45 protein-coding genes (2 of these 45 running past the window's edge) are annotated in these 57,671 nt (G+C 72.6%); 19 read left to right on the top strand and 26 right to left on the bottom strand.

Annotation, left to right across the window (positions count from 1 at the left end; all coding sequences use genetic code 11):
* Nucleotides 1–721 carry the 3' portion of a GNAT family N-acetyltransferase gene (locus DMB38_RS24190; RefSeq protein ID WP_125936926.1) on the top strand. 293 nt of this gene lie to the left of the window's left edge, so the window shows 721 of its 1,014 coding nt (coding positions 294–1,014); the start codon falls outside the window, past its left edge; it ends in the stop codon at nucleotides 719–721.
* A gap of 136 nt (nucleotides 722–857) precedes the next feature.
* The gene (locus tag DMB38_RS24185; RefSeq protein ID WP_125936925.1) at nucleotides 858–1,727 is read left to right on the top strand and encodes a transglutaminase-like domain-containing protein; all 870 of its coding nucleotides are present in this window, start codon (nucleotides 858–860) and stop codon (nucleotides 1,725–1,727) included.
* 75 nt (nucleotides 1,728–1,802) lie between these two features.
* Here DMB38_RS24185 and DMB38_RS24180 read toward each other — a convergent pair whose 3' ends face one another.
* From DMB38_RS24180 to DMB38_RS24160, 5 genes are all read right to left on the bottom strand, one after another.
* The gene (locus tag DMB38_RS24180) at nucleotides 1,803–2,939 is read right to left on the bottom strand and encodes a dipeptide ABC transporter ATP-binding protein (protein WP_125936924.1); all 1,137 of its coding nucleotides are present in this window, start codon (nucleotides 2,937–2,939) and stop codon (nucleotides 1,803–1,805) included.
* Between the two features lie 14 nt (nucleotides 2,940–2,953).
* Nucleotides 2,954–4,015, bottom strand: coding sequence for an ABC transporter ATP-binding protein (locus DMB38_RS24175; protein WP_125936923.1), 1,062 nt, complete (start codon nucleotides 4,013–4,015; stop codon nucleotides 2,954–2,956).
* Nucleotides 4,016–4,025: 10 nt separating this feature from the next.
* Nucleotides 4,026–5,003 carry an ABC transporter permease gene (locus DMB38_RS24170; RefSeq protein ID WP_101421755.1) on the bottom strand — a complete coding sequence of 326 codons (978 nt, stop codon included), beginning with the start codon at nucleotides 5,001–5,003 and terminating at the stop codon, nucleotides 4,026–4,028.
* A gap of 101 nt (nucleotides 5,004–5,104) precedes the next feature.
* Nucleotides 5,105–6,868: an ABC transporter substrate-binding protein gene (locus DMB38_RS24165; RefSeq protein WP_125939236.1), complete on the bottom strand. Its 1,764-nt coding sequence runs from the start codon at nucleotides 6,866–6,868 to the stop codon at nucleotides 5,105–5,107.
* A 123-nt stretch (nucleotides 6,869–6,991) separates the two neighbouring features.
* A complete protein-coding gene (locus DMB38_RS24160) occupies nucleotides 6,992–8,044 on the bottom strand; it encodes an ABC transporter permease (protein WP_240662441.1) in 1,053 nt (350 codons plus the stop codon).
* Nucleotides 8,045–8,531: 487 nt separating this feature from the next.
* Here DMB38_RS24160 and DMB38_RS24155 point away from each other — a divergent pair, with 487 nt between their 5' ends.
* The 5 genes from DMB38_RS24155 to DMB38_RS24135 all read left to right on the top strand — a co-directional run bounded on the left by DMB38_RS24155 (nucleotide 8,532) and on the right by DMB38_RS24135 (nucleotide 13,783).
* Nucleotides 8,532–9,500: a hypothetical protein gene (locus DMB38_RS24155; protein WP_125936921.1), complete on the top strand. Its 969-nt coding sequence runs from the start codon at nucleotides 8,532–8,534 to the stop codon at nucleotides 9,498–9,500.
* 197 nt (nucleotides 9,501–9,697) lie between these two features.
* Nucleotides 9,698–9,892 (top strand): hypothetical protein, encoded by a 195-nt coding sequence (locus DMB38_RS24150; RefSeq protein ID WP_101421759.1) that lies wholly within the window; start codon nucleotides 9,698–9,700, stop codon nucleotides 9,890–9,892.
* A 38-nt stretch (nucleotides 9,893–9,930) separates the two neighbouring features.
* Nucleotides 9,931–10,827 (top strand): N-acetyl-1-D-myo-inositol-2-amino-2-deoxy-alpha-D-glucopyranoside deacetylase, encoded by an 897-nt coding sequence (mshB, locus tag DMB38_RS24145; protein ID WP_164716092.1) that lies wholly within the window; start codon nucleotides 9,931–9,933, stop codon nucleotides 10,825–10,827.
* The gene (locus tag DMB38_RS24140; protein ID WP_125936920.1) at nucleotides 10,824–11,447 is read left to right on the top strand and encodes a DUF6113 family protein; all 624 of its coding nucleotides are present in this window, start codon (nucleotides 10,824–10,826) and stop codon (nucleotides 11,445–11,447) included. The genes mshB and DMB38_RS24140 overlap by 4 nt, the downstream gene beginning before the upstream one ends.
* Nucleotides 11,448–11,608: 161 nt before the next feature.
* A complete protein-coding gene (locus DMB38_RS24135; protein ID WP_240662440.1) occupies nucleotides 11,609–13,783 on the top strand; it encodes a hypothetical protein in 2,175 nt (724 codons plus the stop codon).
* A 76-nt stretch (nucleotides 13,784–13,859) separates the two neighbouring features.
* On the opposite strand, the gene DMB38_RS37540 is transcribed toward DMB38_RS24135, so the two are convergent.
* The 10 genes from DMB38_RS37540 to DMB38_RS24085 all read right to left on the bottom strand — a co-directional run bounded on the left by DMB38_RS37540 (nucleotide 13,860) and on the right by DMB38_RS24085 (nucleotide 30,121).
* On the bottom strand, nucleotides 13,860–14,747 hold the full coding sequence (locus DMB38_RS37540) for an LPXTG cell wall anchor domain-containing protein (protein ID WP_125936919.1): 888 nt from the start codon (nucleotides 14,745–14,747) through the stop codon (nucleotides 13,860–13,862).
* A 117-nt stretch (nucleotides 14,748–14,864) separates the two neighbouring features.
* On the bottom strand, nucleotides 14,865–15,962 hold the full coding sequence (locus DMB38_RS24125; protein WP_125936918.1) for a dipeptide ABC transporter ATP-binding protein: 1,098 nt from the start codon (nucleotides 15,960–15,962) through the stop codon (nucleotides 14,865–14,867).
* A 21-nt stretch (nucleotides 15,963–15,983) separates the two neighbouring features.
* Complete coding sequence (locus DMB38_RS24120) at nucleotides 15,984–16,991, bottom strand: ABC transporter ATP-binding protein (protein WP_125936917.1); 1,008 nt, start codon at nucleotides 16,989–16,991, stop codon at nucleotides 15,984–15,986.
* A gap of 7 nt (nucleotides 16,992–16,998) precedes the next feature.
* On the bottom strand, nucleotides 16,999–17,961 hold the full coding sequence (locus tag DMB38_RS24115; protein WP_125936916.1) for an ABC transporter permease: 963 nt from the start codon (nucleotides 17,959–17,961) through the stop codon (nucleotides 16,999–17,001).
* Entirely contained in the window at nucleotides 17,954–18,877 is a 924-nt protein-coding gene (locus DMB38_RS24110; protein ID WP_125936915.1) for an ABC transporter permease, read from the bottom strand. Before DMB38_RS24110 ends, DMB38_RS24115 begins: the two co-directional genes overlap by 8 nt.
* Before the next feature lie 67 nt (nucleotides 18,878–18,944).
* Nucleotides 18,945–20,582 carry an ABC transporter substrate-binding protein gene (locus DMB38_RS24105; protein ID WP_125936914.1) on the bottom strand — a complete coding sequence of 546 codons (1,638 nt, stop codon included), beginning with the start codon at nucleotides 20,580–20,582 and terminating at the stop codon, nucleotides 18,945–18,947.
* A 302-nt stretch (nucleotides 20,583–20,884) separates the two neighbouring features.
* On the bottom strand, nucleotides 20,885–22,771 hold the full coding sequence (gene typA, locus DMB38_RS24100) for a translational GTPase TypA (protein ID WP_047017873.1): 1,887 nt from the start codon (nucleotides 22,769–22,771) through the stop codon (nucleotides 20,885–20,887).
* A gap of 162 nt (nucleotides 22,772–22,933) precedes the next feature.
* Nucleotides 22,934–23,203, bottom strand: coding sequence for a DUF3349 domain-containing protein (locus DMB38_RS24095; protein ID WP_125936913.1), 270 nt, complete (start codon nucleotides 23,201–23,203; stop codon nucleotides 22,934–22,936).
* A gap of 5 nt (nucleotides 23,204–23,208) precedes the next feature.
* A complete protein-coding gene (locus DMB38_RS24090) occupies nucleotides 23,209–27,798 on the bottom strand; it encodes a DUF6531 domain-containing protein (RefSeq protein ID WP_125936912.1) in 4,590 nt (1,529 codons plus the stop codon).
* A gap of 103 nt (nucleotides 27,799–27,901) precedes the next feature.
* Entirely contained in the window at nucleotides 27,902–30,121 is a 2,220-nt protein-coding gene (locus DMB38_RS24085; RefSeq protein ID WP_125936911.1) for an ABC transporter family substrate-binding protein, read from the bottom strand.
* A 355-nt stretch (nucleotides 30,122–30,476) separates the two neighbouring features.
* Here DMB38_RS24085 and DMB38_RS24080 point away from each other — a divergent pair, with 355 nt between their 5' ends.
* The 7 genes from DMB38_RS24080 (at nucleotide 30,477) to DMB38_RS24050 (ending at nucleotide 39,533) form a co-directional block, all read left to right on the top strand.
* A complete protein-coding gene (locus tag DMB38_RS24080; RefSeq protein WP_125936910.1) occupies nucleotides 30,477–30,767 on the top strand; it encodes a hypothetical protein in 291 nt (96 codons plus the stop codon).
* Nucleotides 30,768–30,885: 118 nt separating this feature from the next.
* Nucleotides 30,886–31,719, top strand: a complete 834-nt coding sequence (locus DMB38_RS24075) for a hypothetical protein (RefSeq protein WP_101421769.1) — start codon at nucleotides 30,886–30,888, stop codon at nucleotides 31,717–31,719.
* Nucleotides 31,720–31,760: 41 nt separating this feature from the next.
* Nucleotides 31,761–33,743, top strand: a complete 1,983-nt coding sequence (locus tag DMB38_RS24070) for a fumarate reductase/succinate dehydrogenase flavoprotein subunit (protein ID WP_125936909.1) — start codon at nucleotides 31,761–31,763, stop codon at nucleotides 33,741–33,743.
* On the top strand, nucleotides 33,740–34,525 hold the full coding sequence (locus DMB38_RS24065; protein WP_047017868.1) for a succinate dehydrogenase/fumarate reductase iron-sulfur subunit: 786 nt from the start codon (nucleotides 33,740–33,742) through the stop codon (nucleotides 34,523–34,525). The genes DMB38_RS24070 and DMB38_RS24065 overlap by 4 nt, the downstream gene beginning before the upstream one ends.
* Before the next feature lie 167 nt (nucleotides 34,526–34,692).
* Entirely contained in the window at nucleotides 34,693–36,198 is a 1,506-nt protein-coding gene (gene dacB / locus DMB38_RS24060; protein ID WP_125939233.1) for a D-alanyl-D-alanine carboxypeptidase/D-alanyl-D-alanine-endopeptidase, read from the top strand.
* Between the two features lie 360 nt (nucleotides 36,199–36,558).
* Nucleotides 36,559–38,658 (top strand): TPM domain-containing protein, encoded by a 2,100-nt coding sequence (locus tag DMB38_RS24055; RefSeq protein ID WP_125936908.1) that lies wholly within the window; start codon nucleotides 36,559–36,561, stop codon nucleotides 38,656–38,658.
* Nucleotides 38,659–38,783: 125 nt separating this feature from the next.
* On the top strand, nucleotides 38,784–39,533 hold the full coding sequence (locus tag DMB38_RS24050; protein ID WP_125936907.1) for a PspA/IM30 family protein: 750 nt from the start codon (nucleotides 38,784–38,786) through the stop codon (nucleotides 39,531–39,533).
* A 59-nt stretch (nucleotides 39,534–39,592) separates the two neighbouring features.
* Here DMB38_RS24050 and DMB38_RS24045 read toward each other — a convergent pair whose 3' ends face one another.
* The 5 genes from DMB38_RS24045 to mgtE form a co-directional block, all read right to left on the bottom strand.
* The gene (locus DMB38_RS24045; protein ID WP_125936906.1) at nucleotides 39,593–42,103 is read right to left on the bottom strand and encodes a SpoIIE family protein phosphatase; all 2,511 of its coding nucleotides are present in this window, start codon (nucleotides 42,101–42,103) and stop codon (nucleotides 39,593–39,595) included.
* Between the two features lie 217 nt (nucleotides 42,104–42,320).
* Complete coding sequence (locus DMB38_RS24040) at nucleotides 42,321–42,908, bottom strand: ATP-binding protein (protein WP_164716091.1); 588 nt, start codon at nucleotides 42,906–42,908, stop codon at nucleotides 42,321–42,323.
* A gap of 105 nt (nucleotides 42,909–43,013) precedes the next feature.
* Nucleotides 43,014–43,208, bottom strand: coding sequence for a hypothetical protein (locus DMB38_RS24035; protein ID WP_125936905.1), 195 nt, complete (start codon nucleotides 43,206–43,208; stop codon nucleotides 43,014–43,016).
* A 195-nt stretch (nucleotides 43,209–43,403) separates the two neighbouring features.
* Nucleotides 43,404–44,156: a GntR family transcriptional regulator gene (locus DMB38_RS24030; RefSeq protein ID WP_125936904.1), complete on the bottom strand. Its 753-nt coding sequence runs from the start codon at nucleotides 44,154–44,156 to the stop codon at nucleotides 43,404–43,406.
* A gap of 256 nt (nucleotides 44,157–44,412) precedes the next feature.
* Nucleotides 44,413–45,747 (bottom strand): magnesium transporter, encoded by a 1,335-nt coding sequence (mgtE, locus tag DMB38_RS24025; protein WP_125936903.1) that lies wholly within the window; start codon nucleotides 45,745–45,747, stop codon nucleotides 44,413–44,415.
* 181 nt (nucleotides 45,748–45,928) lie between these two features.
* Between mgtE and DMB38_RS24020 the strand changes: the two genes are divergently transcribed.
* The 3 genes from DMB38_RS24020 (at nucleotide 45,929) to DMB38_RS24010 (ending at nucleotide 49,047) form a co-directional block, all read left to right on the top strand.
* Entirely contained in the window at nucleotides 45,929–47,311 is a 1,383-nt protein-coding gene (locus DMB38_RS24020) for a glycoside hydrolase family 18 protein (protein ID WP_206337734.1), read from the top strand.
* A 126-nt stretch (nucleotides 47,312–47,437) separates the two neighbouring features.
* The gene (locus tag DMB38_RS24015) at nucleotides 47,438–48,205 is read left to right on the top strand and encodes a PIG-L deacetylase family protein (protein ID WP_125936902.1); all 768 of its coding nucleotides are present in this window, start codon (nucleotides 47,438–47,440) and stop codon (nucleotides 48,203–48,205) included.
* An 80-nt stretch (nucleotides 48,206–48,285) separates the two neighbouring features.
* Nucleotides 48,286–49,047, top strand: a complete 762-nt coding sequence (locus tag DMB38_RS24010; RefSeq protein ID WP_125936901.1) for a MerR family transcriptional regulator — start codon at nucleotides 48,286–48,288, stop codon at nucleotides 49,045–49,047.
* A 157-nt stretch (nucleotides 49,048–49,204) separates the two neighbouring features.
* On the opposite strand, the gene DMB38_RS24005 is transcribed toward DMB38_RS24010, so the two are convergent.
* Both DMB38_RS24005 and DMB38_RS24000 read right to left on the bottom strand, forming a co-directional pair.
* Nucleotides 49,205–50,539 carry an ABC transporter permease gene (locus DMB38_RS24005; protein WP_125936900.1) on the bottom strand — a complete coding sequence of 445 codons (1,335 nt, stop codon included), beginning with the start codon at nucleotides 50,537–50,539 and terminating at the stop codon, nucleotides 49,205–49,207.
* Nucleotides 50,540–50,542: 3 nt separating this feature from the next.
* Nucleotides 50,543–51,400, bottom strand: coding sequence for an ABC transporter ATP-binding protein (locus tag DMB38_RS24000; RefSeq protein ID WP_240662439.1), 858 nt, complete (start codon nucleotides 51,398–51,400; stop codon nucleotides 50,543–50,545).
* Between the two features lie 178 nt (nucleotides 51,401–51,578).
* On the opposite strand from DMB38_RS24000, the gene DMB38_RS23995 reads away from it, so the two are divergent.
* Nucleotides 51,579–52,430 carry an NAD(P)H-binding protein gene (locus DMB38_RS23995; protein ID WP_125936899.1) on the top strand — a complete coding sequence of 284 codons (852 nt, stop codon included), beginning with the start codon at nucleotides 51,579–51,581 and terminating at the stop codon, nucleotides 52,428–52,430.
* Nucleotides 52,431–52,434: 4 nt separating this feature from the next.
* On the opposite strand, the gene DMB38_RS23990 is transcribed toward DMB38_RS23995, so the two are convergent.
* The 4 genes from DMB38_RS23990 to DMB38_RS23975 form a co-directional block, all read right to left on the bottom strand.
* Entirely contained in the window at nucleotides 52,435–52,968 is a 534-nt protein-coding gene (locus DMB38_RS23990; protein ID WP_164716087.1) for an SET domain-containing protein-lysine N-methyltransferase, read from the bottom strand.
* A 73-nt stretch (nucleotides 52,969–53,041) separates the two neighbouring features.
* Nucleotides 53,042–54,268: a hypothetical protein gene (locus DMB38_RS23985; RefSeq protein ID WP_125936897.1), complete on the bottom strand. Its 1,227-nt coding sequence runs from the start codon at nucleotides 54,266–54,268 to the stop codon at nucleotides 53,042–53,044.
* An 80-nt stretch (nucleotides 54,269–54,348) separates the two neighbouring features.
* Complete coding sequence (locus tag DMB38_RS23980) at nucleotides 54,349–54,807, bottom strand: Rrf2 family transcriptional regulator (RefSeq protein WP_125936896.1); 459 nt, start codon at nucleotides 54,805–54,807, stop codon at nucleotides 54,349–54,351.
* Nucleotides 54,808–54,815: 8 nt separating this feature from the next.
* A complete protein-coding gene (locus tag DMB38_RS23975) occupies nucleotides 54,816–56,513 on the bottom strand; it encodes a histidine kinase (protein WP_125936895.1) in 1,698 nt (565 codons plus the stop codon).
* Between the two features lie 429 nt (nucleotides 56,514–56,942).
* Here DMB38_RS23975 and DMB38_RS23970 point away from each other — a divergent pair, with 429 nt between their 5' ends.
* A protein-coding gene (locus tag DMB38_RS23970) for an ABC transporter ATP-binding protein (protein WP_206337733.1) crosses the window boundary here: on the top strand, nucleotides 56,943–57,671 show its 5' portion. It continues 81 nt past the right edge of the window; 729 of the gene's 810 nt are visible here — the first part of the coding sequence; the start codon lies at nucleotides 56,943–56,945; the stop codon falls past the right edge of the window.

The raw sequence follows: 57,671 nt of genomic DNA, 5'->3' as shown, positions 1-57,671 counted from the left end.
GGGCTGGCCGCCGGTGGAGAGCGAACGGCTGGGCGACTGGACGCTGCGGGCCTCCGCCGGCTTCACGAGCCGGGCCAACTCGGTGCTGCCGCTGGGCGGCCCCGGGCTGCCGCTGGACGCGGCGCTGGCGCGGGTGACGCGGTGGTACGGGGAGCGGGGGCTGCCGGCGCTGGTGCAGGTCGCGACGGGCGCGGCGGGCACGGCGGAGCCGCTGGCGGCGGAGCTGGACGCGCGCGGCTGGACGGTGCGGCGGTCGGCGCTGATGCAGGTCGGCGAGCTGGCGCCGGTGGCGGACCGGGGGGAGGCGGGGCGGGTGGAGCTGTCCCGTACGACGTCGGCCGCATGGTTCTCGCTGTACAACCGGGCGGCGGAGCTGACGCCTGCCGCCCGTACGGTGCTGGAGGGCGGCCCGTCGGTGTGGTTCGCGACGGTCCGGGACCCCTCCGGCGCCGATTCGTCCGGTACCCCGGCGGCGATCGGCCGCTGCGTGGTCGACGGCCGCTGGGCGGGCTTCGCGGCGGTCGAGGTCGCCCCGGCCCACCGCCGCCGCGGCCTGGCCACGGCGGTGATGGCGGCCCTCGCCACCCGCGCCCTGGAGGAGGGCGCCTCGGCGGCGTACCTCCAGGTGGAGCCGGAGAACACCGCGGCCCTGGCCCTCTACGACGCCCTGGGCTTCACCACCCACCACAGCTACCACTACCGCCGCCACCCCACGCCGTAGCGGACAGCGGGCGGGCCGCCGCGGGCCGGCCGCGGCGGCCTCCGCGGCCGGCGGGCGGCGCATCACCGCCTCCTCCCTTCACACCTGTCGCACGTTTGCGCGGGACGTCCTCCCTGTTGCGTCGCACAATGGGGGCATGAGTACGTCCGGAGTGGATCACCGGGCCCGGTTCGCGGAGGAGGCGCGTGTGCCGCGGCCCGATCTCGCGCTGCTCTGTCTGCTCGTCGGGGCCGAGACCGATCCCGGGCTCGACGAGCGCGGCATCGACGCCGTGCAGATCGAGCTGGACGAGCTGGCCGGGCAGTTGCCCTACGCGCCCGGCGGGCCCCGCGCGTGGGCGCGGGCCGCCGCGGACCTGCTCGGGGAGCGGTACGGGTTCCACGGGACGCCCGGCGACTACCGGCGCCTGGAGTCGTCCCAGCTCCACGAGGTCCTGCGCCGCCGCCGCGGGCTGCCGATCATGCTCTCCGTGATCTGGATGGAGGTCGCCCGCCGCGCCGGCGCCCCGGTGTACGGCGTGGCCCTCCCCGGGCACTTCGTCGTCGGCTTCGGCCCCTCCCCCGCCGGACAGCCCCTCGCCGACCACCCCGCCGGGGGCGGCCCCGTCCTCGCCGATCCCTTCGACGGCGGCCGGCTCCTCTCCACCGCCGACGCCGAGCTGCTCGTCGCCGAGGCCACCGGCGGCGAGCCGCTGTCGCCCGCGATGCTCGTACCCGCAGATCCGCTCGCGATCGTGCTGCGCGTCCTCAACAACATCCGCGCCTGGGCCGCCCGCCGCCCCGAGCAGTCCGACGTGCAGCTCGCCGCCGTCGAGCTGGCCCTGCTGCTGCCCAGCCACCCCGCCCGGCTGCGCCACGAGCGCGCCCAGCTCCTCATCGCCCGCGGCGACTTCGTCACCGGGGCGGCGGAGTTGGAGGAGTACGCCTCGGTGATCGCGGCGATGGAGCCGCAGGCCGCCGACAACCTGCGCCGCCAGGCCCGCGCCGCCCGCGCCCGTCTCAACTGACCCGCGGCACCACGCCCGTACGCGCACGGAGGCCGGTGCCCAGGGCACCGGCCTCCGTGACGGACGACGTACGGGCTACTCCTTCACCGGAGCCGCGCTCGAACCTTCCTCCAGCGCGGCCAGCGCCTTGTCCAGGATGACCTCTTCATCCCGCTCCACCGTGGGCTCCTCGGGGAAGTGGCACGCGGTCAGGTGCCCCGCGTTGTTGCCGCCGATCTGCACCAGCGGCGGCTCCTTCTCCCCGCACACGTCCTGCGCCTTCCAGCACCGGGTACGGAACCGGCACCCCGACGGCGGGTTGATCGGCGACGGCACGTCGCCCGCCAGCCGGATGCGCTCCCGCGGCTTCTCGTCCTCGTCCTCCGAGAGGGTCGCCTCCGGCACGGCCGAGAGCAGGGCGTGGGTGTACGGGTGCCGCGGCCGGGTGTAGATGTCGTCCCGGGGGCCGATCTCGACGATCTTCCCCAGGTACATGACCGCGACGCGCTGCGAGAAGTGCCGCACGACCGCCAGGTCGTGCGCGATGAAGAGGAACGCGATGCCCATCTCCCGCTGCAGCTCCTGCAGCAGGTTGACGACCTGCGCCTGGATCGACACGTCCAGCGCCGAGACCGGCTCGTCCGCCACGATCAGCTTCGGCTTCAGCGCCAGCGCCCGCGCCACCCCGATGCGCTGCCGCTGACCGCCCGAGAACTCGTGCGGGAAGCGGTTGTAGTGCTCGGGGTTGAGGCCGACGGTCTCCAGCAGCTCGCGGACCCGCTTCTCCCGCCCGCCGGGCGGGGTGATCCCGTTGACCTCCATCGGGCTGCTGATGATGGTGCCGACGGTCTGCCGCGGGTTCAGCGACGAGTACGGGTCCTGGAAGATCATCTGGATCTCGGACCTGATCGGCGCGAGTTGCTTGCGCTTGGCGTACGTGATGTCCTGGCCGCGATACGTGATCTTGCCGCCGGTCGGCTCCAGCAGCCGCGTGAGCAGCCGCCCGGTCGTCGACTTGCCGCAGCCGGACTCGCCGACCAGGCCGAGGCTTTCGGCCGCGCGTACCTCCAGGTCGATGCCGTCGACCGCCTGCACCGCGCCGACCCGCCGCTTGATCGGGAAGCCGCCCATGATCGGGAAGTGCTTCGTGAGCCCCTCCGCGGTGAGCAGTTCCTCGCCGGCCGTGGTGGGGGTGTCGTCCCGGGGGCCGGGGAGGGTGAGTTCTTCGCTCATGGTGGTCAGTCTCCCTAGCCCAGCCGGGGCTTGATCTGCTCGATGAAGATGTCCTGCTTCTGCCCGGCGCTCAGGTGGCAGGCGGCCCCGCGTCCTTCGGGCAGCACCGGCCGGTCCGTACGGCAGGCCGTGCCGCCCACCTCGCCGGTGAAGCCGCACCGCGTGTGGAACGGGCAGCCCGGCGGCGGGCTCAGCAGGCTGGGCGGCGAGCCCTTGATCGGCGTGAGCGGGGTGTTCACGTCCGAGGAGAGCCGCGGCATGCTGCTCAGCAGGCCCCAGGTGTACGGGTGCTGCGGCTTGCGCAGCACCTCGCGGGTGGTGCCCCGCTCCACGGCGCGCCCCGCGTACATCACCAGGATGTCGTCCGCGACGTTCGCGATGACGCCGAGGTCGTGGGTGATGAAGACGATCGCGGAGCCGAACTCGTCCTGGAGGTCCCTGATCAGGTCGAGGATCTGCGCCTGCACGGTCACGTCGAGCGCGGTGGTCGGCTCGTCGGCGATGAGCAGGTCGGGGTTGCAGACGAGCGCCATCGCGATCATGGCGCGCTGCCGCATGCCGCCGGAGAACTGGTGCGGATAGTCGTCCGCGCGCAGCTTGGCGTTGGGGATGCCGACCTTGTCCAGCATCTCCACGGCCCGCGCGTGCGCCTCGCGCTTGGAGACGCCCATGTGCTTGCGGTACGGCTCGGCGATCTGCCGGCCGACCGTGTAGAAGGGCGAGAGCGCGGTGAGCGGATCCTGGAAGATCATCGCCATCTTGTTGCCGCGCAGCTTCTCCAGTTTGCGCTCGGGCGCGCCGATCAGCTCCTCGCCGTCGAGGCTGATGGAGCCCTCGATGTTGGTGAACATCTGGTTGTGCAGGCCCAGCACGGTCAGGTTGGTGACCGACTTGCCGGAGCCGGACTCGCCTACGATGCCCAGGGTCTTGCCGCGCTCGACGTCGAAGGAGAGACCGTCGACGGCCTTGACGACGCCGTCCTCGGTGGTGAACTGCACGCGCAGGTCCTGCACCGAGAGGAAGGCACCGCCCGCGGACGGCGCGGAGCCTTCCGATTCCTTGGTCAGGGTGGTCACTGCTCTTCTCCTAGGACAGACGGATGCGCGGGTCGATGAAGGCGTACGCCGCATCGACGATGACGTTCATGAGGATGATCATGGTGGACGAGAACAGCAGGATGCCCATGAGCACCGGCAGGTCCGCCTTGAACACGGAATCGATGGAGAGCTGGCCCAGGCCCGGCAGCGAGAAGGTGAACTCGGTGATGATCGCGCCGCCCAGCAGCGAGCCGAGGTCGATGCCGAAGATCGTGACGACCGGGATGAGGGCGCCGCGCCAGGCGTAGCGGAAGAAGACCGTACCCGAGGACATGCCCTTGGCCTTGGCCGTTCTCACGTGCTCTTCCTGCAATTGCTCGATCATCGTGGACCGCACCATACGGGTGTAGTTCGACGCGAAGATCGTGGAGAGCACCGCCCAGGGCAGGATCAGTCCGACCGCCCATTTCCATGGATTGTCGGTGAAGGCGTTGTACGCCGGGTCGCCGAAGAGTCCGGTGCTGTACACCAGCGCCCACAGCACGAGCGGGCCGATGAAGTAGATCTGCAGCGAGCCGATGATCAGCGAGCTGCCGCTGACGAACTTGTCGAGCACCGTGCCGCGCCGCCAGGCGGCGATCATGCCGGCCCCGACGCCGAAGAAGAGGAAGACGATGGCCGCGCCGATGGTGAGCGACAGCGTGGTGGGGAAGCGGTCCTGGATGAGGGTGAGGACGTTCTCGTCGTGCACGAAGGAGCGGCCCAGGCAGGGCGCCGGGCATTCGCCCGTCGGGAAGGAACGGCCGGCGAAGATGCCGGAGAGGAAGTTCCAGTACTGCACGGGCACGGGGTCGTCGAGGCCGAGGGCCCTGCGGATCAGCTCCAGGTTCTCCGGAGTGCACTTCTCGCCGCAGGAGATGCGGGCGGGGTCACGCGGGATGGCGAAGAACAGGAAGAAACAGACCGCGCTGAGGATCAGCAGGATGATCAATGCGCCGATTGTCCGGCGAATCAGGAAACGAAGCATGACTGTGGGCTGCTTTCGAAGGACAAAGCGGCGACGTGGTTGAAGGGGTGGTGCGCGGGGGCCCGCCGATCGGGCGGGCCCCCGCGTACCGGAGGTGGTGCCTACTGCTTGAGGTAGATCTTGCGCAGGTCGATGTCACCGATGACGTCGTCGTACTGCACGCCGCCGATGTTCGAACCGTAGAGCTGGATCTGCTTGTAGTACGTCATGGGGATGTTGGAGATCAGGTCCTCCACCACGTACTGCGAGAGCTTGTTCCACTCCTTGGCCGCCTCGGCCGGGTCCGTGATCTTCTGGATCCGGTCGATCTCGGAGTTGACGTGCTCGTCGTTGGTGTGCGAGTAGTTCGACGAGCCGTCCTGGATCTGCCGGCCGTCGTACAGCGGCGGAACCACGGTGCTGGCGGACGGCCAGTCGGCGCCCCACGCGCTCACGTACATGTCGAACTTGTTGTCGACGAGACCGATCTGGTCGTAGTACGTCTCGGCCGCGATCTCCTTGCGCTGGACGTCGAAGCCCGCTTCCTCCAGGGTCTTCTCCATCGTGGGCGAGTAGTTCTGGCCCTCGGGGGTGTTGATGTAGCCCCAGGTGAGCTTGTAACCGACCTCGCCGGCCTCTTCCAGGATCTTCTTGGCCGCGGCCGGGTCACCCAGCGGCTTCTTCAGCTTGCCGAAGGGGTCGTAGCCCTCCTCGTAGCCGGAGACGGTCGGGCTGATCAGACCGCCGGCCAGCTCCATGCCCTGCGGGCCGCCGAAGGCCTGCTGGTAGGGCTGGATCGGCAGGGCGTACGCGATGGCCTCGCGGACCTTCTTGTTCTTGACCCGGTCCATGTTGATGGCCATCTGGGCGACGTACGGCTGGTAGCCGTTGACCGAGCGCTTCTGGGCCTCGGCGTCCTTGTTCAGCTTCGGCAGCGTGGCGGCGTCCACGTTGTTGGTGAAGCTGATCGAGTTCTTGTTCACGCCCTTGTCGGCCATCAGCCGCTCGGCCGAGGTCTCGAACTGGATGTTGAACGAGATCTCGTACTTGTCCGGGTAGGCGTTCCGCGTCGAGTCGGTCGCCGGGTCCCAGTGCTCGTTCTTGACCAGCGTCATCGACTTGCCGGTCTTGAAGGACTCGATCTTGTACGGGCCCGCCGTCATCGGGGCCTTGTCGTACTTCTCCTGGGTGTCCTTCGCCTCGGAGACCATCGAGTAGCCCGGCATCGCCAGGGCGTACGGGAGGTCCGGCTTGGGCTCCTTGAACTTGAAGACGATGGTCTTGTCGTCAGGCGTCTCCAGGACGGAGTCCGGCAGGTGGTCACCCTTGTACGGACCGTCGGGCAGCAGCTCGCGGTACTCGGTGCCCGGCACGTTGGCCAGCCACTGCTGGATGTAGACCGGGCCGTCGTTGATGAACTCGGCGAACTGACGCTCGAAGGTGTGCCGGACGTCCTTGGACGTGATGTCCGTGCCGTCGGCCCACTTGATGTTGTCCTTGAGCGTGTACGTCCAGGTGCGGCCGCCGTCGGAGGGCTTGCCGCTGTCCGTGGCGAGGTCGCCGACGAGGGTCTGCTTGCCGTTGAAGTCGGCCTTGTAGCCGGTCAGGCCACGGTGGATCAGCCGCGCCAGGGCGCCCTCGTCCGAGACGTATATCTGTCCCGGGTCGAGGTGCGCGTAGCTGTCGCGCTGCATGACGGGGATCGTGCCGCCCTCCTGGGCGCCCTTCACCTCGGGCGCGGGCCCGGTGGACGCCTTGGCGTCACCGAACGGTATCTGCGCCTGCTGCTCCGCCGCCTTCTTCTTGTCGTCCTGCTGCGAGTCTGTGTTCTCCGAGCCGCTGCTGCAGCCGCTCAGGGCCAGGGCCCCGGCTGCGAGCGCCGCCATCACGGCGTGCGATCTGCGTACACCCCTGAGAGTCACTGTCTACCACCCTGTCTGTCGGTCTTGACTTGCTGTGCGTGTTCACACCCGTGCCACGGCGGTCGCACCCTGGCGGCGGTACGAACGTCAGCGCGCGGCCTTCGGATCGAACGCGTCGCGGACGGAGTCCCCCAGCAGGTTGAAGGCGACCACGAAGATCACGATGGCGACGCCGGGGAAGAACATGAACGTGGGAACGGTCTCGGACACGTCCGCGGCCCGCGCGAACATCAGCCCCCAGTCGGGGGTCGGGTTCACCAGGCCGACACCGAGGAACGACAGTCCCGCGGCGTTCGTCACGACGAGCGGCAGCTCGAAGGTTCCCTGCACGAGGATGGGAGTGACGAGGTTCGGCAGCATCTCCTTGCGGATGATTCGCCAGTTCGACGCCCCGCTCACCTTGGCGGCCTCGACGAACTCGCGCTCCCGCATCGACAGCGCGACACCGCGCACGATGCGCGCCATGCGCATCCAGTTCAGCGCCGCGAGCACCCCGATCAGCACCGCGACGCGCAGCCAGGTGGGCGTCGCGTCCTCGGGAGCGACGAACATCGCGGTGATGACGGGCATGAACGCCACGAAGAACAACTGGCTCGGGAACGCCAGCATCAGGTCGGTGAAGCGGCCGATCAGCGTGTCGGTGCGGCCGCCGGTGAAGCCGGCGGCCACGCCCAGCAGGACGCCGATGCCGACGGTGAGGATCGTCACCGCGACGGCGATGGCCAGCGAGGTGCGGATGCTGTAGATCAGCAGCGTGAAGACGTCGCGGCCGAGGATGGGTTCGAGGCCGAACCAGAACTCGCCGCTGATGCCGCCGTTGGGCTTGATCGGGTAGCCGAGAGGGTCGAACAGCTCGGGCTTGCCGGTGGCCGAGTTGTAGAGCGTGTACGGCGACTTCCCGTACAGCTTCGCGATCAGCGGAGCGAAGATCGCGACCAGCACGAAGAAGCCGACGACATACGCGGATATGACTCCCGCGCGGTCGCGCTTGAAGCGCTGCCACATGAGCTGACCGGGCGATTTGCCGATGTGTTCGGCAGTCTGCTGCCCACCAGGGCCGGCCGAACCCCGCTCGAGTCCTGCGGGGTCGTACGGTGCGCCTTTGGGCGCCTCCGCCATGGCCGGGACCGGACTGTCCATAGGTGATTGCTCCCGAACCGGGTGTGCCGCAGCGCCCGTGCACGCTGCGGTGGTTGACGGGACTTTCGCAACCGATTCATCCCCCAGTCAAGGGGGTGACGGGGGAAGCTGAGGTGCGGAATCGCTTCTTGAGCGTATGTTTTGCAGATTGAGGTCCGTACGTGCTTGACAAGACGCCTTAGTGACCGACATATCCGACATAACGCGTCGAAGGTCGTTAACACGTCGGCAACCCGTCTGTCGCATCACCGATATACGAACGCGTCACTCTGGGGAGCGTACGGCCGTGCGGGTGCCGTCCCCCGGCCGGGTCCGGTCAGCGCGCCGGATCCGGCCGGGATCCCGGCCGCCGGCCGCCGCCGCCCGGCCCGTCGTGCCGGAGGTGTTGTCCGGGGCTGCGGAGAGGTGTAGACCTGGGTGCCGTGTGGGCCCAAAAGGCGCACGGTTGCGTATCGGGGGTCTTCCGGCGATGGATCAAGGACACATATTGGGGCGTGGCGCACGCGTCTTCGGTGCCGTGTGCTGCGCGCTCCTCGCTCTGCTCTCGCTCCTGTGGATCGGCCGCGACGTCGGTGTCGCGGCGAGCCTGCCCGACCTGTGGTGGTCCTGGGCGGGCTCCCCCGACGCCGCCCCCGAGAACCACTGGGGCACCTCTCTCTACGACCCCGTCCTCCTCGGCGTGTACGCCGTCGCCGGGGTCACCGCCCTGCACTCCACCGCCGCCGCGGGCGCGCTCGCCACGGCCGGCGCGGCCACGATCCTGCTGCGCGCCCCCGCGCTGTGGACGCTGACCGCCGACTGGATGCAGGGCGTCGACCAGGACCTGCGCAACCGCGCGCTGCTCTCCGCCGGTGTCGCCGTCACGCTCGGCGCGGTGCTGCTGATCTCCGTCGCCGCCGGCCGGCGGCCCTCGGAGGCCACCGGCGCCGACTACCTGCTCCCCGACGAGCAGCCGCCGCGCCGGCCCGCCCGCGGGGCGGCGGCCACCGGCATGCTCTTCCTCGCCGCCGCCGCGGTGGCGTTCGCGGCGTGGGAGCTGCGCGAGGCCGCACGCACCGGCTGGGAGGCCTACGGCCACCGGCTCACCGGCGAGTACACGTCGTGGGCGCTGCTCCAGCCCCCGCTCGCGTACGGGAAGTGGGCGACCGCCGCGATGTGCTTCGTCGCCGCCGTGGCCGCCGCCAGGCGCGCCCCGCTCTCCCGCCCGCTGGGCATGACGGCCGGCGCGTTCGTGCTGGGCTGGGGCGCGGCCGACACCTCCCGGTATCTCAAGGACGAGGTCTTCGAGAACTTCGGCGCCCTCGGCACGGAGCACCAGTTGCAGGCGGGCACCGGAATCGGGCTGCTGCTCGCCGGCTTCGTGATCCTCTTCGCGCTCGCCGGACGCGGGGAGCGCGACCCCGTGGCGGAGCCCCTCTCCCGCTGGCAGGAACCTTCCTCCCAGCCCCCCTGGTGACCCGCCCGGCGACCGCCGTTCCACCGCTCTCCGGCCTTCCGGCCACCGCTTCGCGACCGCCTCCCGCGTGCGACCCCTCCATGCGCCGGTGCGCCGAACGATGCACGGGCACCGATAGTTATGATGCGTGCGCGCGACGGGCATGCATCACGTGGCCCGTCAGATGACCCGACCGCAGGTCCCGGGAGGTGAGCCGAATGGCTCTGTCGATCTCGCTAGTGCTGCTGCTCGCGATCATCGTCTACTTGCTCATCAAGAAGAGTGGCCTGAAGGGCGGGCACGCTGTCGTGTGCATCCTGCTGGGCTTCTACCTCGCAAGCTCGTCCATGGCGCCGACGATCGACGATGTGACACAGAACGTGGCAGGGATGATCGAGAGCATCGACTTCTGACCCGGGGGGCTATCCGCACACTCGTCTAGGCTTCCTCCATGAGCAGGGAGCTTCCGCCGCGCAGGCTGCTGCTGGTGCACGCGCATCCGGACGACGAGACGATCACCACCGGCGCCACCATGGCGCGGTACGCCGCCGAGGGCGCACTCGTCACCCTGGTGACGTGCACCCTGGGCGAGGAGGGCGAGGTCATTCCGCCCGCCCTCGCCCATCTGGGACCCGAGCGCGACGACGTGCTCGGCGCCCACCGCGCCGGCGAACTCGCGGCGGCCATGCGGGCGTTGGGCGTCACCGACCACCGCTTCCTCGGCGGCCCCGGGCGGTTCCGGGATTCGGGCATGCAGGGCCTCGACCGGAACGGGCGCCCGGGCACGTTCTGGTCGGCCGGGGTCGACGAGGCGGCGGGGCTGCTGGTGCCGGTGATCCGCGAGGTACGTCCCCAGGTGCTGGTCACGTACGACCCGCAGGGCGGCTACGGGCACCCCGACCACGTCCAGGCACACCGCGTCGCCACGCGCGCGGCGGAGCTGGCCGCGGCCGCGTCGTACGACGCCGACCCCGCGGAGCCGTGGGCGGTGGCCCGTATCTACTGGACCTGCGTCGCCCGCGGCGCGGCGGAGAAGGCCCTCGCCGAACTGGCCGCCGCGGGCCACCCCTTCCCCGGCACCGCGACCGTCGCGGACCTGCCGGGCGTGGTGGACGACGGCGAGGTCACGGCGGCCGTGGCGGGGGGCGCGTACGCGGCGGCGAAGGCGCGGGCGATGGCGGCGCACGAGACGCAGATCACCGTGGCCGGCGGCGCCTTCGCGCTCTCCAACGGGCTGGGCCAGCCGATCCTCACCACCGAGCAGTTCCGGCTCGCCGGCGGCGCGGACGCCGCGCGGCGCGATCCGGGCGCGGTGGAGACCGACTTGTTCGCGGAGGTGGTGGCGTGAGCGCCAAGAAGCGGTCCGTACGCCCCAAGTCGGCCGCGAGCGGCGGAAACCCGGGCAACACGGGCGCGGACCGCGCACGCGCGGGCGACGGCGGCGCGGCCAACGGGCGTACGAGCCGCGGCGGGAGCACGGGCGGCGGCAGCGCCGACGGCAGGGGCGCGGAGAAGCGCGGTTGGGCCGGCGCCACCACCAAGAGCTCCCCCGCGCGCCGTCCCGCCGCCCCGCCGCCCGGCAGCGCCCTCGCGCGGCCGGTGACGCTCGGGCGCCTCCTCACGTATCTGGCCGCCCTGGTGCTCGGCGGCCTCGTCGGGCTCGCCGGTTCCCTCGTCCAGGCAGCCTGGTCACCGGGCGGCCTGCTGCTCGCCCTCGCCGCCATCGGGGGGCTCTGCTACGGCGCCGGGGTGGCCACCGGGGGCCGCGGCGCGGGCTTCACGGCGGCCGGCGGCTGGTTCCTCGCGGTGATCGCCGTCTCCCTCAACCGCCCCGAGGGCGACTTCGTGTTCGCCTCCGGACTCGGGCCGCAGCTCTTCCTCTTCGGCGGGATGCTGACCGCTGTGATCTGCACCACCCTGCCGCAGCTCCTCGCAGTTGCCGCACCGCCGTCCCGACTCCCCGAGTGACGTGCTCTGTTGGGCATCGGACGCTGTCAAGTACGCCTTCGCGCGGGTGGCCGAATGCGGTTGTCGGGCCTCAGTGTCGGAGCGGACAAGTATGGTGGTGCGCGCCGCCGAGCTGCCCGCGGGTGCCATGACGGGCGGCGGAGCACTACGGGAGACCTGCCGTGAGCCGAGAGAATGACAGTCCGCCATCCGGTCCCGAGGGACGCGGCGACGCCGCGTACCCGTCGGGGACCCCGCCGTACGCGGGACCGGACACGCCGACCGCCACACCGCCCGCGCCCGCTCCGGGCGCGGGGGCGGGCCGGGACGGCGGCGCGGGCGTTCCCGCGACCGAGACGACGCTGACGACCCGGATCCGGATCAACATCCCCGGCTCCCGGCCGATCCCGCCCGTCGTGGTCCGCCAGCCGCTCGAAGCCGGGGCGGAGGAGCCCGACACCTCCGGTGCCGGCGTTCCCGCGCCGGCCCCGGGACCGGCGGAGGCCGCCGCGGCGGCCGCGAACGGGCAGGACGGCGGCGGCAGCGCCAAGCCGCGGACGAGCGACTGGTTCGCCCCCCGCAAGGCGCCGAAGGACCCGGCGCCCGCCCAGGGCGCGCCCGAGGCCGCACCGACGCCGCTGCCCGCCCAGCCCCCGATGACGCCGCCCTCGGGCCCCACGGGCACGACGGACGGCGCCGGGATGCAGTTCCCAGCCTTCGCGCCGCCCGGCGATGCCGGCGCGCCGCTGGACACCCCGCCTGCCGGCGTCCCGCAGCCGCACCCGGCGCCCGGTGACACCGGCGCGGTGGACGTGCCGGTGAGCGAGAGCGGCCACGGCTTCGCCGGGGACGACCCGGCCAACGCCCTGCCCGTACGCCCCACTCCGGCCGGCGGCACCCCGCGCCGCGGCCCCGGCGCACCCGGGGGCGTGCCCTCGGGGCCGACGTCGGGCCCCGCCACCGGCAGCATGCCGCTCAAGCCCGCGGGACCGGCCGCCGGCCGCACCCTGCGCGGCTCCGCCGCGCCGCAGGCCACCACCGGCGGCATGGGCGACACCGCCGTCGGCGGCATCCCCGTGGTGCCGCCGGGCCCGGACCCCGCTCCCGCCCACGGCGTGCCGCAGGGCCCCGGGCACACCCCGGCCCACGGCGTACCGCAGGCGGGGCCGCAGGGGCCGGGTCCCGGGCACACCCCGGCCCACGGCCTCCCGCAGGCGGGCCCCGACGGGGCGCGGTACCCGCAAGAGGCCGCGTCCGTACCGGGGTACACCCCCGCGGGGCAGCCGCCTCCCGGCGCCGCGCCGCCCCCCGGGCCCGGACCCGCACCCGGCGGCGACGGGCCGCCCGTGCCGCCGCCCGCCCCGGCCTCCGCCGCCCGCTCGCGCTCCGGCAGCCCGTCGGGACGGGCCCGCGGCGATCGCAAGAAGCTCGCCGTCATGGCCGGCGCCGGCGTCTTCGGGGTGCTCTGCATCGCGTACGGCGCGGGGCTCGTCCTCAACAACGACGACGTGCCGAAGGGCACGACGGTCCTCGGCGTCGACATCGGCGGCAGCTCCCGCGACCAGGCGGTGGCCAAGCTCGACGCCGCCGTCGAGAAGCGCACGCAGGCGCCGATCGTGCTCCGCATCGGCGACCAGGAGCAGAAGCTGACGCCGCAGTCGGCCGGCCTCGGCATCGACACCGCGGAGAGCGTCCGCTCGGCGATGGGCAGCGACTACAACCCGGTGTCGGTCATCGGCTCGCTCTTCGGCGGCTCCCGCGTGGTGGACCCGGCGATGGTCGACGACACCGACAAGCTGCGGGCCCAGTTGCAGGAGATCGCCGACGAGGCCGGCGGCGGCCGGGACGGCATGATCCGCTTCGTCGACGGCAAGGCCGTGCCCGTGAAGGGCGAGCCGCACGAGGCCGTGGACGTGGAGAAGTCCATGGACGCGGTGGAGAAGGCGTTCGACGAGCGCGCGGCCGGCGGCGCGAACAAGCCGGTGACGCTGCCCGTCTCGCAGCAGGAACCGGCCGTCAGCCAGGCGGAGTTCGACACGGCGATGAACGGCTTCGCCAAGACGGCGATGTCCGGTTACGTCGCGGTGCAGGCGGGTGAGGCGTACATCGAGTTCAGCCCGGAGCGCTCGATCTCCGAGTTCCTGACGATGCAGGCGACGCCGGACGGCAAGCTGGCGCCGAAGTTCGACCTGGAGAAGCTGGAGGAGCTGTACGGCAGCACCTTCGACGGGCTCATGGTCCAGCGCGGCGACGGCAGCACGACGGAGATCACGCCGAACGACGTGGCGAGCGCGATGATGGGCCCGCTGCGCGAGACCGACCCGGCGAAGCGGGTGGGGGTCATCGACATCGCGTGACCGCCGCGTGCGGACGACGTACGGGAACGGGCCCCGCGGCGCTGCCGCGGGGCCCGTCGTCGCGAGGGCGGACGCCTCAGGCGTGGGCGCGCCGCTTGCGGGCCACCACGACGGCGCCGGCGCCGAGGGCGGCGAGGCCGCCGAGGCCGGAGGCGAGCGGAAGCCAGATGTCGGCGCCGGTGTGGGGCAGTTGGTCCGGCTTCCTGCCCGCGTTGTCGTAGTCGGCGGGCGGGGTGCGGCTGTCGGGCGGCTCGAAGCCGTCGCTCTCCTCGTCCGCGCCGCCGCCGGGCGCGGGCCGCTCCTCGTCCGGTGCGGGCGGCTCGGCGCCGGGGACTTCGGCGCCGGGGGCGCCGGGCGGTTCGACGGCGGGGGGCTCGGCCGCCGGGGCTCCGGTGTCGGGGGCTTCGGCCGCGGGGGGCGTATGCGCGGGGGGCTCGGCCGCGGGAGCTTCCGTGTCCGGGGCCTCGGTGTCCGGAGCTTCCGTGTCCGGGGCTTCCGCGCCGGGGAGTTCGTCGTCAGGGAGTTCGGCCGGAGGCGCCTCCGCCCCCGGGCCCTCGGGGTCCGGAACCTCCGCCCCCGGCGCCTCGCTCCCAGCCGCCTCGGCGCCGGGCGCCTCGCCTCCGTCGTGGCCCGGCCCGGTGGGCCCCGTGCCCGGGCCGGACGCGCCGGTGCCGCCGTCCCGCGGGGCGCCGCCGGTCTCCGGCTCCTCGCAGTCGTCGTCCGGGCCCCACGCCTTCTGCGCGTCGGCCTCCAGCTCCGCCTCCGCCGCCGCGAACCCGGCCTCGATGTCCTCCGCGGTCTCCGGGCCCTCCGCCCCGCCCCCGGAGCCGTGCGCCCCGGCCACCTTGCCCTCGGTCGCGTGGGCCTGCGGGAGGGCGCCCGCGAGGGCGGGCCCCGCGCCCAGCGCGGCGGCGAGCAGCGCTCCGCTCAGCACGCGGGTGCGACGGCGTGACAAACGCTTCATGGCGGGGGTCCCTCTGCTCGGTGACGGGGCATCGGCTGCCGACGCCCACCATGACACCGGTACGTGATAAAACCGACTAACCAGACTTACGGCCCGGCGGCAGATCGCCCCGTCGGCCTACCCGCCCACCCCCGGGGCCGCCTGTCCCGGCCCCTCCTCGTCCTCCCACTCCGCCGCGAAGTGGCACGCCGACGGGTGCGCCACCGCCCCCGCCGCGTCCCGGAACCACGGCGGCACGTCCAGCGCCGGGTCCTTCTCCGCGCACACCGGCTGCGCCTTCCAGCACCGCGTACGGAACCGGCACCCCGACGGCGGGTTCGCCGGCGACGGCACGTCGCCGCTGAGCAGGATCCGCTCCCGGCTCTCCCGCGCCTCCGGGTCCGGCACCGGCACCGCCGAGAGCAGCGCCTGCGTGTACGGGTGCGTGGCGTGCTCGTAGATCGCCTCGTCGGTGCCGGACTCCACGATCCGGCCCAGGTACATCACCCCGACCCGGTCCGAGATGTGCCGTACCACGGACAGGTCGTGGGCGATGAAGATGTACGACAGCCGGAACTCGCTCTGCAGCCGCTCCAGCAGGTTCACCACCTGCGCCTGCACGGACACGTCGAGCGCCGAGACCGGTTCGTCCGCGACGATGATCTCCGGCCGCAGCGCGAGCCCGCGCGCGATCCCGATCCGCTGCCGCTGCCCGCCGGAGAACTGGTGCGGGTAGCGGTTGATGTGCTCGGGGTTGAGCCCGACGACGTCGAGCAGTTCCTGGACCCGCCCCCGCCGGCTGCCCTTCGGCGCCACCTCGGGGTGGACGTCGTACGGCTCGCCGACGATGTCGCCGACGGTCATCCGCGGGTTGAGCGAGGTGTACGGGTCCTGGAAGACCATCTGGATGTTGCGCCGCACCGCCCGCAGCGCGCGCCCGGAGAGCCGGGTGATGTCCTCGCCCTTGAACCGGATCACGCCGGCGGTGGGCTGCTCCAGGCTGACCAGCATCTTGGCGATGGTCGACTTGCCGCAGCCGGACTCCCCGACGATGCCGAGGGTTTCGCCGCGCCGCAGGTCGAACGAGACGCCGTCGACGGCCTGTACGGCACCGATCTGCTTGCGGAAGACGATCCCCCGGGTGAGCGGGAAGTGCTTGACCAGGTCGCGCACTTCGAGGATCGGCTCCTCGCCCGGCGCCTCCACCGGCGCCTCGGCCACCTCAGGGCTGGTCATGAAGCTGGTCCTTCCGGAATCTCAAGGCCGGTCATGAAGCTGGTCCTTCCAGAAGTGGCACGCGCTCCCCCGCCCCGGCAGCGGGTGGCCCGCGTCGTCCGTCACCTCGTACAGCGGCGGGCGGTCCGTCACGCAGACGTCCTGGGCGCGCGGACAGCGGGGGTGGAAGGGGCAGCCCGGCGGGATGGCGAGCAGGCTGGGGGGCGTGCCGCGGATGGCGCTCAGCTCCTGGCCCTTCTGGTCCAGCCGCGGGATGGAGTCCAGCAGCCCGCGGGTGTACGGGTGCGCCGGCGCCTTGTACAGGTCGTGGACGGGCGCCGTCTCCATGATCCGGCCCGCGTACATCACCGCGATCTTGTCGGCGACGTCCGCGACCACGCCCAGGTCGTGGGTGATGAGGATCAGCCCCATCCCCGTCTCCTCGCGCAACTCCGCCAGCAGGTCCATCACCTGCGCCTGTACGGTCACGTCCAGCGCCGTCGTCGGCTCGTCCGCGATGATGAGTTCGGGACCGAGCGCCAGCGCCATCGCGATCATGATGCGCTGCCGCATGCCGCCGGAGAACTGGTGCGGGTAGTCGTTGACGCGCTCCCGGGCGGCCGGGATCCGTACCCGTTCCATCAGCTCGATCGACCGGGCCTTCGCCTCCGCCCGGCTCGCGCCGCGGTGCACGCGGAACATCTCGCCGAGCTGGAAGCCCACGGTGAGCACGGGGTTGAGCGACGACAGCGCGTCCTGGAAGATCATCGCCATCCGCTCGCCGCGCACCTTGCGGCGCGCCTCGCGGCCCAGCTTCAGCAGGTCCTCGCCCTGGAAGAGCACCTGCCCGCCGGTGACGAACCCCGGCGGCGAGTCGAGGATGCCCATCACGGCCTGCGCGGTGACGGACTTGCCCGAGCCGGACTCGCCGAGCACCGCCAGCGTCTCGCCCGGGGCCACGCTGTAGGAGACGCCGTTGACGGCCTTCGCCACCCCCTCCCGGGTGCGGAACTCCACGTGCAGGTCGCGGACGTCGAGCAGCGCGGTCACGTACACCTCACCTGAGCTTCGGGTCGAGCGCGTCGCGCACGGCGTCGCCGAGCATGATGAACGCCAGCACCGTCAGGCTCAGCGCCCCGGCGGGCCACAGCAGGGAATGCGGCGCGTTGCGGATCTGGGTGGATGCGGTGGAGATCTCGCTGCCCCAGGAGATGGTCGGCGGCTTCAGCCCGACGCCGAGGAACGACAGGGTCGCCTCCAGCGCCACGTACGTGCCGAGGGCGATGGTGGCGACGACGATGATCGGGGCGATCGCGTTGGGCAGCACGTGCCGCAGCATGATCCGCCGGGTGGAGGCGCCGAGGGTGCGGGCGGCCTGGACGTAGTCGTTCTGCTTGGCCGTGATCACCGAGCCGCGCGCGATCCGCGCCACCTGCGGCCAGCCCAGCAGCACGATCAGCCCGATCACCGGCCAGACGGAGCCGCTCTTGATGACGGAGAGGAAGACCAGGCCGCCCAGCAGGATCGGGATGCCGAAGAACACCTCGGTGATCCGGGAGAGGACCGCGTCGCCCCAGCCGCCGAAGTAGCCGGCGAGGCCGCCGAGCACGGTGCCGAGGACGGCGGCGCCGAGGGTGGCCAGGGTGCAGACGGTCAGCGAGGCGCGGGCGCCGTAGACGGTGCGGTTGTAGACGTCGCAGCCCTGGCTGTCGAAGCCGAAGGGGTGGCCGGACTCGGCGCCGAGGTTGCGCTTGGCGATGTCGCAGTTGTACGGGCTGCCGGTGGCGACCACGCTGGGCCACAGGGAGACGAAGACGAGGAAGAGGATCAGCAGCCCGGCGACGACGAAGACGGGGTTGCGGCGCAGGTCCAGCCAGGCGTCGGACCAGAGGCTGCGGGCCGGCTGGTCCGTCCCGGGGGCGCCGCCGGCCTCGGCCTGGAGGACGTCGCTGCCGGGCAGCGACTCCGCCTCCTGGGTGCCGATGTCCGCCCGCTGCTTCTCCTCGTAGCGCTCAGGCATAGCGGATCCGGGGGTCGAGGACCGCGTAGAGCATGTCCACCACCAGGTTCGCCAGCAGGTAGACGATGACGAGGACGGTGACGAAGCCGACGACCGTGGGCGCGTTCTGCCGCAGGACGCCCTGCCAGAGCTGGAAGCCGACGCCCTGGATGTTGAAGATCCGCTCGGTGACGATCGCGCCGCCCATGAGGTTGCCGATGTCGATGCCGAGGAAGGTCACCACCGGGATGAGGGAGTTGCGCAGCAGGTGGCGGACCGTGATGCGGCGGCGCGGCAGGCCCTTGGCGACGGCGGTGCGGACGTAGTCGGCGCGGGCGTTCTCGGCCACCGAGGTACGGGTGAGCCGCGTGGTGTACGCGAGCGAGACCAGCGCCAGCACCACCGCGGGCAGCACCAACTCGTTCCACGGCGCCCCGGAGGAGACGGCGGGCTTGACCCAGCCCCACTTGACGCCGAGCAGGTACTGCAGCACGTAGCCGGTGACGAACGTCGGGATGGAGATCACCACCAGCGTGGCGAAGAGCACCCCGGTGTCCACGGCCCGGCCGCGCCGCAGCCCGGAGATGACGCCGAGGGTGACGCCGATGAGCATCTCGAAGAGGACGGCGAGCAGGGCGAGCCGGACGGTGATCGGCCAGGCGCGGCGCATCAGGTCCAGCACCGGCTGGCCGTTGAAGGCCATGCCGAAGTCGCCGGAGAAGATGTTGCCCATGTAGAGCACGTATTGCTGCCAGAGCGGCTTGTCGAGGTGGAGGTCCTTGCGGATCTGCGCTGCGGTCGCGGGGTCGGGCGCTCGGTCGCCGAACATGGCGGCGACCGGGTCGCCGAGCGCGTAGACCATGAAGAAGATGAGGAAGGTGGTGCCGATGAACACGGGGATCATCTGCAGCAGCCGCCGGATCACGTAGCGGCCCATGGGCTCCCCTCCTCTCCTCGCGTGTCCGCTCCCTCCGTCACGTCCGCGGCGGACCGCCGCGCGTGCACTAACCGACCTTGACGTCCGGGTAGTAGGGGACGCTGAACGGGTCGAGGAAGACGTCGCTGACGCGGTCGGAGTGGCCGGCGATGCCGTTCTGGTACCAGAGCGGGATCGACGGCACGTCCTTGGCGAGCAGCCGCTCCGCGTCCTTGTACTTCTCGACGGCCGCGGAGGTGCTGCCGGCGGCGTTGGCCTGGTTGATGAGGTCGTCGAACTTCTTGTTGCTGTACTCGGCGTCGTTGGAGGACGCGCCGGTGAGGTACGTCGGCGCGAGGAAGTTCTCGATCAGCGGGTAGTCCATCTGCCAGCCGGCGCGGAACGGGCCCTTGAAGCTGCGGTCCACGACCTGGGTGCGGAAGTCCGCGAAGGTGCCGATGGGGTTGACGACGCAGGCGTTCTCCTTGCCGAGCGCCTTGTTGATGCTGTTGCAGACCGCGTCCATCCACTCCCGGTGGGAGCCGGTGTCGACGTTGGAGGAGATCGTCACCTTCCCGCCGGGCAGGCCGCCGGCGCCGTCGATGAGCTGCTTGGCCCGCTTCGGGTCGTACGTGCACAGGTCGCCGCAGATCGTGTCGTCGAAGCCGCCCTTCGCGCCGATGACCGGGGAGGTCCAGTCCTTGGCGGGGATGCGGGTGTCGTCGTAGATCTGCTTGGTGATCTGCTCGCGGTCGATCGCCTTGGAGATCCCGCGGCGCAGGTCGACGTTGTCCCGGCCGCCCCAGGCGTCGTCGTAGAGCGGGAAGGCGAGGGTCTGGATGATGCCGGCCTTCTGGTTGATGAAGCGGTCGCCGAGGTCGTTCTTGGCGTTGGCGAGCTGGCCGGCGGGCAGCTCGTCGGAGATGTCGAGGTTGCCGGCCTGGAGGTCGGTGAAGGCCGTGTTCTGGTCGGTGTAGACCTTCAGCTCGACGCCGTCGTTCTTCGCCTTGTCGTCGCCCTTGTACTTGCCGTCCTTGACGAGCTTCATGGACGTGCCCTTGTTGTACGACTCGATCTTGTACGGGCCGTTGCCGATGGGCTTGTCGAGCCACGCGGCGTGGTTGTCGAAGAACGCCTTCGGCAGCGGCGCGAAGGCCGGGTAGCCGAGGGTGTCGGGCCAGATGGAGAACTTCTGCGACAGCTTGACGGTGAACGTCCGGTCGTCGACGACCTTCAGTCCGGAGAGCTTCTGGGCGCTCGGCTCGGAGCCCTCGGCGGTCGGGTGGACCTTGTCGTAGCCGTCGATGTACCGGAAGAAGGTGGCGTTGACCTGCCGGTTCTTGATGTTGGCCGCGTAGTTCCAGGCGTCGACGAAGGACGTGGCGGTGACCGGCTCGCCGTTGCTGAACCGGAAGCCCTTCTTGACCTTGACGGTCCAGTTCTTCTGGTCGTCGCTCTTGATGGACTGGGCGAGCATGTTCTTCGGCTCGGCGGTCTTCGGGTCGTAGACGACGAGCCCGCGGGTGATCAGCTTGAGGACCTTGCCGCCCTGGACCTCGTTGGTGTTGGCCGGCTCCAGCGGGTTCTGCGGGTCGCCCCACTGCGCGGTGAAGGTGCCTCCGCCGCCTGACGAACCGCCGTCACCGCTGTCACTGCCGCAGCCGGCCGCGGCGAGTGCGGCGCAGACGACGCAGGCGGTCCACGAGGCGCGGGTGGCTCGGCGCATGAGGGTGCCTCCCAAGGATCCCTAGTATCACTTAAGTGACATAAGACCCCATAAGGGACGTTCGCGCTTCCGGTGGCACGCCATCGGGGGAGCACAACCCCCCGGATGGAGCGCGCACGGCGCGCCGGTCCGGAAGGCGGCGGGAGGCAGGGTGTACGGGGGCGGCGGGCGGGTGCGGCGCGTTCCTGCCGCGCGCAGATGCCGCGGGTGAGGTGCCGGGCGTGAGGTGCCGCGGGTCGGGTGCCGCGAGTCGGTGCCGCGGGTACGCCCCGCGCGTACGGGCTCCGCCCCGCCGGGCGGCGTTACGCGTGCTTCGCCCGCGAGGCCGCCCGCGCGCGCTCGCGCCCGTCGAGCACCACCTTGCGGATCCGCACCGTGTCCGGCGTGACCTCCACGCACTCGCCGTCGCGGCAGAACTCCAGCGACTGCTCCAGCGACAGCTTCCGCGGCGGCACGATCGACTCGGCGATGTCGGCCGTCGACGACCGGACGTTGCTGAGCTTCTTCTCCTTGGTGATGTTGACGTCCATGTCGTCGGAGCGGGAGTTCTCCCCGACGATCATGCCCTCGTACACCTCGGTGCCCGGCTCGACGAAGAGCGTCCCGCGCTCCTGGAGGTTCGTCATCGCGAACGCGGTCACCGCGCCCGTCCGGTCCGCGACCAGCGACCCGCTGCTGCGCGTCCGGAGCTCGCCGAACCACGGCTCGTGCCCCTCGAAGATCGAGTGCGCGATGCCCGTGCCGCGGGTCTGCGTGAGGAACTCCGTACGGAAGCCGATGAGCCCGCGCGAGGGCACGACGAACTCCATGCGGACCCAGCCGGACCCGTGGTTCGTCATCGTCTCCATCCGGCCCCTGCGGGCGGCGAGGAGCTGCGTGATCGCGCCCAGGTGCTCCTCGGGCGCGTCGATCGTCATCCGCTCGACCGGCTCGTGGACCTTGCCGTCGATCTCCTTGGTGACCACCTCGGGCTTGCCGACGGTCAGCTCGAAGCCCTCCCGGCGCATCGTCTCCACCAGGATCGCCAGTGCCAGCTCGCCGCGGCCCTGCACCTCCCAGGCATCGGGGCGCTCGGTGGGAAGCACGCGCAGCGACACGTTGCCGACGAGCTCGCGGTCGAGGCGGTCCTTGACCAGCCGGGCGGTGACCTTGTGGCCCTTGCTCTTCCCGCCGCCGACTCCCTTGCCGACCAGCGGGGAGGTGTTCGTCCCGATGGTCATGGAGATCGCCGGCTCGTCCACGGTGATCAGCGGCAGCGCGACCGGGTTCTCCGGGTCCGCGAGGGTCTCGCCGATCATGATGTCGGTGATGCCCGCGACCGCGCAGATGTCCCCGGGCCCGGCGAGCTGCGCGGGGCGGCGGGTGAGCGCGTCGGTCATCATCAGCTCGGTGATCCGCACGTTCTGCACGGTGCCGTCGCGCTTGATCCACGCGACGGTCTGCCCCTTCTTCAGCTCGCCCTGCTCCACGCGGAGCAGCGCGATGCGGCCGAGGAAGTTGTCGGCGTCGAGGTTGGTCACGTGCGCCTGGAGCGGCGCGCCCTCGTCGTACGCCGGGGCCGGGACGTAGTCCAGGATCGTGGAGAAGAACGGCTCCAGGCTGTCGCTGTCCGCCGGCACCGTGCCGTCCTCCGGCTGGGTGAGCGAGGCGACGCCGTCGCGGGCGCAGGCGTAGACGATCGGGAACTCGATCTGCTCCTCGTCGGCGTCGAGGTCGAGGAAGAGGTCGTACGTGTCGTCCACGACCTCGGAGATCCGCGAGTCGGGCCGGTCCGTCTTGTTGATGCAGAGGATCACCGGCAGCCGCGCCTGGAGCGCCTTGCGCAGCACGAACCGGGTCTGCGGCAGCGGCCCCTCGGAGGCGTCGACCAGCAGCACGACGGCGTCGACCATGGAAAGACCGCGCTCGACCTCGCCGCCGAAGTCGGCGTGACCGGGGGTGTCGATGATGTTGATCACCACCGGGTCGCCGCTCTTGGGGTGGTACTTCACCGCGGTGTTCTTGGCGAGAATGGTGATGCCCTTCTCGCGCTCCAGGTCCCCGGTGTCCATGACCCGGTCGTCGACGGACTGGAGCTGGTGCTCGGCGAAGGCGCCGGCCTGCTTGAGCATGGCGTCGACCAGGGTGGTCTTGCCGTGGTCGACGTGGGCGACGATGGCGACGTTGCGAATGTCCTGGCGCGTCGGCATGACTGGGCGGTGCTCCCGAACTAGAGGGGGTCAGCCGGGCGAATCGACCACGGCCGTCCTATCGTACGGTCCCCCTCCCCCACCCCCACGCACGCCGGTACACCAGCCCACCCCCGCCCACCCCGCATCCCACCCCCGGCCCCGCCCCACCCGGCCCGGCCCTCAGTCCTCGTCCGGATCCCAGCCGCACGCCACGAGCCGCCCCCGCAGCACCCCGGCCCGCTCACGCTGCGCCCGGGTCAGAGGGCGGGCGGCGTCGTTCATCACCCGGTGATGCTCGACCCCCAGAAACGCGGAGCCGACCACGCCCACGTTCCACTCGTTGAGCCCCTCGGAGAGAACGGCGAGCAAGGGGAGGTAGTCCTCGTCGCCGATCCCCGCGGGAAACGCCTCTTCCAGCATGGCCACGACCGGCAGCAGATGCGGCTCCACCCAGATCACCTTCCAATGAAGTTCATCGAGGGATGAACGATCGCGTCGAACACCACTCCTTGGGCTTCCGCCCCCACCAGGAACTTGAGATCCGCGGTGAAGATCTGCATACCCAGTTCGTCGGCCGTGCCGAAGATCTGGATGTCATTGGCACCCACCTTCTTCGTCGTGTTCAACCCCAGGGCACGCGCACTCGGGGTGTCCGCCACCACTTGCACCCGGTTCACCAGAGCCGCGGCCAGATTCTGCTCCTGCGGGCCCACCCAGCCGGCGGAGACACCCCGGCTGACAGCGGCCTGGAACTCGGTCATGGCAGTCTGCGACATGAAGACGTCCCGATTTCCGATCATCGCGTTGATCCGCTGGCCCACGGACATGTCCGCGGAGGACAGCGCGCGCGCCGTACCCGCGTCGATCATCACGCCGTACGGCGAGAGTCCCAGAGGGTCGGCGTAGACGTGGGGATTGTGCGGATAAGTGGTGGGGTTCGGAGCGGGGGCGAGGCCAAGCGGGTCAGGGGTGGTGTAGTGCGCGGTGGCGGGGTCGTAATAACGGTTGACGTTGTAATGAAGCCCCGTCTCCAGGTCGGCGTACTGACCGGGGAATCGCAACGGGGTGTATGCAGTCGCCTCGCGATTCCATGAGACGTTCCCCCACAGCGTTGTCCGGGTGCGCCACGCTATTGCACCCGATTCCGCCACCAGCTCACGCGGCGTACCCACCAGGTCGGTGACGATCGCGAAGAAGCGACTGTCGATCTCGCGCTGGGTGGTGCTGTCCGTGATCCGTTCGACCTGAGTGAGCGGAGTGACGCCGTCATGGTCCCAGGTGAGGGTCACCGGGTCGGGGAACTGCGCGGCGCGGGTGGTCTGCTCGATGAGGGTGGGGCCGTCATAGGCGAAGCGGACTTCTTCGATCACCTCGTCGGAGCCTGGCGCGAGCCGTATCTTGCGGCGACGGTGCCCCAGCGGGTCGTACTCGTAGCGCCAGCGGGCGCCGTCCGGGGTGGTGGCCGCGGTCAGCCGGTCGTCGGAGTCATAGGTGAAGTGCCAGGTCTCCGGCTTCTTCGACAGCCGGGTCCGGGTGCGGCGCAGGAGGCGGCCGGCACCGTCGTACGCGTACCGGCAGCGACCGGCGTGAGTGACCATCGTGCCGGTGTAGGCGCGGTCGCCGATCGCGTCCGGATCCTGCCCTTCCGGCCAGGCGGCGGCGGTCTGGGCGCCCGTGGAGTCGTACGCGTAGGACTCCGACCACGCCGCCGCCGTCACCTGCGTCACCCTGCCGCCCGCGTCCAGGTCGAAGTCGTGGCGACCGCCCAGGTACTCGTCGACGGAGGTGGGGTAGCCGTCGGGCCGGTAGGTGTACTCGCGGGCCTGCACCAGCGTGGTGCCTGCCTTCACCTCGTGCCGCGTCGGCCTCCCCAACGGGTCCCGCACCGAGGTCAGCGCGAGTTGCCCGATGCGACGGTCCGTTTCCCGCCCCGCCGCGTCGCGGGCGAAATCCACCCGGCGCCCGCCGACGGTGAGATGGGATCGCCGCCCCGCCTGGTCGTAGCCGTACGTCGTCACCTGCCCCGAGGGCGTCGTCCGCCGCGTACGGCGCCCGGCCGGGTCGTAGGCGGAGGCCGTCACCCCACCGTTCCACCGCTCTGCCGTGATCCGTCCGAGCCGGTCCCGCTCGTAGACCAGTTCCCCGGACGGACCCGCAGCCGAGACGAGCCGCCCGACCGGGTCGTAGGCGTACGTCGTGACCTCGTCACCCGTGTCCTTAGAGGCGAGCCGGCCCAGTGCGGTTCGCCCGTACACGATCCGCTGCCCGAGCGGCGTCGTGCGGGACACCAGTTGTCCCGCCGCGTCGAGTTCGTAGCGGGTCCGCCGACCCTCGAAGTCGGATTCGGCGACGAGCCGCCCCGCCGCGTCATAGGTGTAGTCCCACGTCTTCTCCAGCGGGTTGGTGACCTGCACGAGACGGAGGTCGCGGTCGTGTACGAAGGTGTAGTGCGCCCCGTCGGGATCGGTTCGTGAGGCGAGCATGTCGAAGTGGGAGTAGGTGTAGCGCGTAGTCGCCCCACCCGCGTCCGTATGGCTCACGCAGTTGCCCTCGGCGTCGTACTCCCAGGACTCCTGCGCCCCGTCCGGTGTGATCCGGCGGCCTAGGAGGCCCTCGGCGGTCCACTCCATGAATGTCGTGGCGCCCACGGCGTCCGTCACGGCGACGGGGCGGCCGAACCCGTCGAGCCTTTGCACCGCTGCTCCCCCCACCGGGTCGGTGGTGCGGATCGGCAGCCCCGCGGCGTTGCACTCCACCCGGGTGACGGCACCCAGCGGATCGGTCACCGCGGTGAGGTGGCCGGCCTCGTCGTAGTCGTACGTCGTCGTGTACCCGGCCGGGTCCGTGACCGTGGTGCGGTTGCCGCGGTCGTCGTAGCCCTGCCGCCACACCGCACCGTCGGCATCGGTGAACTCCACGGGCAGGGCCTGGCCGCCGTAGACCGCGTGCAACTCGCCGCCATCGGCCCGGACGACATCGGTGAGTTGGTGGGCCTCGTTGTAGGCGTAGCGGGTGGTGCGGCCGAGGGCGTCGGTTTCGGCGGTGAGGTTGTGGTGGTGGTCGTAGGTCGTCTGCGTAACGTGGCCGAGGGCGTCGATTTCGGCGATGATCTGGCAGTTGTCGTTGACGACGAAGCGAGTGGTGGCGCCTTCGGCACTGGTGAGGGTGGTGACGCCGGCCTCGGGCCAGGCGGGGTCGACCCCCTCGTAGTCGAGGGTGAGGGCGAGATGGCCGGCGGCACCGCCTTCGGCTATGCAGCGGTCGCGGGAGTCGTAGGTGTACTCGTACCGCTCGTCGTTCCGGTCGGTCCACGACGTGACCCGCAGCCGGTCGTCGTAGGTGAAGGTCAGAGGTATGCCGGAGGAGTTGATGTCCTCGATGAGGTTGCCGTCGGGGTCGTAGCCGAAGCGCTTGATGACCATGTCGGTGCCGTCGTCGGCGGCTGCGACGAGGGACAGGGCGGTTATTCGGCCGAGATCGGCGTCAGTGCTGACCTTGAGGTCGTAGCCACCGGAGTGGCGGATGCCGAGGGGGGTGCCTTCGTCGTCGTAGGCGAAGGTCAGGGTGTGGCCATTGCGGTCCGATATCTGCTCGAGCAGCGCCAGGCCGTCGGCATCGGGACGGCTGAAGCGGCGGATGTGACCGGCGATCGGGTCGGTGACGGTGTAGCCACCCGTCTCCAGACGGGCGAGCGGCCAGCGCGGGCCTTGTTCGGGCAGGACGTCGGTCTCGGTGCCGGCGGGGTGCGGGTAGGCCAGGAGGCGGCCGTCCTCGGTGACGAAGACGACCCCTTGATCGTCGGTCTCCAGGCGCTGATCGGCTGTGGACGCCCACGTGGGGCCGAACCACCAGCCGGTCCGGTAGGTCGACCCCAGCCGGCGGGTGAACGTCAACGGGAGCAGGCCGGGCAGCGTGACATCGGTCTGGGACAAGTACATCTGGCCAGTGGCCAGGTCCACGGGGTCGGTGAGCTTCGAGACGATGTTCTTCAGCCGGCTCAGCGCGCCCTTGGCGGCGCCGCTCAGCATGGTGCGGCCGCTCTTGGCCAGGCCCAGGACGCCGGCCTTCATCGCTTTCAGGCCCGCCATGGCCTTCATGCCGCCCTTGGCCATCTTCGCCAGGCCGCCGAGGGTGGTGAGGCCCTTCATGCCGGGAATGCAGTCCAAAGCGGCCAAGGCGACGTCCCAGAGGGAGGCTTCGCCGTTCATGTACTTCATCAGGGTGTCCGCGAGGACGACCAGCGCCGCGGCGAGAACCACCCACGCCAGCGGTCCGCCGATGATGAGGACGACGATGCCGAGGACGGCGACGATGACCTTGCAGACGGTGACGATGGTGTCCCAGTTGTCCTTGACCCAGTCGACCGCCTTCTCCCACCACTTCCGGTTCTGAATACCGGCATCCGACGCCTCTTCGAGCTTGTCCTTCGCCTCGGAGGCGGCGTCCTCGCGCATCTTCTTCGCGTCCGCGGCCATCTTCTTCGCGGCTTCCAGCCCGCCTTGCGCGTTGTCGACGGCCGTCTGCGCGGAGGCGCGGGCGGACTTGGCGTCGGTGGCGTTGCGGGTCGCGGCGCGTACCTCGGACTCGTCGGGCTTCTCCTTGCCCTCCTTCCCGTCGTACTCCTCCGTCTTCTTCGTCGCCCGCTCCACCCACGAGTTCGCGGAGTCAAGGCGGCCGTTGGCGGCGGTCAGATCACTCTGGGCTTCCCGGCCCTTCGCCAGCGCCTTGTCCGCCAGCGACTGCGCCCGCTCCAGCTTCGGCCAGTACGCCGCCAGGGCATCGCCCGCCAGGTCGTAGGAGCGCTGAAGCTTCTTGAGGTTCTTGGGGACTTCCTCGAACTCGTCCTGGAACGCCTTCGCGGTCTTCCCCGCCCACCGCAGCAGCGCGTCCTCACCGGCCATGCCCTTGATCTGCCGCAACGCATCCGCCACGTCATCGGCGAAATCGTGCAGCTCACGCGCCAACTGCTTCACCCGCTCCGGATCCCCCGGCGTCGGGTCGTCATCGAGATCGAGTACGTGCCAGTCGGTGGGTCGATTACCCATACCCGCAATCCCCCCGGGGCGAAGTGGGCAGTTCCGAACGCAGGCAGCCAAGCGATCGCCTGAGGAAAGAGACGCGGCCCCGGGGGTTGCCGGTTGCGGAGGGTCAGTTGCGGTAGCCGATGTCCTGGTAGCGGGGGGTGGTGAAGCCGAAGGCGCCTGCGTTGGCGAGGTTGCGGGTGGTGGCCACCAGTTGGGGGCGCTGGTAGAGGGGGATCGAGCCGGCGGCCGCCCAGATGCGGGCGTCGGCGCGGGTGAGGAGTTCCTGGGCGACCTCGTCGTCCAGTTCGGAGGCCGCCTGGTCGAAGAGCTGGTCGATCTCGTCGGTGCCCACCCGGGTGTAGTTCTGCTCGACCACCAGGGAGCCGTCGGGGGACGGCACCGGCTTGGCGTAGATCGGGCGGGCGTCGGTGGCCGGGTAGGGGGTGCCCGGCCAGGAGTAGAGCGCCATGTCGTACTCGCCGGAGGCGATGTAGTCCTTGAAGTAGCCCTGCTCCCCGGCCTCCACCACCTCGGTCCGTACGCCGATGTTGTCCATCATCCGCACCACCCGCGAGGCCACCGACCGCAACTGCTCCGTCCCGGGCCCCTGCGGCACCACGAAGCGGAGCGTCAGCGGCTTGCCGTTCTTGACGAACGGCCGCTGCCGCGGCGGCTGCGCCACGCTCGTCTCCCGCTCGGCCAGCGCCGTGCGCGCCAGCCGGGCCGCCTTCACGGCCTTCTTGTACGCCTTCGAGGACTTGCCGTGCTTGGCCGCCGCCGCCCACAGCTCCGCCTGCCGCCCCAGCGCGACGTACTGCGTCTGCGCCGGCTGCGTCACCGACAGCGGCACGTCGTACGTCGGCAGCACCGCACCGGCCGGCTTGTCGTCGCCGGACCGCGCGCCGTCCGCGCGGTCACGCGCGCCCGTGCCCTTCGCCTCCGCCTCCTCCGACCGCGGACCGCCCTTCCAGCCCGCCTCCGCCAGCATCTTCTGCGCAGCGATCACGTCCTGCGGGCCGAGCGCGGCGCTCTGGTCGCTGTAGCCGGGCTGGCCGGGCATGAGCAGGTGGCTGCCCAGCGGCTTCGACGGCAGGCCGTGCGGGCCGAGGACGCTGCGCGCCAGGGTGCCGCGGTCCACGGCGCGGGCGACGGCGCGGCGTACCCGCCCGTCGGCGAGCGGGCCCGAGCTGCCGTTGAGCGCGAGCTGCGTGTACGCGGGCTCCAGCGCCCGGTGCACGGTGTACGGGCGCGGGCCGGCCTTCGGCAGCGTCACCAGGTCCAGCGGCTTGCCGTCCTGGGCCCTGTCGTTCTTGGTGACCTGCACCGCGGCCTTGGCGGCCCGCTCGGCGCGGGCGGCCTCCAAGGCTTCGTCCCGTTCGACCTCGGCGATGTTCAGCCGGCCGGCGTCCAGCGCCTTCTCCCGCCCGGCGCCGCGCGGCAGCTCCTGGAAGACGAGCCGGTCGAGCAGCGCCCGGTCGCCCCACCAGCGGGGATTGCGCACGAGCGTCACCGACGTCGGCTCGCTTGCGTCACTCGCGTCGCTCTCGTCCCGCTTCCCCTTCTTCTTCCCGTCCTTCTTCTTCCCGTCCTTGTACTTCTCGTCCTTCTTCTTCCCGTCCTTCTTTTTGCCGTCCTTCTTCTTCTCCTTCTGCTCCTTCTTCTTCTTGCCCTCGACGTCCTTGATCGTGAACGGACCCGCGACCTCCGTCAGCCCCGTCCTCGACCCGTCGTTGAACGCCTCCGGCGTCTTCGTCACGCTCATCGGGTACAGCGGCGAGAACAGCGCCTCCCAGTCCGCGTACGGCTCGTCGAAGACGACCCGTACCTCGCCCGGCTCGTCGCCCGCCTCGACCGACTCGATCCGGTCGTAACCGGCGTTGCGCGCCGTCCAGTACGCGGTGTCCTCGCCGTTCAGCGCCAGCCACTGCGCCTCGAAGTCCTCCGCCCCGATCGGCCGCCCGTCGCTCCACACCGCCCTCGGGTTCAGCCGGTAGACCACGCGCTGCTTCGGGCTGCGGTCCTCGACCTCCGCGCTCTCCAGGTAGTCCGGGTCGGCCGTCGGCTTGCCGTGCTGGTCGAGGGTGAAGAGCCGGGGCAGCACCGCGCCCGCCACGCGGTCGGTCGCCTCGCTCGCGTCGGCCTGGAAGACGTTGAACGTCTCCGGCGCCTCGTCCACGGCCCAGCGGACCGTGCCGCCGGGCCGGAGCTGCTCGCGCGAGACGGCGGTGACGTCGTGCGCGGCACCGGCCGCGTCGTTCGGGGAGGTGTCGCAGCCCGCCAGGGGCAGGGTGACGCCCGCCGCGATCAGCACGGCGGTGTAGCGCCTGCGGCTGTGAAGGGACATGCGCGATACCTCCGTGATGCACACTTTCGGCGTCATTGGCCGCTCATCACACTTCTCTTGTCCCGCCACCTAAAACGAGCCCGCCCCGCAGCCCGCGGCGACACGGCGGACGCGCCGTCCGACTCCACCCGTCCGGCCCAGCCGCGGGGACGGCGGGCCGTGTGTTTTCCGTACGGATCGGCAGGATCCAGCCCCGTATCTCACCCCCGGAGGGGGAAATCTGCAGATCCCTTCCCAAGCGAGCGCGAGACGCGCGACACTTCCCCCCACAGCGCCCTGAGCGCGTCTTCGCCGTGCGCGAAGACGCGTGCGGGGCACCGTCAGCACCGCCCGACCGAAGACGTGAGGGCATGTCATGACCCTGAACGAAGAACTGACCGCAGCGCAGCGCTGTGTCGACGATCTCGTACGCACCGTGACCCGCCTGGAGCGGCGCATGGGCACCGACGCGCTGGAGCTGCGACGCGTCCGGACCGACGCCGACCACCTGCGGGAATCCCTCGCCCTGCTGCGCGAGGTCTCCGCCCAGGGCCCGGAGAAGGAGGGACCGACCCTGGTCCCCATCCCCGACCAGCCGTACGACCACACCCTGTGGCGGGACGCCGACGACGAGGGACTCGGCGCCGGCGGCCGGCACGCCCCCTAGCCGGGCAGCCGGGCCACCCCCGCCCCGCGTCCGCGCGCCTGGGTCCCGTCAGGCCCCGGTCCGCCGGCGCACCCCGTCCATCCCGACCCCACTCCATCCCCTCCTGCCGGAGACAACCTTGGCCACCGGAACAACCGAACGCCCACCGACCCCCGACCAGCCGGGCGGTGTCCGCGCCCCGGGCCGCGCCGCGATCGCGGCGCGCCACCTGCGCACCGACCGCTGGTGGGTGCAGCCGACCGCCACCTTCGCCGGCCTGATGGCGTTCATCGTCTACTCGACGTGGCGCGCCCTCAGCAACGCCGACTACTACGCGGCGCCCTACGTCTCGCCCTTCTACTCGCCGTGTCTGGGCTCCGACTGCGTGGACATGAAGAACGGCCCCAACTTCGCGCTCTTCGGCGACTGGTGGTTCATGTCCCCGGCGGCGATCATCCTGGTCTTCCCGCTGGGCTTCCGGTTCACCTGCTACTACTACCGCAAGTCGTACTACCGCAGCTTCTGGGGCTCGCCGCCCGCCTGCGCGGTCGCCGAGCCGCACAAGACGTACACCGGCGAGACCCGCTTCCCGCTGATCGTGCAGAACCTGCACCGCTACTTCTTCTACGCCGCGATCGCCGTCGCCGCGATCCTCACGTGGGACGCGGTCCTCGGCTTCCGCAACAGCGAGTACGAGTGGGGCCACGTGGGTCTCGGCACCATCGTGCTCTGGATCAACGTCGTGCTCATCTGGCTCTACACCCTCTCCTGCCACTCGTGCCGGCACATCGTCGGCGGCCGGCTCAGGCACTTCTCCAAGCACCCGGTGCGCTACCGCGCCTGGGGCCTGGTGGGCAAGCTCAACGAACGCCACGCGCTGCTTGCCTGGGCGTCCCTCATCAGCGTGGGGCTCGCCGACCTGTACGTATATCTGCTGGCCTCGGGCGCATTCGACGACCCGGTGCTCTTCTGAGGCGCAGCGAGCCGACCGATGGGAAAGGCGAAGCACAGAAAATGACGCAAGTCGAACGGCAGCAGTGGGACGTCGTCGTGGTCGGTGCCGGGGGCGCCGGGCTGCGGGCGGCGATCGAGGCCCGCGAGCAGGGCCTGCGCACGGCCGTGATCTGCAAGTCGCTCTTCGGCAAGGCCCACACGGTGATGGCCGAGGGCGGCATCGCCGCCAGCATGGGCAACGTCAACGCGGGCGACAACTGGCAGGTGCACTTCCGCGACACCATGCGCGGCGGCAAGTTCCTCAACAGCTGGCGGATGGCGGAGCTGCACGCCAAGGAGGCGCCGGACCGCGTCTGGGAGCTGGAGACCTGGGGTGCGCTCTTCGACCGCACCAAGGACGGCAAGATCTCCCAGCGCAACTTCGGCGGCCACGAGTACCCGCGCCTCGCCCACGTCGGCGACCGCACCGGGCTCGAACTCATCCGCACGCTGCAGCAGAAGGTCGTCTCCCTCCAGCAGGAGGACTTCAAGGACGGCGGGGACTACGAGTCCCGGATCAAGGTCTTCCAGGAGTGCACGGTCACGCGCATCCTCAAGGCGCCCGACGGCCGGGTCTCCGGCGTGTTCTGCTACGAGCGCGAGTCGGGCCGGTTCTTCGTGATCGAGGCGCCGTCCGTGGTGCTCGCGACCGGCGGCATCGGCAAGTCCTTCAAGGTGACGTCCAACTCCTGGGAGTACACCGGGGACGGGCACGCGCTCGCGCTGCTCGCCGGGGCGTCGCTGATCAACATGGAGTTCGTCCAGTTCCACCCCACCGGGATGGTCTGGCCGCCCTCGGTCAAGGGCATCCTCGTCACGGAGTCGGTCCGCGGCGACGGCGGTGTCCTGCGCAACAGCGAGGGCAAGCGCTTCATGTTCGACTACATCCCGGACGTCTTCAAGGAGAAGTACGCCCAGAGCGAGGACGAGGGCGACCGCTGGTACGAGGACCCGGACAACAACCGGCGCCCGCCCGAGCTGCTCCCCCGTGACGAGGTGGCCCGCGCCATCAACTCCGAGGTGAAGGCAGGCCGCGGGTCCCCGCACGGCGGGGTGTTCCTGGACGTGTCGACCCGGCTGCCCGCCGAGGAGATCAAGCGCCGGCTGCCGTCGATGCACCACCAGTTCAAGGAGCTGGCGGACGTCGACATCACCGCCGAGCCGATGGAGGTCGGCCCCACCTGCCACTACGTGATGGGCGGCGTGGACGTCGACCCGGACACGGCGGCGGCGCTGGGCGTGCCGGGCCTCTTCGCGGCCGGCGAGGTCGCCGGCGGCATGCACGGCTCCAACCGCCTCGGCGGCAACTCGCTCTCGGACCTGCTGGTGTTCGGGCGGCGCGCGGGGCTGTACGCGGCCGAGTACGCGCGCGACGCGGCGGGCTCCGCCGACGGGCGCCCGGAGGTCGACGAGGAGCAGATCGCGGCGGCGTCCGCGGAGGCGCTGCGCCCGTTCAGCGCGGAGGCCGGCGCCGGGGCCGCGGGCGGGGACGGGGACGGCGGCGCCAAGCCGCCGGAGAACCCGTACACGCTCCACCAGGAGCTCCAGCAGTCGATGAACGACCTGGTCGGCATCATCCGCCGGGAGGCGGAGATGAGCGAGGCCCTGACGCGCCTGGGCGACCTGCGCGTTCGGGCCCGGGGTGCCGGCGTCGAGGGCCACCGGCAGTTCAACCCCGGCTGGCACCTCGCGCTGGACATGCGGAACATGCTGCTGGTGAGCGAGTGCGTCGCGCGCGCGGCCCGGGAGCGTACCGAGTCCCGCGGCGGCCACACCCGCGACGACCACCCGGCGATGGACCGCGACTGGCGCAAGCAGAACCTGGTCTGCCGGCTGGCCGACCCGGCGGGCGGCGCGCTGCCCGCGGCGGACGTGCCGGACCCGGAGCGGGGCCAGATCCGGCTGGAGAAGCGCGAGATGCCGCCGATCCGGCCCGACCTGCTCGACCTCTTCGAGAAGGAAGAGCTGGTGAAGTACCTGACGGACGAGGAGCTGACCGAGTGACCACGGCACCCACCACGGGCTACATCGCCCGCTTCAAGGTCTGGCGCGGCGACACCGAGGGCGGTGGCCTGGAGGACTTCGAGGTCGAGGTGAACGAGGGCGAGGTCGTCCTCGACATCATCCACCGGCTCCAGGCCACCCAGGCACCGGACCTGGCGGTGCGCTGGAACTGCAAGGCGGGCAAGTGCGGCTCGTGCAGCGCGGAGATCAACGGCCGCCCGCGGCTGCTGTGCATGACCCGGATGTCGGTGTTCGACCGCGAGGAGACCATCACGGTCACCCCGCTGCGCGCCTTCCCCGTGGTCCGCGACCTGGTCACGGACGTGGGATTCAACTATGAGAAGGCCCGTGAGATCCCGGCGTTCATCCCGCCCGAGAAGCTGGCGCCCGGCGAGTACCGGATGCAGCAGGAGGACGTGGACCGCTCGCAGGAGTTCCGCAAGTGCATCGAGTGCTTCCTCTGCCAGGACACCTGCCACGTGGTCCGCGACCACGAGGAGAACAAGGCGGCCTTCGCGGGCCCGCGCTTCCTCATGCGGGTCGCGGAGCTGGACATGCACCCGCTGGACGCGGCGAAGGACGAGGGTCTGGACCGTAGGACCACCGCGCAGGACGAGCACGGCCTGGGGTACTGCAACATCACCAAGTGCTGCTCGGACGTCTGCCCCGAGCACATCAAGATCACCGACAATGCGCTGATCCCGCTCAAGGAGCGGGCGGCGGACCGCAAGTACGACCCGCTCGTGTGGCTGGGGAGCAAGATCTTCCGCCGCAAGGACTGAGCGTCCCGTTCGGCCGTTCGGCCGGATACCACCGGTCGGACCAATGACACGGGCAGCAAGGTACTTGTTGCCCGTGTCGTGGTTCGCCATGCTCCACTGTCATGAGCAGATCCCCCAGACGCCCGAAGTCAGCGGCGCGTACGTGGACTTGGCCGGCCGCCGCCGGCATGGCGGCCCTTCTCGCCCTCGGCCTCGGCGGCGGCGCCCCGGCCGGGGCGGACCCCGACGACGACGGGCTCAAGCAGGCGCTGGACAACGTCCTCGCCGACGAGCGCCTGGAAGGCGCGCTGGCGTCGGTCGTCGTCGCCGACGCGGCGAGCGGCGAGACGCTGTACGAGCACTCCGCCGCCACCCGGCTCACCCCCGCCTCCAACACCAAGCTGCCCACCTCGGCCGCGGCGATGGAGCTGCTGGGCCCCGACTACACCTGGTCCACGGACGCCCTCACGGCGGGCGGCGACCTGTACCTGCGCGGTACGGGCGACCCGACGATGCTGGCGGCCGACTACGACGCGCTGGCCGAGAAGGTCGCGGCCTCGGGGGTGGACGAGGTCGACCACCTCGTCGCGGACGACACCCGCTTCGACGCCGTCCGCGTCGGCAACGGCTGGTCCGCCGACTACGAGTCGGACTACTACGCGATGCAGATCTCCGCGCTGACGGTGGCCCCCGACACGGACTACGACTCCGGCACGGTGGTGGTGGAGGCGTACCCGGGCAAGAAGGCGGGCGACCGGCCGGTGGTGAAGGTGACGCCGGCGACCGACTACGTGAAGATCGACAACAGGGGCACCACGGTCGCGGAGGGCGAGCGCGACACCCTGGGCATCTCGCGGGAGCACGGCACGAACACCATCGTCGTCAGCGGGAACATCCCCGTGAAGGCGAACGCCACCAAGGAGTGGATCTCGGTGTGGGAGCCGACCGGCTACGCGGCGGCGGTCTTCCGGGACGCGCTGGAGCGGCACGGGGTGGACGTCGGGGGCAGGACTCTGCTGGGGCGGGCGACGCCTGAGCGGGCGCGTACGGTCGCGAGCCACGCCTCGATGCCGCTGAAGGACCTGATGGTCCCGTTCATGAAGCTCTCCAACAACGGCCACGCGGAGATCCTGACGAAGACGATCGGCGTGGAGACGGCGGACGCCGGCACGTGGAGCGCGGGCCTGCGGGGCGTCTCGTCGTACCTGAAGTCGATCGGCGTCGACACGGCCACGCTGCGCCAGGTCGACGGCTCGGGGCTGTCGCGGGGCAACACGATCCCGAGCCGCGAGTTCGTCAAGCTGCTGACGGCGGTGCAGGACGAGCCGTGGTTCGGCGCCTGGTACGAGTCGCTGCCGCTGGCCTGCGGGGAGGACCGCTTCGTGGGCGGCACCCTGCGCACCCGCATGTGCGACACCCCTGCGGAGGGCAACGCGCGCGCGAAGACGGGCTCGCTGACGGGGGCGTCGGCGCTGTCGGGGTACGTGACGGATGCGGACGGCAGGGAGCTGGTGTTCAGCGTGGTGCTGAACAACTACCTGGCGGGCTCGGTGAAGGACATAGAGGACGCGGTGGTGACGACACTGGCGGGCTACGGCGCGGACACGGCGACGGAGCCGCGGACGCAGCGGACGCGGGGCGTGGAGCGCCCGGCGGATGTGGAGTGCGCCTGGCAGAAGCCGAGGACGTGCTGAACGACGAGTGACGCGGGCCCCCTGCGGGGGCCCGCGGGGCCCGAGGGGCGCGTCCCGGGTACCGAGGCGGAGCCCGCGCGGTCCCGGGGCGCAGCCCCGGCGTCGGGGCGCAGCCCCTGGGAACGGGGACAGCCCCACGCGGGTCCCGGGGCGCAGCCCCCGGATTCGGGGCACAGCCCGGGGAGTCGGGGCGCAGCCCCGGGATGCGGGGCACAGCCCCGCGCCGGTCCCGGGCGCAGCCCCGGGATGCAGGGCTGGGGGACCCCCGGGGGTGTCCGGGTGCGGGGGTCACGAAAGGGGCATAGCCTCCCGTACAGGGCGTGCCGGGTCCGCGGCACGTCGTGGTGCGGAGGCGTGCGCATGCGGATTCGGCGGCTCGGGGGCCGGCTCTTCGCTGCCGGAGTGCTCGCCCTGCCGCCCCTCGCCCTCGCCGTCGCCCCGGCGCACGCCGCCGACCCCCTCCCCCTCGACCCCCACGGGCAGATCACCGACCGCGTCGACGCCCTCCGCGACCGGCGCCCCGAGGTCGTCCGGGCACTCGAACGGCTCGACCGCGAGCACCGGATCAGGCTCTTCGTGGCCTACGTACGCGACTTCTCCACCTTCTCCCCCGGGGCCTGGGCCGACGCCACCGCCGACAGGAACGGGCTCAAGCGGCGCGACGTCCTCCTCGCCGTCGCCACCGGCGACCGCCGGTCCGCCGTCTCCGCCCGCGCCGGCTCCGGCCTCTCCGGGCGCGACATCGACGCCGTCAGCGCCCGCGCCGTCGAGCCCGCCCTGCGCCAGAACGACTGGGCCGGCGCCGCCATCGGCGCGGCGGACGGGTACGCGGCCGTGCTCGACGGCCGGCAGGTGCCCCCCGCCGACGTCACCCCCGGGCCCACCGACCCCGGCGGGCGGCCCCGCGGCGAGTCAGCGCAGGGTGACGCCAGCCCCACCGACTACGTGGTGCCCCTCGTCGCCGCGCTCGCCGTCGCGCTGGCCGCCGGCCTGTTCGTTCTCCGGCGGCGGAGCGCCAGGCGCCGGAGGCCGCCCCACTGGCCCCACGAGACCACCGGCACCCCCGACCTCGACGTCCGCGCCAAGGGACTCCTCGTGGAGACCGACGACGCCGTGCGCACCAGCCGGGAGGAACTCGGCTTCGCCACCGCCCGGTTCGGCGAGGAGGCCACGCGGCCCTTCGCCGACGCCGTCGGGTACGCCCAGGACGAGCTGACCGCCGCCTTCCGCCTCCGGCAGGCGCTCGACGACGCACGCCCCGAGGACGACGGCGCCCGCCGCGACATGCTGGAGGAGATCGTGGCCCGCTGCACGGACGCCAACGCCCGGCTCGACGCCGAGGCGGACGCCTTCGACCGGCTGCGCGCGATGGTGACCCGGGCGTCGCAGGTCCTCGCCACCGCCGAGGCCGCCGCCCGGCGGCTCCCGGACCGTATCGGCGCCGCCGAGAGCAGGCTCGCCGTGCTGGCCGACGCCTACGCCCCCGCCGCCTCCGCCGCCGTCGCCGGCAACCCCGCCGCGGCCCGCGACCGCCTGCAGTTCGCCGGCGAGCACCTCACCCACGCCCGCACCGCGCTCGGCATCGACGACCCGGCAACCGCCGCCGTCCACGTACGGGCCGCGGAGAGCGCACTCGACCAGGCGGGCACCCTCGTCGCGGCCGTCGAGCGCCGCGAGCACGAGCTGCGCGAGGCCGCCGCGCGGCTCGCCGAGGCGCTGCGCGACATCCGCGAGGACCTGGCCGAGGCGCAGGACGTGGAACGCACCACGGCCGCGGACGCGTCGGGCGCCGGTCTGCGGGACCGGATCGGGCATGCGCAGACGGTGCTGGCGGAGGTGGGGCAGGAGGTGGCGGGCGGCAGGTACGACGCGCTGGCCGCGCTGCGCCGGGTGGTGGAGGCGGACGCGGCGCTGGCGGCGTCGCTCGCTAGGGCCGGGGAGCGGGAGGAGGCCGGGCGGCGGCCGCGCCGCCTGCTGGACCAGGCGCTCGTCGGCGCGCGAGCTTCGGTGGCCGCCGCCCGGGACTTCGTCACCACCCACCGCGGCGGCATCGGCCCCGCGGCCCGTACCCGCCTGGGCGAGGGCGAGCGGCATCTCCGGCAGGCCGGGGAGCTTGCCGGCACCGACCCGGCCGGTGCCCTCCGGCACGCGCAGCGCGCGGACGCACTCGGCCGCGAGGCGCGCCGGCTGGCGGAGCAGGACGTCCGGGGCTTCGACGGCTCGTACGGCGGCGGGCCCTTCGCAGGACCGGCCGGCAGCGGCTACGGCGGCGGGGGGCGCGGCGGCACGGGCACGGGGATGCTCGCCGGGATCATCCTCGGCGGCATGCTCGGCGACGGCTCCGCCGAGGGGGCCGGCAGGCGCGGGGGCCGCGGCTTCGGGGGCGGGCTCGGCCGCGGTCCCGGCAGCTTCGGCGGCGGGGGCACACGGGGGCGGATGGGCGGTGGAGGCCGCTTCTAGAGCTTCCGGGCGTACGGATCACGCGACGGCGCACGCCCCGCGTGTACCCCCCGCCAGACCGCCCGGGACGGCCACCGCACCGGCCCGGACCGCCAGCACACCGCCACCAGATGCGAAGGAGACCCGTGTCCGGCAAGCAGACCGTCCTCGGCCGCACCCTCCAGCTCGCCCGCGCCGACGTCGGCGCCCTCGTCGACCAGGCCGAGGACCCGCGGAAGATGCTCGATCAGCTCATCCGGGACTACTCCAACAACATCCGCGAGGCCGACCTGGCCGTCGCCACCGCCTTCGGCAATCTGCGCCTGATGGAGGCGGACCACAAGGAGGACACCGGCGCCGCCGACGAGTGGGGCGCCCAGGCCCTCGCCGCCAGCCGCAAGGCGGACGACGCACGCGCCGGGGGCGACGCCGCGCGGGCCGAGACGTTCGACAACCTGGCCCGCACGGCGCTGGAGCGGCAGATCACCGCGGAGAACGAGGCGGCGGCGGCCGAGCCGCTGATCGCCGCGCAGACGGAGGTGGTGGAGAGGCTGAAGCGGAACCTCGACGCGATGCGGGAGAAGCTGACCTGCCTCGAATCCCGCCGCGACCGGCTCCTGGCCGACGCGCGGCAAGCGGAGGCGCGGAACGGGATGCCCGACGCCGTCACGAGCGTGGACGTCACCGACCCCACCGCCGACCTGGGCCGCTTCGAAGCGAGGATCCGCCGCGAGGAGGCCCGCGCGACGGGCCGGGCGGACCCGGCGGAGTCGTCCCTGGACGGGCGGTTCGAGCAGGTGGACGACCTGAGCATGCAGGCGGAGATCGACGCGCGGCTGGCCCGGCTGAAGAACGGCGAGCCGCCGCCGGCCGCCGGCGGGCGCACCGCGGCCTGAGCACGCCCCCGCAGAACGGGCCCTGCGCCCCCGTACGAACCGGGCCCCCGCGACCCGGTTCAGAACGCCGACAGCAGCGCGTCCTCGTCCAGTTCCGCGAGCGGCCCCGTGCCCGGCAGGCCCAGTTCGAACCAGACCGTCTTCCCGCGGTGCGTGCGTCTGCTGCCCCAGTTCCGGCTGAGCATGCTCACCAACTGCAGGCCCCGGCCGCCCTCGTCGGTGTCCCGGGCGCGGCGGCGGCGCGGCTGGACCAGGTTGCTGTCCCAGACCTCGCACACCAGGGTGCGGTCCAGCAGCAGCCGGAGCCGTATCTCCGGCTCGCCGCCCCCGCTGCGGCCGCCCTCGCCGTGCCGCAGCGCGTTCGTCACCAGCTCGCTGACGAGCAGCTCGGTGGTGTCGATCAGCGGCTCCAGGTCCCAGGCGGCGAGCTGCGTGCGGGCGTGTTCGCGGGCGAGGGCGACGGAGCGGGGCTCGGCGGGCAGCAGCCAGTCGCCGACGGTGTCGGCGGGCAGTCCGCCGATACGGGCCATCAACAGGGCGATGTCGTCCTCTCCGTGCCGGGTGTAGAGGGTGTCGAGTACGTGGTCGCAGACGTCCTCAAGCGGCTGCGCGGGGTCGGAGAGCGCCTTGCGGAACTCCTCCAGGCCCTCGTCCAGGCCGTGGTCGCGGGACTCCACGAGGCCGTCGGTGTAGAGCGCGAGGAGGGCGCCGTCGGGCAGCTCGACCTCGACCTCCTCGAACGGCTCGCCGCCGACGCCGAGCGGCATCCCGGGGGGCACCTCCAGCAGCAGCGGCGGCTCGCCGGGTTCGACGACGACGGGCGGCAGGTGGCCGGCGTTGGCGAAGGTGCAGCGCCGGGTGACCGCGTCGTAGACGACGTACGAGCAGGTGGCGAGGTAGACCTCGTCGGAGACGCCGCCGAGGCCGCCGGCGATCTCGTCCAGGGCGGCGAGCACCTCGGCCGGCTCCAGGTCGAGCATGGCGAGGGTGCGTACGGCGCTGCGCAGTTCGCCCATGGCGACGGCGGCGCGCAGGCCGCGGCCCATGACGTCGCCGACGACGAGCGCGGTGCGGTGCCCCGGCAGCTCGATGACGTCGAACCAGTCGCCTCCGACCTCGGTGGCCGTGTTGCCCGGCAGGTAGCGGCAGGCGATGTCGAGGCCGGCGGCCTCGGGGTCGCCGGGCGGGAGCAGGCTGCGCTGGAGGATGAGGGCGCGGGAGTGCTCGCGGCGGTAGAGGCGGGCGTTGTCGATGCAGACGGCGGCGCGGGAGGCGAGCTGGGCGGCGAGGGCGGCGTCGCGTTCGCCGAAGTCCTCGCTGCCGCGGGCCCGGGAGAACTGCACGAGCCCGACGACGGTGTCCCCGGCGACCAGCGGCACGGCGAGCGTCGTCTGCACCAGGCCGCTGTCGCCGCCCGGCACCCGGCGTACCTGCGCGGTACGCAGCGCGGCGGCGTGCGGGGAGTGGAAGTCGAAGCGGTGGGTGGAGCCGACGGCGGTGACGGGGGCGTCGGAGACGGCGCTGGCGAAGGCGACGCGGCGCAGCTCGGCGCTGCCGTCGGCGAGCCCGGGGCGGCCCTCGTCACCGTCGAGGAGGCTCTGGTAGACGTCGACGCACGCCATGTCGCAGAACTGCGGCACGGTGACGCCGAGCAGTTCGCGCGCGGTGGTCTCCAGGTCGAGCGAGTTGCCGATGCGGGCGCCGGCCTCGTTGAGCAGCGCGAGGTTGCGGCGGGTGCTGGCGGCCTCGCTCTCGGCGCGGCGGCGGCGGGTGACGTCGGAGACGATGGCGGCGACGCCCATGGGCCGGCCCGTACGGCTGTGGACGCGGTACAGCGATATGGACCACCGGAGGCTGCCCGGCTGCCCCTCGCGCTGTGCCGGTACGGAGGCGGTCTGCGGCTCCTCGGGGGTGGGCCCGAGGATCTGCATGTCGGTGACGGGCTCGCCGGTGTCGAGGACCTGTCTGAGCGCGGCGGTGACGCGCTCGGCCTCGATGCGCGGGAGGTAGTCGCGGGGCGAGCGGCCCGCGTGGGAGGCGACGGTGCCGCCGAAGGCGGCGGCGACCCGCTCGTTGACGCGGACGAGCCGGAGGTCGGTGCCGAAGAGGAGGAACCCCATCGGGGCCTGGCCGAAAACGGCCTGCGAGGCGGCGAGGTCGGTCTCGATACGGCGCAGCGCGTACGCGTCGACGGTGAGGCACACCGCGCCGCGGGTGCCGCCGACGCCGGTGGTGGGCATGACGTACAGCTCGGCGATGCCGTCGACCGCGGGGTGCCCGGCGTCGGCGCCGTCCGGCCCGGCCGGTCTGCGGTAGGGCAGCAGACCGGTCCACTCGCGGCCGTCGAGGATCTCGGCGACCTTCTCCCCCACGTCCGCGCGCAGCTCCTCGGGAACCAGTGCCTCGACGGCGTCGCGGCCCAGCACCTCGGCGGCGGAGATGCCGAGGAGTTCCTCGGCACGGGCACTCCACTGCTCGATGTGCCCCTCCGCGTCAAGGGCGAAGGAGGCCACCTTGATGTGGTCGTAGATGGAGCCCGGCGGACTGCTCTGCCAGAACGGTGCTCCCACGCAACCGCCCCCTTTGCTGATCCTGCTCCGGGTACGCACCGCAGAGTATGCGGGAAGATCCGTATCCGGAACATGGTCGTCGGGTCACGGGTTCGGAACGCCCCACCGCTTCCGGTCCCCGTAACCGCCACATCTGCGAAGTGGTGCCCGACCGGCACCCGGCGCTACGCCCCCGTGCGCCCCCTTCCGTACGCCGAAGAAGCCTCCCTCGTACGTTCTAACCAGCGGACCCCAGCTCGAACCACACCGTCTTGCCCATTCCGCCGCACCGGGTTCCCCAGCGCACCGCGACACTGGCCACGAGCTGCAGTCCGCGGCCGCCTTCCTCGTCCGGTGCGGCGGCCCGGAGCAGCGGCGGCACCGGCAGCGTGTCGGAGACCTCGACGCGGACGCCGCCGCAGGCGTCGGGTCCGCCGACGGGGCGCAGGCGCAGGCCCACCGGCCCGGAGGCGTAGCGCAGGGAGTTGGTGACGAGCTCGCTGACGAGCAGCACGGCGAGATCGGTCACGGGGTCGAGGCGCCAGGTGCGCAGGGTGTCGCGGACGACGGCGCGGGCGGTGCGCACGCAGCCGGGGTCTGCGGGAAAGCTCCACTCGGCGGGGCCGGGCGCGTCGGCGAGCCCGGAGGGGGCCGCGGCTCCCGCGGCTCCTGCGGGGCCCGGCGGGGCGGCGGGTTCGGTGAGGCCGGAGCCGGCCGGCGCTCCCGCGGTGCCGGCGGGATCCCGGAGGCCGGTGAGCGCGGTGGGATCGGGAAGTGGGGAGAACGGGGTCACGGCGGCGTGGCGGAAGAACGGGGGGTTGCTCACGCCTACCACATCCCAGCGGAGTTCTGTCGGATTTGCCCGACTTAAGGGGAGTGGTAGCTACATACCCGCTTTGGGCGAAAATATCACCTGCATGCGTCCGTCAAGCTACACGGGGTTGGCGTCGCCACCGCCGGCGCGCTCCACCCGGTATATCTGCCGTTGGCCGGCGGACCCGAAACGGGAGACCACGCGCTCGGCTTCGTCACGCGTGGCATAGCGGCCGACGCGATAATGGTTGCCGTTGTCGTCCTCGCGGACGATGACCCACGGGCGTGCGGCGCCGCTGTCACCCGCACCCATAATGCCCACCCCAGGAATGAATGTCTGCCCAGGACGCACGCGGGACGATCACGGTCCCCGGCGCCCGCTTGCCCTTCGAATATGCCAGAGCTTACGCCCGGCATTCACTCCCCGCATACGGCTTTACACGAGAAGTGCCGTTCTCGGCCGAAAGTTCGAATCGGCGGAGACGGGAGACAAGGCCAGGGGCTGGGGTTACTTGACGGGCAGGTGGTAACTGACCCGATAGCGATCGGCCGGAACGATGACGTCCGCGGTTTCGACGGCCCGCCCGGAGGCATAGAAAGTCCGCTGGATGCAGAGCACCGGCTGCCCCGGCACGGCGCCCAGCGCGTGCGCCTCTTCCGCCAGCCCGGGGCGGGTGCCGACCTCCTCCACGACGTTGTCCACGACGACGTCGATCGCCGCCATCCGCTCCACCACGCCGCGGCCGGCGAGCGGGCCCTCCTCGGGCAGCATCACGGGGGTACGGCCGGTGAGGGCCAGCGGCTCCCAGGACGTGGACAGCAGCACGGGCTCGCCGGCCGAGCGGAAGACGTAGCGCGTACGCATCACCGGGTCGCCGGCGCCCAGGTGCAGCCGGGCGGCGACCGCCGCACCCGCGTGCTCCTGTGCGCTGCGCGACTCCCAGGAGCCGGTGACCGACTCGTCGGCCTGCTCCTGGCGGAAGGGGGTGAGGTCGGCGAGGCCGCGGTAGCCGGTACGGACCAGGCGGTGCGGCTCGGGCCGCGAGCGCACGTACGTGCCGGAGCCGGACCGGCCCTCGACCAGGCCCTCGGCCATGAGCACCTTGCGCGCCTCCAGCGCGACGGTGTCGGAGACCCCGTACAACTGGCGGATGCGCGCCTGGGAGGGCAGCCGGGCGTGCGGCGGCAGTTCGCCGCTGACGATCTTCCGGCGGAGGTCCGCGGCGACCCGCAGGTAGGCGGGCTGCTCTCCTAGAGGCACCGTTTCTTCACACCCCCGTCGCCGCAGTCGCCGTCCCGGCCCCGGCTCTCCCCGGCCTGCGCCTTTGCGGCCTGAACACGCGCGAAAGCTTGGCAACCTGCGCCCGGGGCCCGCAACCCCGGGGGAGAGCTTTACGGAGTGCGTTCGCCGACGGGTGTGCGCGGGGGTCCCGGGGCGTACGCCCGCCCGCTCACGGCGCGGCCCACGGGCCCGCCCGCAGGCCGCTCCCCGCCCGCGGCACCCCCCGGGGCGCTCCTCACAGGCCGAGGACCAGGCGGGCGAGGAGGAAGTAGATCACCAGCCCCGTGGCGTCGACCAGCGTGGTCACCAGCGGGGCCGAGATCACCGCCGGGTCGATCCCCAACTTCTTGGCCAGCAGGGGCATCACGGAGCCGACCGAGGCCGCCCACGCGCAGATCAGGATGAGCGACAGCGACACGGTGAGCGCGATCCGGCCGTCCGTCATGACCGTCGCCAGCACCATGCCCACGATGCCGAGTCCCACGCCCAGCAGGAACCCCACCCGGCACTCCCGCCACGCCACCCGCGCCACGTCGCCGGGGCGCAGCTCGCCGACCGCGAGGGCGCGCACCGCGCCGGTCGCGGCCTGGGCGCCGACGTTGCCGCCGGTGCCCACGAGCAGCGGGATGAAGACCGCCAGCTCCGTCACCGCCGACAACTCCCCCTCGAACGCCTGGAGCACGCCGGCGGTGAGGGTGGCGGCGAGGATCAGCAGGAAGAGCCAGATGATGCGCGCGCGGGCGAGCCGGAAGACCCCGACGGACAGGTAGTGCCCCTCGACGGGTTCGGCGCCGGCCTGGCGGGCGATGTCCTCGGTGTCCGCCTCCTCGATCAGCTCGATGGCGTCGTCGACGGTGAGGATGCCGACGACCCGGTCCTCGCTGTCCACGACGGGCAGGCCGAGGAGGTTCGCCTCCTGCATGAGGCGGGCGGCGGTCTCGGCGTTGTCCGTGGCGTAGACCCGCGGGAACTCGGTGTCCACCAGCTCGATGAGCGGCCGCCCGGGCGGGGCCAGCACCACCTCCCGCAGGGAGACGACGCCCACCAGGTGCCTGCGGTCGTCGACGACGGGCAAGGTGTAGACGGTCTCGGCGTCCGGGCCCTGGGCGCGCACCCGTTCCAGCGCCTCGGCGACGGTGGACTGCTCCTTCAGCCGCACCAGCTCCGGCGACATGTACCGGCCGACGGCGTCTTGTTCGTAGCCGAGCAGCGGGGCGGTGAGGGCGCGTTCGTGGGGGCTCAGTCCCGCCAGCACGCGCTGGGTGAAGTTGGCGGGCGCCTCGCCGAGGAGGCGGGCGCGGTCGTCGGGGTCCATCTCCTCGACGACGTGCCGGAAGGTCTGGTCGCGCAGCCCTTCGAGGATCTTCTGCTGGTCGCCCGCGCCCAGTTCCTCGAAGACCTCGACCGCGCGGTCCTTCTCCAGCAGCCGGAAGCAGAAGACGGCGGTGACCTCGTCGGCGCGGGCGAGTTCGTCGGCGACGACGTGCGGGGGATGGTCGGCGAGCCAGCGCTGGAGCCCGGCGACGTCGTTGCCGTCGAGGAGGGTGCCGAGATCGGTGTCCGCGGTCATGCCCGTACTCCCTCCGCTCGGGCCGCTGTCCGGCTTCACCCTAGAACGTGGCGATTATCGCGCTGAGCAGGGGCGTGCGGCCGGGTGCGCCGTACCGTACGAACCCTTGACCCCTATTGGTCTAGGCCAATAGCGTTCGGCGCACCCGAGAGAAGCGCGATCTCCCGAGAAGAGGGTTTCCATGCACCGAAGACTCGTGCGCCGCCTGGCCGTGGCCGGCTGTGCGCTGTCCCTCCTGGTCACCCCCGGCCTCACCACGGCCGGCGCCACCGCCGCGACCCCCGCAGAGGCCCCGCGCCACGCCCACGCCGCCGCGGGGCAGCAGGGCGGCGACGACCACCGCGGCGGACGCGACGAGGCCCGGCGCGTCGGCTACTTCACCCAGTGGGGCACCCGGGACCGCGGCTTCCTCGTCAAGGACCTCGTCACCAGCGGCACCGCCGCGCGGCTGACCCACCTCAACTACGCCTTCGGCAACGTCAGCCCGGACGGCACGTGCTTCGAGGACGACATCCCGGGCGAGGGCGACGCCTTCACCGACTACCGGCGGACGATGACCGCCGCCGAGTCCGTCGACGGCCGCGCCGACTCGCCGCGGCAGCGGCTCGCGGGCAACTTCAACCAGCTCCGGGAGCTGAAGGCCGAGTACCCCGACCTGAAGGTCATGATGTCGCTCGGCGGCTGGGCCTGGTCCACGTACTTCTCGGACGCGGTCCGCACGCCCGAGTCGCGCAGGAAGTTCGTGTCCTCCTGCATCGACCTGTTCATCAAGGGCAACCTGCCGCGGACCGACGGCCGCGGCGGCCCTGGCAGCGCGGCGGGCGTCTTCGACGGCATCGACCTGGACTGGGAGTGGCCGAACTACCCCGGTGACGTCGACACCATCTACCGCCCCGAGGACAAGGAGAACTTCACCGCGGTCGTCGCCGAGTTCCGCCGGCAGCTCGACCGGGTGGAGCGCTCGCGCGAGGGCCGCGGCCGGCACCTGCTGCTGACCGCGTTCCTGCCGGCGAACGCCAGCGCCATGGACGCGGGCTACGAGACCCGCAAGCTCTTCCCCCACCTGGACTACGCCACCCTCCAGGGCTACGACCTGCACGGCGCCTGGGAGAAGAACACCAACCAGCAGTCCGCCATCCACTCCCCCGACGACAGCCTCCAGCAGGTCGTCGACGACTGGCTGCTCCGCGGTGCGCCGCGGGACAAGCTGGTCCTCGGCATCCCCTTCTACGGCCGCGGCTGGAAGGGCGTCGAAGGCGGCGGCACCGGCTTCAACCAGCCCGCCGCGGGCGCGGCGCCGGGCACCTGGGAGGCGGGCTTCGAGGACTACAAGGTGCTGAAGGAGTTCGCGGCCTCGGGTGAGTACGAGGTCTACCGCGACAAGAAGAACGGCCACGCCTGGCTCTTCGACGGCAGCACGTTCTGGACGTACGACGACCCGAAGGTCATCGCCCAGAAGGCCGAGTACATCGACGACCGCAACCTGGGCGGCGCGATGGTCTGGTCGCTGGACGGCGACGACGACGGCGAGCTGTACCGGGTCCTGGACCGCGGTCTGGACTGACCCGGCCCGGCGAGGCGGTGCCGGGTCCGGGCCCGGCACCGCCTCCTCCCCGCCCACCCGGCCGTTCCGCCGCGTGGCCCGCGGGCGGGGCGGGGACGTGACACCGCGTCATGTGACCATGGCGGCATGACAGACAGTGCTCACGCGTCCCTCGCGCCCCTCCCCGACGACTGGCACCGGGCCCTCGCGATCGTCGCCCACCCCGACGACCTGGAGTACGGCACCGCCGCCGCGGTGTCGAAGTGGACCGACGCCGGCAAGCAGGTCGCGTACGTGCTCGCCACCCGCGGCGAGGCCGGGATCGACGGGATGGAGCCCGGCGAGTGCGCCCGGGTGCGGGAGGAGGAGCAGCGGGCCAGCTCCGCGGTCGTGGGCGTGACCGCGCTGGAATTCCTCGACCACCGCGACGGCGTCATCGAGGAGGGCCTGCCGCTGCGCCGCGACCTCGCCGCCGCGATCCGCCGGCACCGCCCCGAGCTGATCCTCACGATCAACCACCACGACACCTGGGGAGCGGGCCCCGGCGCCCCCCGCAACACCCCCGACCACCGGGCCGTCGGCCGCGGCGTGCTGGACGCCGTCGGCGACGCCGGCAACCGCTGGATCTTCCCCGAGCTGCTGGAGCAGGGCCTTCTCCCGTGGGGCGGCGTCCGCTGGACCGCCGTCGCCGGCTCCCCGTACCCCACGCACGCCGAGGAGGTCACCGAGAGCGCCAGGGACCGGGCCGTCGCGTCGCTGGCCGAGCACCGCGCGTACATCGTCGGGCTCGGCGAGGAGGACCCGCGCGCGTACTCCCGCAAGCTCATCGGCCAGATGCTCGCGGACACCGGCAGGCTGTGCGGCACCGACCTCGCCGTGGGCTTCGAGCTGGTGCCGCACAGCTTCGAGGACTGACGCTTGACCTTGACGTTGCGTCAACTTCTACGGTGAAAGCTCACCGACCGGACAGCCAGGACCGAGGAGCTCGCACCGCCATGGAGTGGTCCATCCAGGAGATCGCGCGCACCGCGGGCACCACGAGCCGCACCCTGCGCCACTACGGCGCCGTGGGGCTGCTCCGCCCCAGCCGCGTGGCGGCCAACGGCTACCGCTACTACGACGAGCAGGCCCTGGTCCGGCTGCAGCGCATCCTGCTCCTCCGCGAACTCGGCCTCGGCCTCCCGGCCATCGCCGACGTGCTCGACGCCGGCGGCGGCCCCGAGGACACGGCGGCCGCGCTCGCCACGCACCTGGAGCTGCTGGAGCAGGAGCGGCGGCGCCTCGGGCGGCAGATCGCGTCGGTGAAGACCACGTTGCGGAAGCTGACGGAAGGGGAGCCGCTCATGGCGGAAGAGGTGCTCGACGGGTTCGACCACGCCCGGTACGAGGAGGAGGTCACGCGGCGCTGGGGGAAGGCGGCGTACGAGCGGGGCGACCGGTGGTGGCGCGCGCTGAGCGAGGAGCAGAAGAGCGACTTCCAGCGCCGCCAGCAGGACATCGCCCGCGACTTCGCCGCGGCACGCGCGGCGGGCGAGGCGCCGGACGGCGCCCGGGCGCAGGAGATCGCGCGGCGGCAGTACGAGTGGATCAGCGCCGGCTGGCAGGGGCAGGGGCCCTCGGCGGAGGCGTTCGCGGGGCTGGGGCAGATGTACGTGGACGACCCGCGGTTCGGCGCGCACTACGACGCGCACGGGGAGGGGACGGCGGTCTTCGTACGGGACGCGATGCGGGTGTACGCGGAGCGCGAGCTGGAGTAGGGGCGCCGGGCCGGGGCCGGGGCAACGCCCGTACGCCACGGGTGCGGTGCGCGCAGGCGCGGGCCCGGTGCCCGTAGGCCGTACGCCCGTCCCGCCCGGCCCGTACGCGCGCCGAAGGGCCCGCCGACCCCGTCGGCGGGCCCTTCCCTGCGCCCCCTCATGCCGCCAGCGCGACCGTCTCGACCGCCGGCGTCCGCAGCACCCGCCGGGTGGTGCCCAGCGCGGTGACCATCGTCGCCGCCGCGGCCACCCCCACGACCGCCAGCCAGATCCCGTACCCCGCCGAGGGCAGCACGTCGTCCGTGCGGGCCACCGTGAAGGGCACGATCCCGGCCACCGCCGCGAGCGTCCCGAAGAACACCCCGGTCACCGTCAGCAGCAGCCCCTCCAGGCCGACGCCCGCCAGCACCTGGCCGGGCGTCGCGCCCGCCAGCCGCTGCTGGCCGAACTCGCGGCTGCGGTACGAGGTCGCCGCGTACAGCGTGTTGATGAGCATCACGCAGGCGAAGACCGCGATGATCCCGACGACGACGAAGTTGAGGGTCTCCAGGTTCTTGTCGTCCACCGACTGCGTCAGCCCGGCGGCCTCGATGTGGTCGTTCTCCACGGACTGCATGTACAGCGTGGCGACCGAGATGCCCACGAAGAGGACCATCGGCATCAGCACCCCGGACAACTGCGCGGCCCGCTGCCGCAGTCCGTGCACCGTCAGGTAGCCGCTGCCCCCGCCGAACGCCGTGAGGAGCCCGCCGGTGAGCCGCAGCAGCCCGCCGAGCAGCGCCGGCGAGAAGGCCGCGAAGCCGACCGACAGCAGGATCGCCCCGTACGCGGGCGGCGCCATGGCCTCGGGACCCGCGTCGCTCATGGCGAACCCGGTCAGGCACAGCGCCGCGCCCAGGCCCAGCGCGGCGTAGCCGCCCCAGGTGCGCAGCCGGCGGCGCGGGGCGCGCTGCTCGCGCGCCTTGGTGGCCCGGCGCACCGCGAGGAACGCGGCGCCGACCGACGCCAGCAGCGTGATGTCGATGCCGGACATGAGCGCGATGGTGCCGAAGGCGTGGTCGACGTCGTCGGCGACCTGCCCGCTGTCCTGGAACATGTCGAGCAGGATCCGGCCGCCGATCATGCCGGGCACGATCGCCAGCAGCGACCCGGCGAGGCCGACGACCGCCGCCTCGCCGACGATCATCCTGGTGATCTGCGCGGGCGTCGCGCCGGTGGAGCGCAGCAGGTCGATCTCGGCGGTCCGCTGCCGTACGGCGACCGTGAGGGTGGACGCGACGGCGAAGAAGACCAGCAGCGAGCCGTAGCCGCCGACGACCATGGCGGCCGTGGACAGGGACTCCGAGCTGACGTCGTCGACGCCCTTCGCGCCCGCGGTGTCGAGGAGCGAGTTGAACATCATGATGATCGTCGCGCCGAGGAAGGCGGACAGGAGCGTGGCGGCGAAGCGGCCGGGCCGCTGCCGGATCGAGCGCATGGCGAGCGAGAACATCGGTCAGACCCCCATCGGCGCGGAGTGGCGCGGGTCGTGCTGGCGGGCACCGGCTTCGTACATGTCGCCGAGGTGGGTCATCCGCTCCGCGACGGCGTCGGCGGTCGGGGCGTTCATCTGGCCCACGAGCCGGCCGTCGGCGAGGAAGAGGACGGAGTCGGCGTAGGAGGCGGCCACCGGGTCGTGCGTCACCATCACCACGGTGCGGCGGTCGACGCGCACGGTCTCCTGGAGCAGGCCCAGGACGTCGCGGGCGCTGCGGGTGTCCAGGGCGCCGGTCGGCTCGTCGGCGAAGACCACGCTCGGCGCGGCGACGAGCGCGCGGGCGATGGCGACGCGCTGCCGCTGGCCGCCGGAGAGCTGGTCGGGCCGGTGCCGCATCCGGTCGGCGAGGCCGACGCGGGCCAGCACCTCGCGGACCCGGGCGCGGTCGACGCGGCGGCCGGCGAGCTTGAGCGGCAGCACGGTGTTCTGCGCGACGTTCAGCGTGGGCAGCAGGTTGTACTGCTGGAAGACGAACCCGATCCGCTCCCGGCGGAACTTCGTCAGCTCCGTCTCGCTGCCGCCGGTCATCTCCGCGCCGTCGACCATCACCACGCCGCTGTCGGGCCGGTCCAGGCCCGCGGCGCACTGCAGCAGCGTCGACTTCCCGGATCCGGAGGGCCCCATCACGGCGGTGAAGGACCCGGCCGGCAGGCTCAGCGTCACCCCGTCGAGCGCGGTGACGGCGGCCTCCTCGGCGCCCCCGGTCCCGTAGACCTTGGTGACCTTCACCAGCCGCAGCGCCTCGTGCGGCGCCCCGCCGGCGATGGGCCCCGCGGCGGTCCCGCTGCGGTCCTTGCGTCCGAACATCGTCTTCACCCCTCGTTGGTGCGGCACTCCCTGTGCCTGACTACGAAGCTACGGACGGTGACGGGCGCGGGCACTGGGCGCACGACCCCAATGGGGGGTGGTGTTACGTGCACCATGGAGGGTCGCCTTGACCTGAAGTGCGGTTGAGGTCGGAGGCTTGCGGGGCCACCGACGAGAGGGAGCGACCATGATCCTGGTGACCGGAGCCACGGGAAGAGTAGGAGGTCAGGCCGTTGCGCAGGCGCACTGGGCGGGCCTGCCGGTACGCGCCCTGGTGCGCGATCCGGCCCGCGTGGACTTCCCGGCGGGGGTGGAGGCCGTACGCGGGGACCTCGCGGACCCGGCGACGCTGGGCCCGGCCTTCGCGGGCGTCTCGGCGGTCTTCCTCGTCTGGCCGCTGCCCACCGCCGACACCGCTCCCGCGGTCCTGGACGCGGCGGTCGCCGGGGGCGTACGGCGTATCGCGTACGTCTCCGCCTGGGGCGCGTCCGACGACCCAGAGGAGGAACCGGAGGGCATCCTCGGTTTCCACACCGCGATCGAGCGCCTGCTGCGCGCCTCGCCCCTGGAGTGGACCCTGCTCCGCCCCGGCGGCTTCGCCGCCAACACCCTGCACTGGGCGGACCAGATCCGCGCGGGCGACGTGGTGCACGCCCCGTACGGCGAGGCGGGCCGCTCGCTCATCCACGAGGCCGACATCGCCGCGGTCGGCCTCCGCGCCCTCACCCACGAGGGCCACGCGGGGGCGACGTACCACCTGACGGGCCCCGAAGTCCTCACGCAGGCCGAGCAGGTCCGCACGATCGGCGAGGCCCTGGGCCGCGACATCCGCTTCGAGGAGTCCCCGCCGGAGGCGGCCCGTGAGGCATACGTGGCGGCGGGCCTGCCCCCGTCGTTCGCGGACGGCATCCTGGCGGCCCACGCCGAGCTGGTGAGGCACCCGGAGCCGGTGACGCACACGGTGGCGGAGGTGACGGGCCACAAGGCCCGCACGTTCGCCCAGTGGGCCAGGGACCACCGGGCGGACTTCGGGGGCTGAGTCGTCAGCGCGCGGCGTCGATGAGCGCCAGCACACCCGGCACCCAGTGGCGGCCGTAGCGGGCCTGCAGTCCGGGCAGCCGCCAGTCGTCGCCGGTCACGGTGCCGCGGCACTCCGGCGCGCCGCAGGCGCAGTCCAGCACGAACGCGGGGTCCCAGGTGCTGGTGGCGTAGTCGCTGGTCAGCTCCTCGCCGGTGTGGATGTCGCGCCGCGCGAGCAGGGTGTACGGGCCGTCCCACCACAGGGTCGGGTCGCAACTGTGGTTGCTGAAGCCGACGGCCTGTTCGCCGCGGGGAGGCAGGACGAGGTGGACGGTCCGGGTGACGGCGATGGTGTCGACGTACGGACCGCCCGACCGGCGTGCGGCGTCGAGGAGTTCGCGGAGTTCCCGGTCCGGGACGAGCCGCCCGCCCAGCCGGGCCACGACGGTACCGGCGCCGATGGGTGCACGCGCGGCCAGGCCGGTCCCCGCGATGGCCGAGGGCCGGACCTCGGCGTCGGGGTGCAGCAGGCAGCGCGGGCCGGGTGCGGATTCCATCGGTCCATCGTGCCGGTCGGCCGCGGGGGCGGCCATGGGCGTGGGCGAACCGCCCGCCGTCAGCCGGCTGCGGTCAGTGGACCGTCCAGCGGTAGGCGCGGGTTGTTGTGCCGCCGGAGGGGTCGGGGAACTGGGCGGTGCCGAGGGCTTCGCCGGTGGTCGTGAGCCAGCTTGCCTCGCTTTCCACCGCGCCCGGGGGAAGGCCCAGGTCCACGACGCGGCCGTGGCGCCAGTAGACCGCGCGCTGGCCCTCCTCCGTGAAGCAGTGGCCGGCCGCGTCGCCGCGGTCGTTGAGGGCCGTGGCCGTGGTGCCGTAGACGGCTTCGGGGAGGGTGGGGAGGGGCCTGAGGCCGCGGCGGGGGGACCAGAGGAAGGGGCCGTCGGTGGCGGTGCTGCGGCCGATGACCTCGCCGCGGGTGTTGAGGAAGCGGCCGTCGAGCGGGACGCTGCTCGCGCCGCCGTCGAAGCGGGTGAAGTCCGTCAGCCGGTCGCCGTCCCAGACGAAGGCCCGCCACTCCCCCGTGTCGCCCTCCGCGGAACCCGCCACCACGCCGCGGGCGTTGACGCCCGCGCCGAAGACCGGGCGGTACGCGCCGGTGAGGCGGGTGAGTTCCGTGACCCTCCCCGCGTGCCAGAGGAACGGGTCCCGCGACCAGGCCATGAAGCGCACCTGGCCCGCGACGACATGGCCGCCCGCGCCGAGCGCGTCGGGGGCCGCGTTGACCGCCTCCGGGTCGGGGGGCGTGATCCGTACCGGAGCGGCGGCGGTGGCGGGGCGCAGGACGTACAGGCCGCCGCGCGGCGGGAGTTCGGGGTCTGCCTGGAACTCCGTCTGGGTCTGGACGAGGACGCGGCCGCGGTCGTCGATGTGCGTGCCCCACGCCCGGTAGTCGTCGCCCGCCAGCACCCGCCGGGGCGTGCCCACGCGGCCCCAGACGACCGCGTGGGTGCGGTTCTCGTCCGGCAGGAAGTGGTAACCGACCAGCGCGCCGTGCCCGTTGACGCCCTGGAGGGTGTACGAACCGGAGGCGTGCAGCGCGCGCGGCCGCCGTACCCGCGTGCCCTGCCACGCCGCCTGCACCTCCTCGCCGTCCGGCCCCAGCGCGCGGCCCACGGCCCGGCCGGAGGGGTGGACGTACGACAGGAGCGTCATCGGCAGCGAGCCGTCGGGGTTGGCCAGCGGGCGGGCCACCACGCGGCGGCCCCGTGCGGCGGCCTGCTGCGGAACCACGGCGGCGATGCCGCCCGCGGCCGCGCCCGCGAGCAGCGCTCGCCTGGCTATGTGCCGGTTCTCGGGCACGTCTCTCCTCGGAGTCGGGTGTCCGTGGGGGGAGACGCGACCGCCACTGTCGCACGGCGCGCGGCGCGTGCGCTACGCCCTCAGGGGTTCGTCCACGCGTCGGGGTCCTCGGCCAGCTCGTGCACGTACCCCGGCAGCCGCGCCGACGCCACGTCCGCGAGCGTGACCTCCCCCAGGATCTTGCGCACGTTCACGCGCAGCGCGATCCACAGCGGGAGCAGCGACTCCGCGGGCCCCACGTACGACAGCTCCGGCGGCCGGGCGCCGCGCACGGAGACCAGCGGGCCCTCCACGACCCGTATGACGTCGGCGATGGTGATCTCGTCGGCGGGCGCGGCGAGGCGGTAGCCGCCGCGGCCGCCGCGCTGGCTGACGACGAGCCGGCCGCGGCGCATGTCGCCCAGGATGCTCTCCAGGAACTTGTGCGGAATGCCCTGCGCGTCCGCGATGGCCTCCGCCTTGACCGGGGCCTCCTCCGTCGCCGCCGCCAGCTCCAGTGCCGCGCGCACCGCGTAGTCTGCTCGTGCCGAGATCCGCATGCCGGTCATTATGTCTGCATGGCGCCCCCGGCTCTGCCAGGGGCATGCGCGTCCCCGCACTCCGGCGCCGGAGTCTGCCGCCCGGGTCCTGCCGGATCAGGGAGCGGCGGCCCGTCCGGGAGCGGGATCAGGGCGCGGACGCGGTAGCCGCCGCGGGGGCGCGGGGCGGCGTGGAGCGTACCGCCGTAGACCGCGAGGCGTTCGCGCAGGCCGATGAGCCCGCGGCCGCTGCCGGCCGCGGCGCGGGCGGCGGGCGGGCCGCCGGTGTCGGTCACCTCGACGCGCAGTTCGCCGGGGGCGTGCGCCACGGAGACGGCGACCGCGGCGCCCGCGGCGTGTTTGACGGCGTTCGTCAGCGCCTCCTGCACGACGCGGTACGCGGCGAGGTCGACGCCCGCGGGCAGCGGGGCCTCGGGGTCGCCGGTCACGGACAGCTCCACCGGGACGCCGGTGTCGCGTACGCGCCCGGCGAGGGCGGCGAGTTGGCCGAGGCCGGGCTGCGGGGCGAGGTCGACGGCGAGTGCGGGGTTGCCCGCGGCGGAGGCCGGATCGGCGGCGCGGTCCGCCCCGCGGGCGGTCATGCCGCCGTCCCGTTTGCCGTACGCCGCCGGACCCGGCCGCGCGGCCGGGTCCGCGGTCGGGTCCGCAGCCGGGTCCGCGGCCGGGCCGGCCGCCGGGTCCGCCGCCGCCATCGTCAGCAGCCCCATCACGTGCCGCAGCTCCGCCATCGCCGCCCGCCCGCCGGCCTCCACCGCGCGCATCGCCTCCCGCGCCTGCTCCGGCGACGTGTCCAGCACCTTGCGCGCCGCCCCCGCCTGGATCGTCATCATGCTGACGTTGTGCGTGACGACGTCGTGCAGTTCGCGCGCGATCCGCGACCGCTCCTGGTCCACGGCCAGCCGCGTCGCCGCCGCCTGCTCCTCCTGGAGGGCGCGTACGCGCTGCTGCCACGTGTGGATCGCGTTGGCGGCCAGCCCGACCGGCAGCAGCACCAGCAGCGGCAGGAACCCGCGCCCCACCTCCGGCACCACCCCCGCCGCCGCGAACAGCGGCACCCCGGCGAGGACGCTCACCAGCGCGCTCCTGCGGTACGGGCTGTACATCACCGCGCTGTACGCCGCGACCACCCCGGCGGCGAACGCGAACGCCGTCGCGCCGCGGGCAACTTCGCCCAGGTGGAACGTGACGGCCGCGCCGAGCACCGCCCAGAGCGCGACGAGGGGGTAGCGGCGGCGGACGGCCAGCGGGAGGGCGGTGAGCGCGCCGAGCACCAACTCCCAGCCCCGGACGGGCGGGAGCACGTGCTCGACGACGGGCGGCGGATACACCTCCGCGCCCCGCGGCCCTTCCGTCCCGCCCCGGCCGGGCTCGGGCACTCCCCGCGAACCGGGCTCCGGCACCGTCGGCGGACCGTCCTCGGGCAACCCCGGCAGGCCCGGCAGGCCGGGCGGCGGGGGCCGCGGGGCGACCTGCTGCGGGCCGTCGCCGCGCGGCTCGTAATAGGAGCGGTCGAGATCGGCGACGACGGTGCCGACCGACAGCACGAGGGCGAGGGCGACGTCCGCGGTCCAGACCCACCGGGACGGCCGCGGCGGCGCGACTCCGCCTGCGGCGGGCCGACGGGATCCGCCGCCGGACGCGCGGCCCGCGTCGCCGGCCAGGCAGCCGGCCGCGCGGCTCGCGGCGCGACGCAGCGTCCGGGCCATCGCGCGCCGGGGCCCGGGGCCCGCCCCACCGCCCGCCGGGTCGCCCGGGTCCGTTACCGGGCCGCCGACCGGCCGCCGTTCACCCGCCCCACCGCCCGCCGGCCGTCCCACGCCGCCGTTCTCGTACCCCTCCCGGCCCGCGCCCCGGCGCACGAACCACCCGCGCGCCCGCCCCGCCCCGCGCCCGTACCGCCCGATGGCCCCGCCCGCCCACGTCACCGCCTCAGTGTGCCAACCCGCCCGCCGCCCCCGGATCCACCGCGGGACCCACCCCGCGTCCCTCCCACGCCTACCTCGCGCGGATGACGCCGCCCGCCGTCGGCCGGATGCGGTACGGACCTTCCGCACCGCGGCCGACGTGCCCGCGCGACCCCCGCACCTAGCGTCTGCTGCCGCACGCCGACCGCCGAGCTGGGGAGGACCCGGGCCATGGCCGCACCACCGCACACCGCCCGCACCGAGAGCGACCACGATTCCGGGGTCCTCATCGACCTGCGCGGGGTCAGCAGGACGTACGACGAGGGCCCGCCCGCGCTCGACGGCCTCACCCTCGCCGTCCGCACCGGGCAGGCGCTCGCCGTCCTCGGCCCGTCCGGCAGCGGCAAGTCGACGCTGCTCAACCTCATCGCGGGCCTGGACCGGCCGAACGCCGGCACCGTCACCGTCGACGGGCTCCGCGTGGACGGGCTGAGCGAGAGCGCGTCGGCGAAGTACCGCAGGGCCTCGGTCGGGATGGTCTTCCAGTTCTTCAACCTCCTCGACGACCTGACCGTCGCCGACAATGTGCTGCTCCCGGCCCAGTTGGCCGGGATGCCCCGCGCCCGCGCCGCCGCGCGGGCCGCGGAGCTGCTGGCGTACCTCGGCATCGAGCGGCACGCCCGCGCCTACCCCGGGCGGCTGTCGGGCGGCGAGCGGCAGCGCGTGGCGGTGGCGCGGGCGCTGATGAACCGCCCGCCGCTGCTCCTCGCCGACGAGCCCACGGGCGCGCTCGACACCGCGTCGGGGGCGGAAGTCCGCGAGCTGCTGCGGGACTTGCACGCGGACGGGCAGACGATCGTGCTCGTCACGCACGACCTGGCGCTGGCGGAGTCGTGCGCGACGCGGACGGTGGAGCTGGTGGACGGGCGCATCGCGCGGGACAGCGCGGACGGCGGCACG

The sequence above is a fragment of the Streptomyces sp. WAC 06738 genome (assembly GCF_003945505.1).
In the GTDB taxonomy this organism is placed as follows: Bacteria; Actinomycetota; Actinomycetes; order Streptomycetales; family Streptomycetaceae; genus Streptomyces.
Note: the sequence above shows the minus strand (reverse complement) of the source record. Positions and strands in the feature narration are given on the sequence as shown.

Bases quoted from the DNA above. Each gene is read 5' to 3' on its own strand.
- DMB38_RS24070 (WP_125936909.1), top strand. From the start codon at position 31,761: ATGACGCAAGTCGAACGGCAGCAGTGGGACGTCGTCGTGGTCGGTGCC.
- mshB (WP_164716092.1), top strand. From the start codon at position 9,931: ATGAGCAGGGAGCTTCCGCCGCGCAGGCTGCTGCTGGTGCACGCGCAT.
- DMB38_RS24160 (WP_240662441.1), bottom strand. From the start codon at position 8,044: ATGGACAGTCCGGTCCCGGCCATGGCGGAGGCGCCCAAAGGCGCACCG.
- DMB38_RS24110 (WP_125936915.1), bottom strand. From the start codon at position 18,877: ATGGGCCGCTACGTGATCCGGCGGCTGCTGCAGATGATCCCCGTGTTC.
- DMB38_RS24035 (WP_125936905.1), bottom strand. From the start codon at position 43,208: ATGGGTGCGGGTGACAGCGGCGCCGCACGCCCGTGGGTCATCGTCCGC.
- DMB38_RS24115 (WP_125936916.1), bottom strand. From the start codon at position 17,961: ATGCCTGAGCGCTACGAGGAGAAGCAGCGGGCGGACATCGGCACCCAG.
- DMB38_RS37540 (WP_125936919.1), bottom strand. From the start codon at position 14,747: ATGAAGCGTTTGTCACGCCGTCGCACCCGCGTGCTGAGCGGAGCGCTG.
- DMB38_RS23980 (WP_125936896.1), bottom strand. From the start codon at position 54,807: ATGCGGATCTCGGCACGAGCAGACTACGCGGTGCGCGCGGCACTGGAG.
- DMB38_RS24165 (WP_125939236.1), bottom strand. From the start codon at position 6,868: ATGGCGGCGCTCGCAGCCGGGGCCCTGGCCCTGAGCGGCTGCAGCAGC.
- DMB38_RS24055 (WP_125936908.1), top strand. From the start codon at position 36,559: ATGCGGATTCGGCGGCTCGGGGGCCGGCTCTTCGCTGCCGGAGTGCTC.
- DMB38_RS24020 (WP_206337734.1), top strand. From the start codon at position 45,929: ATGCACCGAAGACTCGTGCGCCGCCTGGCCGTGGCCGGCTGTGCGCTG.
- typA (WP_047017873.1), bottom strand. From the start codon at position 22,771: ATGCCGACGCGCCAGGACATTCGCAACGTCGCCATCGTCGCCCACGTC.
- DMB38_RS24185 (WP_125936925.1), top strand. From the start codon at position 858: ATGAGTACGTCCGGAGTGGATCACCGGGCCCGGTTCGCGGAGGAGGCG.
- DMB38_RS24090 (WP_125936912.1), bottom strand. From the start codon at position 27,798: ATGGGTAATCGACCCACCGACTGGCACGTACTCGATCTCGATGACGAC.
- DMB38_RS24015 (WP_125936902.1), top strand. From the start codon at position 47,438: ATGACAGACAGTGCTCACGCGTCCCTCGCGCCCCTCCCCGACGACTGG.
- DMB38_RS24005 (WP_125936900.1), bottom strand. From the start codon at position 50,539: ATGTTCTCGCTCGCCATGCGCTCGATCCGGCAGCGGCCCGGCCGCTTC.
- DMB38_RS23975 (WP_125936895.1), bottom strand. From the start codon at position 56,513: ATGGCCCGGACGCTGCGTCGCGCCGCGAGCCGCGCGGCCGGCTGCCTG.
- DMB38_RS24085 (WP_125936911.1), bottom strand. From the start codon at position 30,121: ATGTCCCTTCACAGCCGCAGGCGCTACACCGCCGTGCTGATCGCGGCG.
- mgtE (WP_125936903.1), bottom strand. From the start codon at position 45,747: ATGACCGCGGACACCGATCTCGGCACCCTCCTCGACGGCAACGACGTC.
- DMB38_RS24180 (WP_125936924.1), bottom strand. From the start codon at position 2,939: ATGAGCGAAGAACTCACCCTCCCCGGCCCCCGGGACGACACCCCCACC.
- dacB (WP_125939233.1), top strand. From the start codon at position 34,693: ATGGCGGCCCTTCTCGCCCTCGGCCTCGGCGGCGGCGCCCCGGCCGGG.
- DMB38_RS24105 (WP_125936914.1), bottom strand. From the start codon at position 20,582: ATGCGCCGAGCCACCCGCGCCTCGTGGACCGCCTGCGTCGTCTGCGCC.
- DMB38_RS24010 (WP_125936901.1), top strand. From the start codon at position 48,286: ATGGAGTGGTCCATCCAGGAGATCGCGCGCACCGCGGGCACCACGAGC.
- DMB38_RS24150 (WP_101421759.1), top strand. From the start codon at position 9,698: ATGGCTCTGTCGATCTCGCTAGTGCTGCTGCTCGCGATCATCGTCTAC.
- DMB38_RS24080 (WP_125936910.1), top strand. From the start codon at position 30,477: ATGACCCTGAACGAAGAACTGACCGCAGCGCAGCGCTGTGTCGACGAT.
- DMB38_RS23995 (WP_125936899.1), top strand. From the start codon at position 51,579: ATGATCCTGGTGACCGGAGCCACGGGAAGAGTAGGAGGTCAGGCCGTT.
- DMB38_RS23990 (WP_164716087.1), bottom strand. From the start codon at position 52,968: ATGGAATCCGCACCCGGCCCGCGCTGCCTGCTGCACCCCGACGCCGAG.
- DMB38_RS24125 (WP_125936918.1), bottom strand. From the start codon at position 15,962: ATGACCAGCCCTGAGGTGGCCGAGGCGCCGGTGGAGGCGCCGGGCGAG.
- DMB38_RS24170 (WP_101421755.1), bottom strand. From the start codon at position 5,003: ATGCTTCGTTTCCTGATTCGCCGGACAATCGGCGCATTGATCATCCTG.